A 56,196-nucleotide genomic window follows, 5' to 3' on the forward strand; every position below is an offset into this window, starting at 1 on the left:
GCTTCTCGACCGTCTGGCGCCCGCCTGCGAAAAGGCCGGGGCGCGGCTCGGCCTCGCCATCCACTCGCTGCGCGCGGCAACGCCGGACGAGATGCGCGCGATCCTTTCCGCCGAGACGACGGGCGGCCCGATCCACATCCACGTCGCCGAGCAGGAGCGCGAGGTCGAGGAGAGCGTCGCCTGGAGCGGACGCCGCCCGGTCGAATGGCTGCTCGGCGAAATGCCGGTCGACGAACGCTGGTGCGCGATCCACGCGACGCACATGACGGCGGCCGAGACCGAAGGGCTGGCGCGGTCCGGCGCGGTCGCGGGCCTCTGCCCGGCGACGGAGGCCAATCTCGGCGACGGCATCTTCCCCGCCACCGCCTTCCTGAAGGCCGGCGGGCGCTTCGGCATCGGCACGGACAGCCATGTCGCGACCGACGTCGCGGAAGAGCTGCGTCTTCTCGAATACGGCCAGCGCCTGCGCGACCGCCGCCGCTCGCGCCTCGCCACCGGCCCCGGCGCCTCCGTCGGTCGCACGCTCCACGACGCTGCCCTGCGAGGCGGCGCACAGGCGACGGGCGAGAGGGTCTGCGGCCTGACGGTCGGCGCATCCGCCGATCTCGTCGTCCTCGACGGCGCCGATCCCTACATCGCCACCGCCTCGGGCGACGCGATCCTCGACCGCTGGCTCTTCGCGCTGGGCGCCAAGGTCGTGCGAGACGTCCTCGTCGGCGGCCGCTTCGTCGTCCGCGAGGGCCGCCACGCTGCCGACGAGGCGGTGGACGCCGCTTTCCTCACGACGTTGAGGAGACTTGCATGAGCGGCGCCGTCGTCCGTCTCGACGCGCCCCCGAGCCCGGCCGAGATCGCGGCCGTCGCCAAGGGCGCGCGCCTCGTCCTGTCCGACGCCGCCCGCGCGCGGATCGGGACGGGCCGGCGCATCGTCGAGGCCCTCTCGGAGCGCGGCATTCGCGGGTACGGGATCAACACCGGCGTCGGCGCGCTCTGCGACGTTATGATCGAGCGCCCGCTCCAGCGCGCCCTCTCGCGCAACCTCGTCTTCAGCCATGCCTGCGGCCTCGGCGAGCCTCTGGGGCGAGAGGAGACGCGCGCGATCATGGCCGCCGAGATCGCGGGCTTCGCCAAGGGCGCCTCGGGCGTCCGGCTGGAGGTGGTGGAAACCCTGATCGCGCTGCTGGATGCCGACATTCTGCCCCTCGTTCCCTCCAAAGGCTCGGTCGGCTATCTCACCCATGCCGCCGCCATCGGCCTCGTCCTCATCGGCGAGGGCGAGGCCACGACCGGCGAGACGCGCATCGAGGGCTCGGAAGCCCTGGCGCGGATCGGCCGGGCGCCGCTCGTGCTGGAGGCGAAGGAAGGCCTCAGCCTCGTTAACGGCACGCCCTGCTCGACGGGCTTGGCCTGTCTGGCGCTCGACCGCCTCGCGCGGCTGCTCGACTGGTCGGATGCGGCGGCGGCGCTCGCCTACGAGAATCTCGGCGCCCAGGCCGGCACGTTCGATGGCAAGACGCTTGCCCTTCGGCGCTCGGACGGGCTCCAGGCCGTGGGCGCGACGCTGCGCCGGCTTCTGGAGGGCAGCCCGCTCCTCGCCGCCCGCGCGGGAAGCCGCACGCAGGACCCCTTGAGCCTTCGCGCCGTGCCCCACATCCACGGCGCCGCGCGCGACGCGCTCGCGCAGGCCCGCATCGTGGTGGAGAACGAGCTGGCGAGCGTCACCGACAATCCCGCCGTCGGCGGCACGCCGGACGCCCCCGTCGTGCGGTCGCAAGCCCATGCCGTCGCCGCCGCCCTCGGGCTTGCGCTGGACGCGCTCGCCATCGCGGCGGCGGAACTCGCCTCGATCTCCGAGCGGCGCACGGACCGGCTGGTGAACCCGCTGGTCAGCGGCCTTCCCGCCTTCCTCGCCAAGGAGGGCGGCGTCTTTTCCGGCTACATGATCGCGCAATACACGGCCTCGGCCCTCGTCGCGGAGAACCGCCGGCTGGCGGCGCCCGCCAGCCTCGACGGCGGTATCACCTCCGCGCTGCAGGAGGACATGCTGACCCACGCGACCCCGGCCGCGACGAAGCTCCTCGCCATCCTCGACAATCTCCGCGACATTCTCGCGATCGAGCTTCTGGGCGCGGCCCAGGCCTACGACCTGCAGGCGGTGCAGGACCGCGCGCCCGGAACGGACGCGCTCTACCGCCGCATCCGCGCCCTCGTTCCGGCCTATGCCGACGACCGCCCGATGAACTGGGACATCGCGGCCTTGCGCGCGCTCCTGGCCACCCCCGCCTTCGAGGAGATTTCGGCTTGAAGACGCTTCTGACGAACGCCCGCCTCGCCACCCTCGCCGAGGACCGCCCCGGCCTCGGCATCGTGGAGGACGCCGCGGTCCTGATCGAGGACGGGCGCATCGCCTTCGCCGGCCCCGCCGCCGAACTGGGGGCCGAGCGCTCCGCCGGCGCGAAGGTGCAGGATCTCGAAGGCCGCTGGGTCACGCCCGCCCTCGTCGACTGCCACACGCATCTCGTCCATGGCGGCGACCGCGCGCGCGAGTTCGAGATGCGGCTGGCCGGCGCCAGCTACGAGGAGATCGCGCGGGCCGGCGGCGGCATCGTCTCCTCCATCGCCGCGACGCGGGCGCTTTCCGTGGAGGATCTCGCCCGCACCGCGCTGCCCCGGCTGGATGCGCTTCTGGCCGAGGGCACCTCGACCGTCGAGGTGAAGTCCGGCTACGGGCTCGATATCGAGACCGAGATCGCCATGCTGACGGCGGCCCGGCGCCTCGCCGAGCTCCGCCCCGTCCGCATCGCGACGACATGGCTTGCCGCCCATGCGACCCCGCCGGACTACAAGGGCCGCAACGTCGCCTATCTGGACGAGGTCGCCATTCCCGGCCTGAAGCGCGCCGCCGAGCTCGGCCTCGTCGATGCCGTCGACGGCTTCTGCGAGGGCATCGCCTTCTCTGCCGAGGAGATAACGCCGGTCTTCGAGGCGGCCAAAGCCCTCGGCCTGCCGGTCAAGCTCCATGCCGAGCAGCTCTCCCATGCCGGCGGCGCCGCGCTGACGGCGCGGTTCGGCGGGCTCTCGGCCGACCATCTGGAATATGCGACGGCAGACGACGCGCGAGCGATGGCGAAGGCCGGCACGGTCGCCGTGCTCCTGCCCGGCGCCTATTACTTCATCCGCGAGACCAAGCTTCCGCCCGTCGATGCCTTCCGCGCGGCGGGCACGAGGATCGCGCTCGCCACCGACTGCAATCCCGGCACTTCGCCCCTGACCTCGCTGCTCCTCACCATGAACATGGGCGCGACGCTCTTCCGCCTGACGGTGGAGGAGTGCCTCGCCGGCGTCACGCGCGAGGGCGCGCGCGCGCTTGGCCTCCTCGCCGAGACCGGCACGATCGAGGCCGGCAAGTCCGCCGATCTCGCCGTCTGGGACATCGCGAGCCCCGCCGAACTCGTCTACCGCATCGGCTTCAACCCGCTATCCGCCCGTTATTTCAAAGGCGAGGAGATCCGCCGTTGACACCCTTCCAAGTCCGCCGGGGCTCCTCCCCCGTCATCCTCGGCCTGCCCCATACCGGCACGCATGTGCCGCCGGAGATCTCCGCCCGCCTCAACGCGGAGGGGCTGCGCCTGCGCGACACCGACTGGCACATCGAGCGCCTCTATGACGGGCTCCTGGCCGACGCGACCATCGTGCGCGCGACCTTCCACCGCTACGTGATCGACGCCAATCGCGACCCGGACGGCGTGAGCCTCTATCCCGGCCAGAACACGACGGGCCTCGTGCCCGAAACCGATTTCGACGACCAGCCGATCTGGCGGGAGGGCGAGGCGCCGACGCCGGACGACACCGCCGAGCGCCTCGCCGCCTTCCATGCGCCCTATCATGCCGCGCTCGCCGCCGAGATCGACCGCGTCAAGGCGATCCACGGCACCGCGATCCTCTACGACTGCCATTCCATCCGCTCGGTCGTGCCCTTCCTCTTCGAGGGCACGCTGCCGGATCTCAATGTCGGCACGGCCGGCGGCACGACCTGCGATCCGCGCATCGAGGCCGCGACGATCGGGGCCTGCCGCGCGGCAGCGGGCTACACGTCCGTCCTGAACGGCCGCTTCAAGGGCGGCTGGACGACCCGGCATTACGGGCGCCCGGCAGACGGCGTCCACGCGATCCAGATGGAGATCGCGCAAGTCGCATACCTTTCCACCGAGGCGCCGCCCTTCGCCTACGACACGGAGAAGGCCGACCGGCTGCGCGGCGCCGTCCTCGCGCCGCTGCTCTCCGCCCTCGAAGCCCTCGCTCCCGCCCTCGCAAACGCCTCCCGCGCAGAAGGTCCCGCCCGATGACCCCGATCGACCGCAGCCACAACTCACGCACCGTCCGCGCCGCGCGGGGCAACGAGCTGACCGCCAAGCAGTGGACGACCGAGGCGCCGCTGCGCATGCTGATGAACAATCTCGACCCCGAGGTCGCCGAGAACCCGAACGAGCTCGTCGTCTATGGCGGCATCGGCCGGGCCGCGCGCACCTGGGACGATTTCGACAGGATCGTCTCCGCGCTTCGCGAGCTGTCCGAGGAGGAGACGCTGCTCGTCCAGTCGGGCAAGCCGGTCGGCGTGTTCCGCACCCACAAGGACGCGCCGCGCGTCCTCATCGCCAACTCCAACCTCGTGCCGCACTGGGCGACCTGGGACCATTTCAACGAGCTGGATAAGAAGGGTCTGGCCATGTACGGCCAGATGACCGCCGGCTCCTGGATCTACATCGGCACGCAGGGCATCGTTCAGGGCACCTACGAGACCTTCGTGGAGGCCGGCCGCCAGCACTATGGCGGCGACCTGAAGGGCCGCTGGGTCCTGACCGGCGGACTCGGCGGCATGGGCGGCGCGCAGCCGCTCGCCGCCGTCATGGCGGGCGCCTCGTGCCTTGCCATCGAGTGCAATCCGGACTCGATCGACTTCCGCCTGCGCACCCGCTACGTCGACGAGAAGGCGGAGACGCTGGACGAGGCCATGGCGATGATCGAGGCCTGGACCAAGGCCGGCGAGGCCAAATCCGTCGGCCTTCTCGGCAATGCCGCCGAGATCCTGCCCGAAATGGTCAGGCGCGGCATCCGGCCGGACATGGTGACGGACCAGACCTCCGCCCACGATCCCGTCAACGGATACCTGCCCGTCGGCTGGTCGATGGCCGAGTGGAAGGCCAAGCGCGAGAGCGACCCCAAGGCCGTGGAAAAAGCGGCGAAGGCTTCGATGCGAAGCCATGTCGAGGCGATGATCGCCTTCCGCAACGCGGGCGTCCCGACCTTCGACTACGGCAACAACATCCGGCAGGTCGCGAAGGACGAGGGGCTGGAAAACGCCTTCGACTTCCCCGGCTTCGTGCCCGCCTATATCCGCCCGCTCTTCTGCCGGGGCATCGGCCCCTTCCGCTGGGCCGCGCTCTCCGGCGATCCCGAGGACATCTACCGGACGGACGCCAAGGTGAAGGAACTCACCCCCGGCAACACCCATCTCCACCGCTGGCTCGACATGGCGCGCGAGCGCATCGCCTTCCAGGGCCTGCCCGCCCGCATCTGCTGGGTCGGCCTCGGCGACCGCCACCGCCTCGGCCTCGCCTTCAACGAGATGGTTCGCACGGGCGAGCTGTCCGCCCCCGTCGTCATCGGCCGCGACCATCTGGATTCCGGCTCCGTCGCCTCGCCGAACCGCGAGACCGAGGCGATGAAGGACGGCTCGGACGCCGTCTCCGACTGGCCGCTCCTCAACGCGCTCCTCAACACCGCGTCCGGCGCCACCTGGGTCTCGCTGCACCATGGCGGCGGCGTCGGCATGGGCTTCTCGCAGCATTCCGGCATGGTCGTCTGCGCCGACGGCACCGACGACGCCGCCCGCCGCCTGGAGCGCGTGCTCTGGAACGACCCCGCCACCGGCGTCATGCGCCACGCCGACGCCGGCTACGACATCGCGCTCGACTGCGCGAAGGAGCAGGGGCTGAACCTGCCGGGGATATTGGGGCGGTAACACTCGCGTTGCGATTGAGGCAGCGTGAGGCACCCCCCTCTGTCCTGCCGGACATCTCCCCCGCAAGGAGGGAGATCGGCAGCTCGACGGTCGAGAGAAGCCTGATCTCCCTCCTTGCGGGGGAGATGGCTGGCAAGCCAGAGGGGGGTGCCTCCCGCAAACGTCGGCAACGAGCCGCACCAAGGACCGATCCACCATGCGTCTTCTCCCCGCCGCCGGCCACCGCCGCATGCCCTGGAAGAACGGCGGCGGCGAGACGATCGAGATCGCGGTCTATCCCGAAGGCGCCGGTCTCGACGCCTTCGACTGGCGCGTCTCCATGGCGATCGTCGCCGGCGACGGGCCCTTCTCCGTCTTCCCCGGCATCGACCGCACGCTCGCGATCGTCGAGGGCGAAGGCATGGTGCTCGACATCGAGGGTCTCGGCCGCCATCGGCTGACCTGCGAGACGGCGCCCCTGCCCTTTCCGGCCGACGCGCCGACCAGCGCCCGTCTGGAGGACGGCGCGATCACCGATCTCAACGTCATGACGCGGCGCGGCGTCAGAGCCCATCGCGTCACGCGCCTGGACGCGCAGGCGCCGGCCCGGATCGAGGCCGAGACCGGCTGGCGCCTCGTCGTCGCGCTCGGGGCGATGGTCGTCTCGAACGGCCGCGAGGAGCTGGAGCTTTCCGAGCGCGACGTCGTCCTCCTCGAAGGCCCCGGCACGATCGGCCTCTCCATCCCCTCGGCATCGCGGGGGGGATATCTCGTCACCATCGAGTGACGAGCGCGCGTCAGTAGGCCCCAAATGAAAAGGCCCGGCGACATCGCTGTCGCCGGGCCTTTTCATCTGAACGTCATACCGATGGCGAAGCGAGGAACCCTTAGTTCAGGCCCTTCTCCTTCAGCCAGTCCTCGGCCACGACGTCGAAGCCCTCATGCGCGGCGAGACGACCGTTCATCTTGACGAGGTCTTCGGTGGTCAGCGCGGCGGAGACGGCGTCGAGCGTCTTGGTGACGGTCTCGCTCGCCTTCGGCGTCGAGATCACCGGCACGATGTTCTGCGCGGGGAAGAGGTTCTTCACGTCCTCCAAGACGACGAAGTCGTTGGCGGCGAGCGCCGGATCGGTCGAGAAGAGGTTGGCGGCCTGGACCTGGCCGTTGGCGAGCGCGGAGACCGTCAGCGGACCGCCGACGTCGAGCGCGCGGAAGGACTTGAACTCGAGGCCGTAGACGTCCTTGAGGCCGATCACGCCTTCCTTGCGGGTCTTCCACTCCGGGGGACCGCCCAGCACGAACTCGGCCGCGACGGGCGCGAGATCGGCGATGGTCTTCAGCTTGTGCTTCTCGGCGGTGGCGCGCGTCACGGAGACGGCGTCGGAATCCTGCGCTGGCGACGGCGTCAGCATGGAGACGCCCTCCGGCAGCGCCGCCTTCAGCGCGGTCGCGACGTCGGCCGGCGAATGGGCCGTGGCGGACTTGTCGAGATAGCTCAGCGCCGCGCCCGCATATTCCGGCAGGAGATCGATCGAGCCGTCGAGCAGAGCGGGCATGTAGACCTCGCGGCTGCCGATGCTGGCGCGAACGTCCGTGGCGACGCCCTTGGCCGCGAGGGCCTTGGCGTAGATCGTGGCGAGAAGCTGGCTCTCGGGGAAGTCGGCGGAGCCGACGATGAGGGTGGACGTGTCGGTGCGCGCGGGCGTGTCGGCCGCCAGCGGGTTCGACTGCGCGAGGGCGGGCAGCGAGGAGAGGGCGAAGAGCGCGAAGGCGCCGGCCGCCGTGAAGGTCCTGAAGGCCATGCGGGAAACTCCTGTTGAAGGGTGATCGGTGGGGGGGGGGGGGGGGGATCATACCGGAAGCCATTGGAAACGACCCCGGCATTCCGCCTGCGACTGTCTCAAGCCTCGGACACATTCGAGACTTTCGCAATCTCTTCAACGGCCGGATGGGTCGGCATCCTCGGACGTTGGCATCAGGTCGCCTGACGCTTTTCCCGGCGGGTCAGGCCGGGCGAGATGAGAAGGCGCGAGGCGAAGCCGATGAGAAGGTCGACCACGAGGGCGAGACAGCCCACCAGGATCGCGCCGGCCGCCATCTGGTAATAGTCGTTCTGCGCGCGCCCGTCGATGATCAGCCTCCCCAGTCCGCCCAGCGAGACATAGGCCGCGATCGTCGCGGTCGAAAGGATCTGCAGCGTCGCACTGCGCAGGCCCGAGACGATGAGCGGCATGGCGCAGGGCACCTCCACCCCCATGAGGATCTGCATCGGCGTCTGGCCCATGCCGCGCGCGGCGTCCACCGCGGCCGGATCGACCGCCGCGATGCCGGCATAGGTCGAGGTCATGATGGGCGGCACGGCGAGCAGCACGAGGACTGCGAGGCAGGGCACGATATAGGCGAGATCGGAGGCGAAGACCGGCCCGAGCAGAATGACGAGGAGCACGATGAGGCCGAGGCTGGGCAGCGCCCGCAGCGCATTGGCGAGCCCCGCGACGAAGACCACGCCCCGCCCGGTATGCCCGACATAGAGCCCGACCGGTATGCCGATCGCGCAGGCCAGGAGCAGCGCGACGGCGCTGTAGGTCAGATGCTGGAGGACGAGGGCCGGAATGCCCTCGGCTCCGCTCCAATGGGCGGGGTCGGCGATCCAGCTGGCCGTGGCGGCGAACATCTCAGCGACCCTTCGGCTGCCAGGGCGTCAGGCGCCCGGCGATCAGGAGAACCAACCCGTCCAGGATGGCGGCGAGGAGAATGCAGAGGACGATGCCGGCGATGATCGGCGTCAGGAAGCGCAGCTGCAGCCCTTGCGTGAAAAGCATGCCGAGCTGCGGCGTGCCGACGAGGGCGGCGACCGAGACGATGCTGACATTGGACACGACCGCGACCCGGAGGCCCGCCGCGATGACGGGCACGGCGAGCGGCAGTTCCACGAAGAGAAAGCGCGGAAGCGCGCGGTATCCCATGGCGCTCGCGGCCTGTTTCACGTCCGGCGAGACCGCGTCGAGCCCGTCGCTGACGGTGCGCACGAGAAGCGCCAGCGCGTAGATCGTCAGCGCCACCACGACGTTCATGGGATCGAGGATCTTCGTGCCGAGGATCGCCGGCAGGAGAACGAAGAGCGCGAGCGAAGGGATGGTGAATAGCAGCCCGGCCGCGCCGAGGAGGATCGCCCGGAAGAGCCCGGCCTTGTGCGCGAGCCAGCCAAGCGGCAAGGCGAGGGCGAGGCCGATCAGGACGGGGAAGACGGACAGGCCGAGATGCCAGAGGAAGAGCTCCCCGATGCGGCCGGATTCGCGATAGAGCCAGTCGAGGTTCATGCCGCCGCCCCCGCCCGGGCGTCCTCGATGGCGGCGACGATCTCGGGCAGCCGGGCGGTGCCCAGAAGCCCGCCGTCGGGGCCGACGACGACGCCCCGGCCGGAGGGCGAGCTCAAGGCGGCGTCGAGCACATGGCGCAGCGTCGAGCCCTCCGGCGCGAGCGTGCCGGAAAGGTTGAGATCGCCCTCGCGGATCGGCTCGCGCAGCGCATCGGCATCGACCCAGCCGAGCGGCTGGCGGGCCGCGTCGGCGACGAGCACCCAGCGGTCGAGCGCGGCGCCCCGCGCCTCCTCCGGGCTCGCGCCGAGCGCGACGGTCGGCTCGGCCGCGAGCGCCAGCGATCCGTCGAGCGCGGCGAAGGACAGGAACCGATAGCCCCGGTCGCGCCCGACGAAATCGGCGACGAACCCGTCCGCCGGCCGCGCCAGGAGCACCTTCGGAGAGGCGACCTGCGCGAGCTTGCCGCCGGTGCGCAGCACCGCGACCTGATCGCCGAGCTTCAGCGCCTCGTCGATATCGTGCGTCACCATGATGATCGTCTTGCCGATCTCGCGCTGAAGCCGCAGGAACTCGTCCTGCAACTGCCCGCGCACGACCGGATCGACCGCGCTGAAGGGCTCGTCCATCAGCATGAACTGCGGGTTCGAGGCGAGCGCGCGCGCGACGCCGACGCGCTGCTGCTGGCCGCCGGAGAGCTGGTAGGGATAGCGGTCTGCGAAGCTCTGGGTGAGGCCGACGCGCTCCAGAAGCTCGTGCGCCTCCTTCAGTGCCTTGGCCTTCGGCACGCCGTTCAGCCGCGCCGTCGTCGCCACGTTCTGGACGACGGTGCGATGCGGGAAGAGGCCGGCATGCTGGATGACGTAGCCGATGCGGCGGCGCAGGAGCGCGACATCCATGCGGTCGGTCGGCTCGCCGTCGAGAAGGATGGAGCCGGATGTCGGCGTGATCAGCCGGTTGATCATGCGCAGCGACGTCGTCTTGCCGCAGCCGGACGGGCCGACGAAGACGGTCAGCTTGCCCTTGGGCGCGACGAGCGACAGGCCGTCCACCGCGGTCGTCGCACCGGGATATCGTTTGGTGACATTGTCGAAGACGATCATCCCGCGCCCTTCCGCATTTGCTCCACGGCGCAAACGTCCATGGTTCCGACCGTCCGACAAGTCTCGACGACCTTGTCTATACAACATGCCATGCTGCCGGATGGCTCACAAGACGGCTTGATAGAAAGAATTGCGCAGCCGGAAACTGCCCGCCTTTTATGCAGCGTCGTTGCGAAAATGGTCGGTGGCGAAGGTGGTTCCGTTCCTCCGCGATCGGTCGCGGCCCCTTGAGCGTCACTCTCCCCCGGCGGCCGACACGGGCTTCTGCGCCATGAGGCGGCGGGCGATGACGATGAGGAGAAGCGAGGCGACGAGCACCATCGTCGCGATCGCGTTCACCTCCGGCGTGACGCCGCGCCGGATGGAGGCGAAGACGTAGATCGGCAGCGTCGTGTTGGAGCCCGCCACGAAGAAGGCAACGATGAAGTCGTCGAAGGAGAAGGTGAAGGCGAGGAGAAAGCCCGCCAGAATCGAGGGCAGGATCTGCGGCAGCACGATCTGGCGAAACGTGGTGAGAGGCGTCGCGTAGAGATCGGCCGAGGCCTCCACCATGTCCCGGCCGAGCCCCGCCATGCGCGCCTTCACGATCATCGTCACGAGGGCGAGCGAGAAGAGCCCGTGCGCTGCCACGACCGAGCCGTAGCCGAGCCCGAGGCGCGGCGGCGCCTCGCCCGGCCAGAGAGCGGCGAGCACCGGATTGACGAGGGCGAAGACCTCGACGAGCGCGACCAGCGTCGCGATGCCGATGACGACGCCGGGCACGACGATCGCCGCGGCGAAGAGCCCGTCGAAGAGGCTGCGCGCCTTCGGCCCGAGGCGCTGGAGACCGAGCGCCGCCATGGTGCCGAAGACGGCGGCGAGGCCCGCGCTGGTCAGCGCGATGACGAGGCTGTTGAGAAGCGCCTCCATCAGGAAGGCATTGGACAGGGCCTTGCCGTACCAGAGCGTCGAGAAGCCCACGAACTCGCTCGCGCTCCGCCCCGAGTTGAACGAGAAGAGCACGACCAGCGCGATCGGCGCATAGAGGAAGACATAGACGAAGAGGAGCAGCGCGCGCATCAGACGAGGTCCACCTGCCGGCTGCCGGAGACGGTCCAGGCGATGCGCATGGCGGCGCCGAGAACGACGACCACGACGAGGACGAGCGTCACCGCGATTGCCGAGCCGAAAGGCCAGTTGCGCGACTGGAGGAAGAGGTCGACCAGCGCGTTGCCGATGAAGAAGACCTTGCCCCCGCCGAGAAGCTGCGGGATCAGATACTCGCCGAGAAGGAGGATCGTGACGAGCGCGACGCCCGTCATGACGCCGGGCAGCGAAAGCGGCAGCGTCACGTTGAGGAAGGTGGAGACGGGCCGCGCGCCGAGATCGGCGGAGGCCTCCATCAGGCGCCGGTCCAGCCGTTCGAGGCTCACATAGATCGGCATGATCATCAGCGGCAGATAGCCGTAGACGATGCCGAGGAGGACCGCGCCCGGCGTGTTCAGGAACCTGAGATCGGGCAGGCCGATCGTGCCGAGCAGGCTCGGAATGCCGCGCGAGCCCAGAATGTACATCCAGGCATAGGTGCGCACGAGAAGGCTCGTCCAGAACGGCACGACGATCAGCGAGATCAGCACCAGCCGATGCCGCGGCGCCGCCTTGACCGCGATGTAGTAGGCCACGGGATAGGCGAGGAGGAGGCAGAGCGCGGCGCCCGCCGGCGCCAGGAGCAGCGTGTTCCAGAAGGCGGTGGCGCGCGCGGGAAGATTGGCGAAGTTCGCGAGGGTGAAGGCCGGCTGGTAGCCGCCCTCCGGCGCCCGCTCGCCGAAGGCGAAGACGAGCATGGCGGCGAAGGGCAGGACGAGGAACAGGACGAGCCAAAGACTCGCCGGCGCCATCAGCGCCGCCGTCACCAGCCTCTTGCGCGTCGTCTCGGCCAGCGCCATCGTGAAGGTCCCCCGCGAAGATCCGCCCGTCGCCGACGGTCGGTCAGGCCGACTTGAAGCGCGCCATGACCTCGGCGCGCGCGGGATCGGTCAGCGTGACGGCCGCGCCGAATTCGAGCGGCGTCAGCGCGGCCTCGTCGGGATAGACGATCTTGTTCTGCGTCACCTCCGCCGGCAGAAGCGCGATGACGCGGCTATCGGTCGCCGGCGCCCCGTTGGCGATGTGCTCGCGCACGGCGTTCTTCGGGTCCATCAGGAAGTTCAGAAGCGCATAGCCCGCCGGCTTGTTCGCCGCGCTGGAGGGAATGGCGTAGAAGTCGGTCCAGATCTCGCCGCCGTCCTTGCCGAGCACGAAGCGGATTTCGGGCATGTCGCGGTTCAGCTGCGCGCCGTCGTTCGTCCAGCACATGGTCATCCAGGCATCGGTCGCACGCATGCCGGGCTGGTAGTCGCTGTTGATCGCGAAGAGATGCGGCTTGACGCCGACGAGCAGCGCCTCTGCCTCGGCGAGTTGCGCCGGGTCGGTGGAGTTGAAGTCGTGTCCGAGCGAGACCAGAGCGCAGCCGATCGTGGTCAGCTGATAGTCGTGCACCATGGCGCGCCCGTCGCCCTCGCCGGCCGCGACCTCGAAGAACTCCTTCCAGGTGGTGATCGGGGTCGTCAGCTTGGCCGAATTGAAGGCCATGCCCGTCGTGCCCCAGTTCTTGGGCAGCGCGAAGGTTTTTCCGTCGATCGTGCCTTCGCCGGTGAAGCGGGTGCTCTCGGCCCGGCCGTCGAAGTTCGGCACCTTGGACAGGTCGATCGTGTCGATCAGGCCGAGCTTCACATAGGTCGAGATCGTGTAGTTCGTCGGCACGAAGAGGTCCCAGCCCGCGCCGCCCGCCTGGAGCTTGGCCAGCATCTCCTCGTTGGAGCCGAAGACGTTCAGCTCGACCGCGACGCCGGTCGCGGCGGTGAAGGCCTCGAAGGTCGCGGGATCGTGGTAGTTCGGCCAGGTGGCGAGCGACATGCGCGAGCCGAGATCCTGCGCAAAGGCCGGCGAGCCGAAGAAGCCCGCGCGCCCGCCGAGAACGGCGACGGCAAGGCCGAGACCCGTCACGCCGAGGAAATGGCGCCGCGTGACCGAGCCGCGCTTCAGGCGCATGAACTCGTCGGTGAAGCGCTGCGGGGTGATCCCATCGGATGTCGACATCGGTCTCTTCCTCGGTTTTGCGTGGGACGTTCGGGTTCAAGCGGGCGGGGTTCAAGCGGGCGGGGTTCGGGCGGGCGGGGTTCGGGCGGGCGGGGTTCGGGCGGGCGGGGTTCGGGCGGGCGGAAAAGGTTCAGGTGGGAAAGACGTGGGCCGCGGCGGGATCGAAGGAGAGGACGACCCGCTCGCCCGGCTCGATCAGCGGAGCGTCCCCCGCCCCGCCCCGCTCGGCGGTGACGAGAAGATGGCCGAGCCCGGGCACGGCCAGCGAATACTCCGCCGCCGAGCCGAGGAAGATGCGGTGGGTGACGATGCCTTCGAACCCGGCGGCCCCGGCGCCGGACAGCGCGCCGCGCGAAAGCCGGATCGCCTCGGGCCGAAGCGCGACGGTCACCGGACCGCCGGAGAGACCGGCGCGCGGCGGTCCGGCGATCACGCGCCCATCGGGCAGGCGCAAAGCGCCGCCGGCCTCCAGCACGGCCGCGATGCGGTTGGTCTTGCCGACGAAATCGGCGACGAAGAGATCGGCGGGATGGTCGTAGACCGCCTGGGGAGGCGCGATCTGGCGGATGCGTCCAGCGCTCATCACGCAGACGAGGTCGCTCATCGAGAGCGCCTCCTCCTGGTCGTGGGTCACGAGGACGAAGGTGATGCCGAGGTCGCGCTGCAGGGTCTGGAGCTCGATCTGCATGGCGGTGCGCAGCTTCTTGTCGAGCGCGGCCAGCGGCTCGTCGAGAAGGAGCACGGAGGGCTTGTTGACGAGCGCGCGCGCCAGCGCCACCCGCTGCTGCTGGCCGCCGGACATCTCGTGGATGCGGCGCTTGGCATAGGTTCCGAGCCGCACCATCTCCAACGCCTCCCCGACCCGCCGCCGGATCTCGCCCGCATCGAGGCGCGGACGCATCTGCTTCAGCCCGTAGGCGACGTTCGCCTCGACGTCGAAATGGGGAAAGAGCGCATAGTGCTGGAAGACCATGTTGACCGGCCGGCGATAGGCCGGAACGCCCGTCATCGGCGCTCCCGCGATCAGAACCTCGCCGGCCGTCGGCTGCTCGAAGCCGCCGATCATGCGAAGGCACGTCGTCTTGCCGCAGCCGGACGGCCCGAGCAACGCGACGAACGCGCCCTTCGGCACGGCGAGATCGATGTCGCTCACCGCGACGACCGAGCCGTAGCTCTTCGTCACCGAGCGAAATTCGATGTCGTTCTCTGGAGCCGGCACGAGAACCCCGCTGAGCCGAGCGCCGCGCATCCCCGACGACGCACGAAGGACGCTCCATCCTGCCCATCATAGAGCATTCCCGGATGGCGCGAGTCCATCCGATCGGATGGGGTTTGCAGCGACGCCCATCGAAGTTTCGGCAAGGCCTCGAGAAATTCGCCGATACCGCTTCGAGCGAAGCATTCTGAAACGCGAAAGGCCGCCGGAGCGGCGGCCTTTCGGATGGGGCGGAAACGTCGGATCGAGATCAGGCGGCGGCGCGCGAGCCGCCCTCTTCGAGGCGCTTGGCGACGAGCGTGCGCAGCGAGGTCAGATCCTTGGCGAAGGAGCGGATGCCCTCCGAGAGCTTCTCGGTGGCCATCGCGTCCTCGTTCATCATCCAGCGGAAGGTCTTCTCGTCCACCGTGACCGGCTCGACCTTGGAGAAGGTCTGAGGGCTCAGCTTGCGCTCCAGCGGGCCGGTCGCCGCGTCGAGCTCGGCCAGAAGGTTCGGCGAGATCGTCAGCCGGTCGCAGCCTGCCAGCGCCTCGATCTCCCCGACATTGCGGAAGGAGGCGCCCATGACCACGGTCTTGATGCCGTTGAACTTGTAGTAGTCGTAGATCGAGCGGACCGAGAGCACGCCCGGATCGTCCTCGGGGCCGTAGGTCTTGCCGGTCGACTTGGCGTGCCAGTCCATGATGCGCCCGACGAAGGGCGAGATCAGGAAGACGCCGGCATCGGCGCAGGCGATGGCCTGGGCGAGCGAGAAGATCAGCGTGAGATTGGTGTCGACGCCCTCCTTCTGGAGAACCTCGGCGGTGCGGATGCCCTCCCAGGTGGCGGCGAGCTTGATGAGGATCTTCTCGCGGCCGACGCCGCGCGCCTCGTAATCGGCGACGATGGCGCGCGCGCGCTTGAGCGATCCCTCGACGTCGAAGGAGAGATCGGCATCGACCTCGGTGGAGACGCGGCCGGGAACGAGCGCGGCGAGCGCCGAGCCGACGGAGACGGCGAGGCGGTCGGCGACCGCATTGGCGACGGCCGTCTTGTCGCCGCCCTTCTTGGCGCCCCAGGCGAGCGCTTCGGCGAAGGCGTCGTCGAACATCGGCGTGCCCAGCGCCTTCAGGACGATCGTCGGATTGGTCGTGCAATCCACCGGCTTCAGCGTGCGCACGGCCTCGATATCGCCGGTATCGGCAACGACCGTCGTCATCTCGCGGAGCTGTTCGAGCTTGGATTTGGTGCCCATCGTCTCATCCCTGTTCGCATCGTTCGGATTGTGCTTCAGATAGTCCTGTTTCGGCCCTCATGCGAGCCCGAACCGCCCCTTTTCGCCCCGCCCAGGTACGGATTGTTCGATCCCGCCGCTTGCCCCCGAAGCATCGGCGCCGTCTCTGAGAAGGGCGCGACCCGTCACACGAAGGAAGGACCCGGCCATGGCGACCGTCAAGCTCTGGAGCGATGCGGAGGTCGAAGCCGACCCGCGCGTGGCGGCGATCTTCGCCGATATCCGCACCGTGCGCGGCTCCGACTTCGTCAACAATTTCTGGCGCGGGCTCGCCAACCAGCCGGACGTGCTGGAGCGCACCTGGGATGGGTTGAAGGCGGTGATGATCGCGCCGGGGGCCCTCGATCCGCTGACGCGCGAGCTGATCTACATCGCCGTCTCCACCGCCAACGGCTGCGGCTACTGCATCCATTCCCACACGGCGGCGGCGAAGGCCAAGGGCATGACGGACGCCCAGCACGGCGATCTCCTCTCCGTCATCGCCATGGCCTCGCAGACCAACGCCCTCGTGAACGCGCTCCAGATCCCCGTCGATCCCGAGTTTCAGGCGGGCTGACCAGCGCATCCGACATCCCACGGCCCGGCATTTCCACGGCCAGATATTCCACGGCCCGACATTCCACGGAAAGACAGACCATGAACCGACTGATCGTGACGCGGCGCCTCCCGCCCGCCGTCGAGGCGCGCTGCGCCGCCGAGTTCGATGCCAGCCTCCGCACCGACGACGCCGTCCTGTCCGCCGACGATCTCGCGGCCCGCGCGGACGGCGCCGAGGCGATCCTCTGCGCGCCCGGCGACAGGATCGACGCGGCTCTGGTCGAGCGCCTTCCCGCCAGCGTCCGGGTCGTCGGCACCTTCTCCGTCGGGACCGACCACATCGACGCGGCCGCGCTGAAGGCGCACGGCATCGCGCTCTGCAACACGCCGGACGTGCTCTCGCGCGCCACCGCCGAGATCACGCTTCTCCTCATTCTGGCCGCCGCCCGGCGCGCCGGCGAGGGCGAGCGCATGGTGCGCGCCGGCCGCTGGACCGGCTGGGCCCCGACGCAGCTGATCGGCACCGAGATTTCCGGCCGCCGCCTCGGCATCTACGGCATGGGCCGGATCGGGCGCGAGGTCGCCCGCATGGCGCGCGGCTTCTCCATGGAGGTCCACTACCGCAACCGCTCGCGTCTTGCGCCCGAGGAGGAGGCCGGCGCGATCTACCATGAGAGCGACGAGAGCCTGCTCGCCGTCTCCGACATCCTCTCCCTGAACGCGCCCGCCTCCCCGCAGACGCTGCGCTGGCTGAACGCGGAGCGCATCGAGCGCCTGCCGCCGCACGCGATCGTCGTCAACGCGGCGCGCGGCACGCTCGTCGACGACGAGGCGCTGATCGCGGCGCTCGCCTCCGGCCGCGTCGCGGCCGCCGGGCTCGACGTCTTCGCGGGCGAGCCGAAGCTGCATCCGGGCTATCTCGACCTGGAGAACGCGGTGCTCCTGCCGCATCTCGGCAGCGCCACGCAGACCGCGCGCGACGCGATGGGCTTCCTCGCCCTCGACGGCATCGCCGCGGTCCTGCGGGGCGAGCGTCCGGCGAACCTCGTGGAATAGACGACAGCCCCGACCATTGCCCTCATGCGGCCGAAAAGCGGGCCGAGGACTCGGCTGCACCGACGCCTTTCGAAAGACCTGTCCTTGACCCGCCGCATCGCGCTGTTCCTCGCCCTCCTCATCGGCCTTCCCGGCATCGCGCAGGCGCAGCACGCGCCGACGCGGGCCAAGCTCACCGAGACGATCGAGATCGCGGCGGCGCCGGAAAAGGTCTGGGCGCGGGTCCGCGATTTCTCCGACCTCTCCTGGAATCCGCTCGTCGCCACCGTCGAGACGGCGCCGGGAAACGTTCTGGAAAGCGCGCGGCTGGTGACGCTGAAGACCGGCGGCGAGATCGCCGAGACGCTCTATCGCTACGACGAGGACAAGCGCATGTTCGCGACCCTCGTGCCCCACATGGATCTCAAGGTCCTGCCGGTCTCGACCTATTCCTCCTATCTCTACGTGAAGCCCGGCAAGGCTCCCGGCACGACGCTAGTCGAATGGCGCGCCGCCTTCTACCGCGGCTGGCCGAACAACAATCCGCCGCCGGAGCTGAACGAGGCAGCCGGCATCAAGGCCGTCGGCGCCTTCGTGCGCGCGGCTCTGACGGGCCTGAAAACCTCGGTCGAGTCCGGGTCCTGAGACGGAGCCCTTCGCGGACGAGGGTCCTCGACCTCCGATCTCGCCTCGACAAGGCCGCATGAATTTTCTTGCGTCTTAAGTCTTGCGCAAGGCTTCCGGCGTATCCATCTTGTGAGGACACGAGGATGGTCGGAGAAATCCAGACCTCTCGCCGTCCCGGCCTTCGCGGCTCGTCCGACCACGGATGTACTGGCGAGGTGAGTCAGAAGGCCTCGAGACTCTTAGCAATAAGACGCAGAGCCGCCGGCGGAAACGCCCGGCGGCTTTTTCGTGTCCGGGTCTCCCCACCGTCAGCGGCGCCCTGCCGCAGCCCCCTCTCCCCCGCATCCTTCGCGGCGCGACCGGCGTTGCCGTCCGAGGAAACCCCGGAGAGGCGAGATGGCCGAGAGCAAGACCGACCACGACGACACGATGAAGGACTTCGCCGAGGCCGTGAACATGACGCCGGCCGAGCTGGAAAAGTGGCTGAAGACCGAGGAGAGCAAGGAGGTCGGCTGGCCGAAGGATGGCAGCGCGAAGGAGTCCGTCGGACATGCCTCGGGCAGGCGCATCGTCGAGATCAAGCGCACGAAGAAGGCCGATCTCACCGAGGACGATCTCGCCCATATGAAGAAGGTCGTCGGCTACGTGCATCGCCACCTGAAGCAGCGCCCGGACGGCGACGTCTCGCAAACCCGCTGGCGCTACTCCCTGATGAACTGGGGCCACGATCCGCTGAAGACCTGACCGGCGGCACGCGGCGTCGCGAGAGCCCGCGACGGGCCGGGCCGCCGGTCAGGGCGCTTCAGTGTTCGACGAGCAATCGAGGCGTCGCGGCGCCGGATGCCGCGACGCCGGCGGGCTGCGCGGTTCAGCTTTCGCGGTGGACGGCGAAGGGCCCGAAGCTCTGGCTGACCGGCATGACCTCCAGGCTGTTGACGTTCACATGCGGCGGCTGGTTCGCGACCCAGAAGATCGTCTCGGCGATGTCCTCCGGCTGGAGCGCGTTGGCTCCGCCATAGAGCTTGTCGTAGGCCTCCTGGTTGCCGCCGGTGCGCACCAGCGTGAACTCGCTTTCGCAGAGGCCGGGCTCGATCGAGGTGACGCGCACGCCCTTGCCCTGGAGATCGGCCCGCAGGCCCAGCGAGAACTGGCGCACGAAGGCCTTGGTGCCGCCATAGACGTTGCCGCCCGGATAGGGCCAGTTGGAGGCGACGGAGGCGATGTTCACGATGGCGCCCCGCCGCTGCACGAGCCCCGGCAGAAGCTGGTGCGTCACCGTCACGAGCCCGGTCACGTTCGTGTCGATCATCGTCGTCCACTGGTCGAGGTCGCACTGGTCGGCCGGCGCCGTGCCGAGGGCGAGACCGGCATTGTTGACGAGGAGATCGATCTCCGCGAAGGCGCCGGGCAGGCCGTCCAGCGCCGCGCGCGTGGCGGCGGCATCCGTGATGTCGAAGGCGAGCGGGTGGAAGCTGGCTCCGAGTTCCTCGGCCAGCGCGGACAGCCGCTCGGCCCGCCGTCCCGTGCCGACGACCCGCCAGCCTGCCCCGGCGAAACGCCGTGCCGTCGCCGCGCCGAAACCGGAGGTCGCGCCGGTGATGAGGAGGGTCTTCGTCACGATGGCTGTCCTTGAGAAGGAGGAGGAAGAAGCGTCGGAAGGGAGATCGACGATTCGAAGCGCCCGATCAAGACCTCGCCCGCCGCGTGGGGCGCCGGCTGGAAGCTCAAAGTCAAGCCGCCGCCATTGCGTGGCCGGCTATAAATTGCCACCCGGCTAAAATCTTGTCCCGTTGTCGAAGGGGCCGGACGCGACGTAAGCTTTTCAAAAAACGGAAGCATTCTGGCCGGTGACGATCGACCTTCAGACCTTATCGCGGGACGGGCTCGAAGCGGAGGTGAGACGCCTGCGCGGGCTCCTGCGCGGCGATCCCGAAACGCGGCCCGAAACGCGGAACGCGCCGGATCTTTCGGACGGCGCCGGCGGGACGGTGGCGCACGACCGCACGCGTCTGGCCGAAGAGCGTCTCGACCTCGCGCTCGAGGCCGCAGGCGCCATCGGCTGGTGGGACTGGAACGTTCCGGCCGATCTCTGCAAGTCGAGCCCCAGTTTCGCGCGCATCTTCGGCATCGATCCCGACCGTGCGGCGATGGGCCTGCCCCGCTCGGCCTATTCGGGCGCCGTCCACCCGGACGACCGCGCCCGCGTCGCCGCCGATATCGAAGCGGCGCTGGCGGCGGGCGGAAGCTTCAACCACGAGCTGCGGATCGTCGATCGGAGCGGCACCGTCATCTGGGTCTACGGGCATGGACGCTGCGAGCACGATGCGGCGGGGCGCCCTGTGCGCTGCACCGGCATCGCGCTCGACATTTCCGGCCGCAAGGCGAGCGACGCGCGAAAGAGCGCCCTCGTGGACCTCGGCGACGCCCTGCGCGACGTCGAGGATGTCGGCGAGATCGCCTATATCGCGGCCGAGGTCATGGCACGGGCGCTCCATGCGACGCGGGCCGGTTTCGGCGTCGTCGATCCCGTGCGCGAGACCGTGCTCATACAGCCGGACTGGCGCGCGCCGGGCGTCGCCAGTCTCGCCGGCCTCCATCGGTTCCGGGACTACGGCTCCTTCATCGACGATCTGAAGCGCGGCGAGGCGGTGATCATTCCCGACGTCGCGAGCGATCCGCGCACGGCCGGGACCGCCGAGGCCCTCGCCGCGATCGGCATCCGCGTCCTCGTCAATCTCCCGATCATCGAGCACGGGCGCTTCGTCTTCGTGGTCTTCGTCCATCACGACCGGCCCCATGCCTGGAACGACGCGGAAATCGCCTTCGTGCGCAACGTCGCCGACCGCGCGCAATCGGCGATCGCGCGCCTGCGGGCCGAGGAGCAGCGCCGCCTTCTCCACCGCGAGCTCGGGCACCGGCTGAAGAACAACGAGGCCATGGTCCAGGCCATCGTCACCCAGACGCTGCGCAACGCTCCCGATCTCGCCACCGCCCGTTCCGCCCTCACCGAGCGTCTCCAGGCACTCGGCCGCGCCCACGACGTCCTGTTTTCCGGCGAGACGCAGAATGCCGAGGTCGCGGCCGTGATCGACGGCGCGCTGTCGCTGCACGACGACGGCCAGGGCCGCATCGCCGCGCAAGGCCCGCCGCTGAAGATGACCGCGCCCGTCGCGCTGTCCATGGCGCTGATCCTGCACGAGCTGGCGACCAACGCGGCCAAATACGGGGCGCTCTCGGTGCCGGACGGCAAGGTGCGCGTCACCTGGGCGACGGAGGCGACGTCGGAGACGGAGGGCGTCTTCACGCTGGTCTGGCGCGAGGATGGCGGCCCCGCCGTCGCTCCGCCGACGCGCAAGGGCTTCGGCACGCGGCTGATCGAGCGCGGGCTCGGCGGCACCGCCGGCGGCACCGTGCGCCTCGCCTATGACGAAGGCGGCTTCACCTGCGAATTCGGCGCCCCGCTCGGCGACATCGGCCCGAACGTCTGATACCGACGGCCCCGACGAGGGACGTCACCCCGCCACCCGGATATGCCTGGGTCGGGGGCCTGCCGACGGGGAGACGACACGCGATGGCCGATAAGGTGCTTCACATCGTCCAGCAGTTCGAGCGCATGGGCAAGAAGCTCGTCGCCGGGCGCGCCATGGAGTTCAAGACGGCCGAGGAGGCGATCGCGCGGGCCGAGCGGGATGCGGCGCGCATGGCCGGCGTCGTCGCGCTTTCCCAGACGATCGACCTCGACACCGGAGAGGTCGTGGAGGAACCCGTGATCCACGCCCGCCACGGCGAACTGCCCAAGGAGTTCCAGCCGGACGACTGATACCGACGAGCGAGGCGGGAAGACCGATCGGCGCCCAGCCTTGCGCCCTCGGCGCGAAGCGGCCAAGAGATCGCTTTAAGCCCAGCCGTGCCGCACGGCCCCCATCGAGGAACCGGCCATGACGCGCACCAGCGCCCTCCCCTTCGGCGAGACGACCTTCGACGCGATCCTCTTCGACATGGACGGGACGCTCCTGTCGTCCATCGAGGCGACCGAGCGCGTCTGGTTCGCCTGGGGTCGCCGGCACGGTCTCGACATGGAGACGCTGATGCCCAAGCTCCACGGCATGCGCGCGATCGACACGATCGGCCGCCTGGCGCTTCCCGGCGTCGATCCGGCGGTCGAAGCCGCGCAGATTCTCGCGGACGAGATCGCCGATACCGGCGGCGTCGTGCCGATCGAGGGCGTTCTCGCCTTCCTCGCCAGCCTGCCCGCCGACCGCTGGGCGATCGTGACCTCGGCGCCCCGCGCTCTGGCCGAGCGCCGGCTTTTCGTCGCCGGCGTGACGCCGCCGGCCGTCGTCGTCACCGCCGATGACGTCTCGCGCGGCAAGCCCGCGCCGGACTGCTTCCAGCTGGCCGCCGAGCGCCTCGGCTTCCGCGCCGAGAACTGCCTCGTCTGCGAGGACGCCCTGGCCGGCATCGCGGCGGGCGAGGCGGCGGGCGCCTCGGTGCTCGTCATCACCGCGACCCACACCCATCCCGTGGAGACCGGCCATCCGACGACGCCCGGCTATGGCGACCTGCGCGCCGAGGCGACGGCGGACGGCACGATCCGCGTCACCCGCGCCGGCGCCTGATCTCCCTTTCGGGCGGCGTCAGGCCGGCGCGACCAGCTGGATGCCGTCCTTGCGCAGCCGCTCCAGGAGCGCGAAGAGCACCGCGCTGCGCGCGCTGTAGACCGCGCGCGGGCCCGAGACGAAGGCGAAGGACTTGAAGGCGACCTGCCCGCCCTCGATCCCGTCGATGAAGACCGAGGGCGCCGGCTCCGAGAGCACGGCATTGTGCTCGGCATAGACCTCCATCAGCATCGCCTTCACCGCCGCCACGTCGACGTCGAGCGGGGCCGCGAACTGGATCTGGATGCGGCCGAGCGGGTTGGCCAGCGTCATGTTGCGGATCGACTTGGTGATCAGCTCGGAATTCGGGACGATCAGCGTCGAGCGGTCCGCGATCTGGATCTCGGTCGAGCGCACGCTGATGCGCTTCACGTCGCCCTCGTCCGTGCCGATCCGCACAGTGTCGCCGATCTTCACGGGCCGTTCGGCCAGCAGGATCAGCCCCGAGATGAAGTTCTGCGTGATCGCCTGGAGGCCGAAGCCGATGCCGACCGAGAGGGCGGAGACGACGAGCGCGATGCGCTCGACGCCGATGCCGAGCGCGGTCATGGCCCAGAAGCCGGCGAGGATGATGCCGGCATAGCTGACGATGGTCGAGACCGAGTTGCGCGCGCCCTGGTCGAGATCGGTGGCGGGCAGGAAGCGCTCGTCCAGCCAGTGGCGCACGGCGCGCATCAGCGTGATGCCGATGATCAGCGCGACGGCCGCTTTCAGGATCGCGCCGGGCACGAGCGTGACGCCGCCGACCGTGATCTCGGCCGAGGCGCTGAACTGGTAGAAGAGCGAGCTGGCGCCCGGTCCGAGCGGGCCGGAGAGCAGCAGCGCGGCGAGGACGAGAATGCCGATCCGCAAGAGGGCCGAGATGACGACGCCGAGCTGGCCCACCTGCGAACGGCGGATGCCGAGCCCGGAATGGAGCGAATGGCCGAGCCGGCTGTCCGGCGAGATGAAGGTCGTGCAGAGATCGTCGACGACGATGAGGAGCAGATAGGCCGTCGCCGCCACGATCGCCGTCCAGATCGTCTGGCGGCTGAGGAAGAGCGCGAAATTGACGTAGCCCTGCAGCGCCGCGACGATCGAGACGGCGACGGCGACCCAGGCGAGGATGGTCGCCAGCGTCACTATGGTCGTGCGTGCGTTCGGCTCGCGCCCGGCATCCTCGGGATGGCTGCGCCGCAGCCGGCCGAGGCTGACGAGGACGGCGACGATGAGGCCGATATAGGTGAAGGCGACGACGTAGTTGAGAAGGATCGCGCCGACGCGGCTGATGCCGAAGGCGCGGCCGGTCTCCACCACGAAAACGCCGGCGAGCGTCAGGATCGCGCCGAGCGTCGGATAGGAGCGCAGCTTGCGGGCCGCCTCGTCGCTGATCGGCAGAAGGCGCCAGGCGGGCTGGCCGACGAGGAGCAGCCCCGCGCCGAGCGACACCATGAAGGCGCCGATCGAGGCGGTGACGGTCATGGCTTCCGCCAGGGGGCGCGTGCCCGTCGTCAGGATGTTCGCCCAGTTCATCGCGACGAAGAGCGCGATGAAGGCGACGGTGGAGGTGGCCGTGCCGACGAAGACGAACCAGACCGCGAGCGCCGAGCGCCGGGCACGCGTGCCCGCGACCTGATTGACCGCGAAGTTCCGCCCGAGCTGGCGCAGGCGCCGGCGCACGGGGCCGAGGAGGAGGCCGGCCAGGACGAGGCTGGCCGTGAGCACGGCGAAGCGCTGCAGCGTCGCCTCGCCCGGAATGCGCAGGACCTGATCGTGGATGAAGTCCCAGAACCGCGCCATGTCGTCGGGAAAGCGGTCGGCGGCGTCCATCCAGAGCTTGGGCGACAGAGGCGAGGCCACCTGCTGGAACGTGTCGCGGCTGAAGGCCTCGTTGATCTCCCGGATCATCCGGTCGATCATCTCCTTGGCATCGGCGGCCAGCAGCCGGCCGCGCTTGATGGCGCTGTCGATGCCGTCCCGCTCCTCCGTCAGCTTGGCGCGCTGCGCCTTCACGTCGGGCGCCTCGCCGTCGGAGGGCTCGCCGAGCTCGGCGATGCGGGCGTTGATGGCGGCGAGCTGCGGGTCGAGCAGGGCCACCATGGCGTTGGCCGTCGTGCCGACGACGATGCCCCGGTCGCGCAGCTCCACCTTCTGGTCGGCCGTCACGGCCCGATCGGCCTCCGCGGTGATGGCCTTCAGTTCGGCCGTCTGCTGGTCGAGCACGACGAGAGGATCGGGCGCGGCCTCCTGCGCCCCGGCGCCGGGCGCCGGGACGAGGAGGAAGAGGCAGAGAAAGAGGGCGGCGAGGAAGCCGCCGGGAGAGCTGCGCAACGTCATCGGCTCGGTCGGCGGCGCGCTCGGCGCCGCCCCTTGTTGAATCGGAAGGCCGTCCGTTAGCCCCCGATCATGGCGAAGTCGACATCGCCGCCGAAATTCATGCTGCATCGCAGCGATCTCGCGCCGTCGTGAGCTCCTGGCGGTCGGACGCCCTCCCTACACCGGCTCCCCCGAAAGCGTCGCCGCCGTCTGGATCAGGGCGAGATGCGTGAGGCCCTGCGGCATGTTGCCGAGGAAGGAGAAATCCTCGGGGTCCATCATCTCCGGCAGAATGCCGGCTCCGGCATCGAGGAGAGCCACGAGCCTGTCGAAGCGCCCGCACGCCTCCTCGCGATGGCCGAGAAGGGCAAGGCCCTCGACGACCCAGAACGAGCAGGCGAGGAAGCAGCCCTCGTCCTTCTCCACGCCGTTGTAGCGATAGTGCAGCTCGCCCCGCCGCAGCTCCCTGTCGATCGCGCGCAGCGTCTTCTCCAGCCGCTCGCGCCCGTCGAAGCCGAAGCGCACGGCCAAAGCCAGCGAGGCGTCGAGCTTGGTGGAGCCGGGAAAGAAGACGTAGGACTGGAGCTTCTCCGACCAGCAGTTCTCGTCGATCCAGGCGACGACCCGATCGCGCGCCCGGGCCCAGCGCTCGCGCGAGGTGCCGGGAATATGGCCGCCATCGGCCAGCTCCACCGCGCGCGCCAGCGCCTGCCAGGCCGAGATCTTCGACATCGTGTAATGTTCGCGCTCCTCCAGCTCCCAGATGCCGCAGTCCTTCTGGCGCCAGCGCTCGGCGCATTCGTCTGCGGTGCGGGCGAGCGTCGCGGCGCTCTTCGGGTCGAGCACATGGCCGGCGGCCACGAAGCGCGCGGCCGTCTCCAGAATGTCGCCGTAGATGCCGTGCTGATGCTGGTCGGCGGCCTGGTTGCCGGCGAGAACCGGCCTGGAATCGCGATAGCCCGGCAGATCCACCTCGCGCATCTCGCCCAGCATCCGGCCGTCCAGCCGGTAGCAGACCTTGGCACCGTGCTCGTCCAGCCGCTTGATCAGCCAGGTGAAGGCCGCCTTCGCCTCGGCCATGGCGCCGATGCGCATGAAGGCCTTGATCGTGTAGGAGGCGTCGCGAATCCAGGCATAGCGGTAGTCGTAGTTCTTCGTGCCGCCGATGCCCTCGGGCAGCGAGGTCGTCGCCGCCGCCGCGATGGCGCCGGTCGGAGAATAGAGAAGCAGCTTCAGCGCCAGGGCCGAGCGGAGCACGAGCGGGCGGTGCAGCCCGTCATAGCGCATGTTGCCGCTCCACTCGCGCCATTCGGCATCGGTCGTGTCGATGCGCCGGTCGATGGTCTCGGCGGCTTCCGCCACGAGCGGCTCGTCCTCGCCGGCGATGATCGCGACCACCTGCCGCTCGCCCGCCCCGACCTCGATCGCGCCGAGAATGCCGTCGTCGGCCTCCTCGCCGATCTCGACGCCCTCGCTGTAGCGCAGCATGCCGATGACGCTGCCGGCGTGGAAGGTCGTCGCATTGTCGTTGCGCGACAGGAAGGGGCAGATCGTGTCGGCCCGCGTGCCGAAGCGCAGCTGCAGCCGGAAGCGCACGCGACCGCTCAGGCCCTCGACGCGCCGCGCCAGCTCGCACCAGGGCAGGCGCCCGGCCGTGCCGCTGTTCAGCGACTCCGTCAGCCGCGCGGCTCCGCTCATCGTGACATAGGTCGTCTCCAGCACGTTGGAGCCGTCGAGATAGCGGCGGCTGACCTCGAAGGGCTCGTCCGGCGTCAGGAGGAAGCAGCCGCCGGAGGTTTCGGCGAGCAGCCGGTCGAACATCGGCGGCGTGTCGAGATTGGGCACGCACCACCAGTCGATCGAGCCGTCCGTGCCGATCAGCGCCACGGAGCGCCCGTCGCCGATCGCGGCATAGGAGGAAAGCGGCAGATAGCCGAGGGTGCGGCGGTCGGCTGCCGTATGGATGTCGTCGGAGCGCTGGTCCATCATCGCCTCAGGCTGCCAGAAACGCATCGGCGGTGCGCAGCGACAGCGCCATGATGGTGAGGGCCGGGTTGGCCGAGAGAGAGCTCGGAAAGGTCGAGTTGTCGGAGATCCAGAGGTTCGGCACCTCGAAGGACCGGCCGGTCGGATCGACCACCGCGCTCGCGGGATCGGTTCCCATTCGGCAGGTCCCGATCGTGTGCGCCGTCCGCTCCAGAACCCAGATGTCGCTCGCCCCCGCCGCCTCCCAGACCCGGCGCATGAAGCGCACCGCATGGTCGCGGATGGCGGTCTCGTTCGGGCCGTAGCTGTAGCGGATCAAAGGCTTGTAGAGGCCGGACTCGTCCTTTTCCTCCGACAGCATCATCCGGTTGTCGTTGGACGGCAGGCCCTCGCCGTTGATGCCGATGCCGGCGATATGGTTGTAGCGGTCGAGATAGTCGACGAGGGGCCGGCCCCAGAGCCCGCGCCCGCGCGCCACCTGATCGGCGAAGGTCTGCACGACGACGCCGAGGCTCTGGACGAGATAACCGCCCGCGAAGTCCGCATCCTTCGGGCGCACCATCTCCTCGGTGATGAGCGAGGACGGATAGCCCTTGTTCATCCGCATTTCCGGCTCGAACGTGCCCCAGACCTGCGTCGCGACATGGGCGGTGTAGTTGCGACCGACCTGCCCGTTCCGGTTGGCGACGCCCTGGTTGAGGAGGAGCCGGGGCGTCTCGATGGCGCCGGCGCAGAGGAACACGGCCCGGCAGGGCTGGCGATGCTCGCGGTCCTCGTGGCGATAGACGACGGCCGTGATGCGGCCCTCGCCGTCGAACTCGAAGCCGGTCGCGAAACATTCGGGGCGGATTTCCGCTCCCCGGCCGACGGCATAGGGCAGGAATGTCACGTCCATCGAGGCCTTGGAGCCGTTGCGGCAGCCCTGGTGGCAATAGCCGCAGTTCCGGCAGCCGAAGCGCGTCGCGCCGCCTTCCTGGTCGAAGTCGCGGGAGGTCACGGCGACCGGCGCGTCGGCGGCGAGAACGCCGATCTCGGCGCAGCCCTTCGCCATCGCCTCGGCCGGCGCGTTGCGCTTGACCGGCGGCAGGCGGTAGTTGCGCGAGGCGTCCCAGGGATAGCTGGCGGGGCCGGACACGCCGATGAAATCCTCGACCTCGCGCCAATAGGGCACGAGCTCCTCGTGGCGCACCGGCCAGTCCTCGCCCTCGCCTGTCTCCGATTTCAGGCGCATGTCGCGCGGATCGGCCCGCGGCACGAAGGCGCCCCAATGGAGCATGGAGCCGCCGACGCCGATGCCGCTATTGTTGGCGCCGAAGGCTTCGGGCGTGCGCCCGCCGCTGACGCGCTCGTTCATCCAGTAGAGATCGGAGGAAAGCGCTTCGTCGGCGAAATAGGCTTCGGGATCGCGGTTGCGCCCCGCCTCCAGCGCGACGACGCTGAGCCCGCGTTCGGCCAGCCGCGCCAGAAGCGGCGCGCCGCCGGCCCCGGTGCCGATCACGACGGCGTCGACGATCTCGCTCTCCTTGTAGCGGCGCATGGCGTCGAGCCTCACGAGACCGCTCCGGCCTGCGCGCGCGGCTCGAAATCCTCGCGCTCGCCGATGCCGACCTTCTCGAAGCCGGTGAAGAGCGCGCCGCCATGGCCGCCATTGGCGATGCCGGAATAGCCGAGGCGGGCCATCGTCGCGGGATGCGCGACATAGTGGCGAACGGCGTCCGAGCGCAGCTCCTCGAACCAGAGCACCATCTGCTCGGCGTCGAAGCGCCCCTCGCGGTCCTCGAACCCGGCCTTTCCGGCCTCGACATCGCGAAGGATCGCGTCGCGCTCCTCCGGGGAAAGATCGGCGAAGCCCTGCCCGAACCGGTCCTGCGCCAGATCGCCCAGCGTCTCCAAGCCCGCCCTGTAGGCATCCGGATCGCCCGGCAGCGCCTCGTAGCGCCAGCCATTGCCCGTCGCCTCCGCCATCATCGCGTCGAGCCGTGCGGCGAGATCGATGAAGGCGTCGGGGTTCTGGGGGACGATGCTGTCGAGCGCCGCGGAGAGAATGTCGAACTGGTGCGGCTCCAACGAGCGCGGAGCGGCCGCCGGATCGTCCGGCCGGGCGCGCTTCAGGAGTTCGTCCCGCAGATGCGGGCTGACGCGATCGGACCGGATCAGCGCCGCGTAGGCGGGCGGAAGGGTCGGCGCGGTGCGCGTGCGGGCAAGCGCCTCGCCGGGAAGATCGTCTCTCAAGCGTGCGGGTCCTGTCGAAGGGAATGATCCCGTAGACTGATTTGCCGTCCGACTGGTTCCCTCGGCATGCTCGGATGCACTGAGCCATACTGCCGCATTGCGGCAGGACATGCTCAGTCCGGCCCGGCCTCAGCCTGCACGATCAGCACCGCGCGGCCCCTTTCGATCGTCACCTCGACGGGGCCGGTCGCCTCGTTCGACTGGGTGAGGATGGAGGAGAACGGCAGATCGACGCCCTCCAGCGGCCATTTCGCCCCCGAAATGGAAAGCCCTTCGACGTCCGAGAAGCGCAGGATGGAAAAGGCGGCGCCCGGCACCGCGTCCACGATCGTCCGCCGCCCCTCGACCAGCGGAACGCCCCGCTCCGCCCCGTCGAAGAGCTCGATCGAGACGCCCTCCTCCGCCAGACCGATGGCGAGCACGAGATGCATGAAGGCATGGTCGGTGCGCGGACCGCCGCAGGCGCCGACGAGAAGAAGGCTCGTCGCGCCACGGGCCAGCGCCGTTCGGATCGCGAGTTCCCCGTCCGTCTTGTCCTTGTCGGCGGGAAAGGTCTCGCGCGGCACGTCCGGGTGGAGCGCCTGAAGGTCGGCGCCGGCGGAATCGAAGTCGCCGATCCAAAGCTCCGGCGAAAGGCCGAGCGGGGCGGCATGGCGCATGCCCCGGTCCGCCGCGACGACGCGCGTTCCCGCGACCTCGTCGCGCAAGGCGGGCGTCGGGCGGATCGTGCCCGCGAGAAGGACGGTGAAGCGGCTCATGCGGCGGGCCTGGAAGCGGTTGCGGACCTTCGGATCGACCCTGCCTCTAACCGAGGCCTCGCGCTGCCGCAACGTCGGCCGGGCCGGTGCTTGCAGGCGGCCCGGAGCCGCATTAGGATCGTCCTTGCTCACACGGGGTGCCCATTCGGGCTGAGAGGCGAGGATCATCGCCAACCCGACGAACCTGATCCGGCTCGTACCGGCGGAGGGATGGGGAGCGGTCCGCGCGGGTCTTCGTCGTGCGGTCGGCCGCCGTTCAGCCCGATGCGACAGCCGCCGCCCGCGAAGGAAGCCGCCGTGTCCCCCACTCTCGACGCCGCCCCTCTGGCGCTCGCCGCAGCCCTCCTCATGGGCGGCACGGCGCTGGCACAGGAGCCCACCAAGCCCGTCCTCACCGTCTTCACCTATGACAGCTTCGTCGCCGAATGGGGGCCGGGGCCGAAGATCGAGGCCGGCTTCGAGAAGACCTGCGGCTGCGATCTGCAATGGGTCGGGCTCGGCGACGGCGTCGCGATCCTCAACCGGCTGAAGCTGGAGGGCGCGGCAACCAAGGCCGACATCGCCCTCGGCCTCACCGCCGAACTGGTGCCGGAGGCCAAGGCCAGCGGCTTCTTCGCGCCGAGCGGCACCGATCTCTCCGCCCTGAAGGTGCCCGGCGACTTTGCCGACGACACGTTCGTGCCCTTCGACTATTCCTATCTCGCCTTCGTCTACGACACCGAGACGGTGAAGAACCCGCCCGCCAGCCTCGAGGATCTCGTCAACGGCGATCCCGAGCAGAAGATCGTCATCGAGGACCCCCGCTCCTCGACGCCCGGCCTCGGCTTCCTGCTCTGGATGAAGGCGATCTACGGCGACGGGGCCGCCGAGAAATGGGCGACGCTCTCGAAGCGCATCCTGACGGTGACGCCCGGCTGGAGCGAGGCCTATGGCCTCTTCACCTCGGGCGAGACCCCGATCGTCCTCTCCTACACGACCTCGCCCGCTTATCACATCATCGAGGAAAAGACCGAGCGATATCAGGCGGCTGCCTTCTCGGAAGGGCACTACCTCCAGCTCGAACTCGCCGGCCGGATCGCTTCCTCCAAGCAGCCAGGCCTCGGCGCCGACTTCCTCGCCTATCTCGTCTCGCCCGAGGTCCAGGCCCTCCTGCCGACGACGAACTGGGCGCTGCCCGTGACCGAGCCGGCGACGCCGCTGCCCGAGGTCTTCGCGCGCATGGTGCAGCCGACGAAACCCCTCGCGATCCCCGCCGAGGAGGTCGCGGCGAACCGCAAGGCCTGGACCGAGGAGTGGCGCGCCGCGCTCGGCCGCTGATCCATGGCGCGGCGCCGAAACACCATGCCGGACCGGGGCTGGCGCCTCGGTTTCGGCCTTGCCGTGCTCGCGCTTCTCGCCGGGCTGGTCGGAGGCGCCTTCGCCGCGCTCTTCGCCTATGCCGGCGGCGGCACAGGCTTTAGCGCGCTCGCCTCCGACGCCTATCTGCGGGGCGTCGTCCTCTTCACGCTGGAGCAGGCGGCCCTCTCGACGCTTCTCTCGCTCGGCTTCGGCTGTCTCTTCGCTCTCGCCCTCCACCGAACGCGCTTTCCCGGCCGCGCCCTCCTCGTCCGCCTTCTGATTCTGACGCAGGCTTTGCCCGTCCTCGTCGGCGCGCTCGCGATCCTCGCGGTCTGGGGCCGAAGCGGCCTCGTTTCGGAGGCGCTCGTCTCGGTCGGCCTCGGCCGGCTGGATGTCTACGGCCTGTCCGGCATTCTCCTGGCGCACACGTTCTTCAACATGCCGCTCGCCGCGCGCCTCGTCCTCTCCGCCCTCGACGAGGTGCCGGCGGAAAGCTGGAAACTGGCCGGCCAGATGTCGCTCGGCCCTCTCGCGACCTGGCGCATCGTGGAGGCGCCGGCGGTGCTCCGCGCCGTGCCCGGCGCCGCGAGTCTGATCTTCATGCTCTGCATGACGAGCTTCACCCTCGTTCTCGTCCTCGGCGGCGGGCCGGGCGCGACGACGCTCCAGGTCGAGATCTACCAGGCTCTCCGCGCCGATTTCGATCCCGCGCGGGCCGCCCTTCTCGGCCTCGCCCAGATCGCCCTGACGCTCCTCGTCCTCGCCACCATCCTGCGGCTTCGCGGCGCGGCCGATGCCTTCGCGGGCCTTGGCCGCACCGCCCGCCGCTACGACCGGCGCTCGTGCCCCATGGCGGTCCTTTCCGGGCTCGTCTGCCTCCTCGGCGGCACCTTCGTCATCGCACCCTTCGCCGCCGTGATCTGGCGCGGCCTTGCCGCCGACCTGCCGCGCCTCGTCGCCGAGCGGGCCGTGCACGAGGCGGCGGCGACCAGCCTTGCCATCGCGCTCGCCTCCGCCGGCCTCTCCCTCCTCCTGTCGGCCGGGCTGCTTCTGGCGGGCGAGGCGCTGCGCTCGGACCCGCGTCCGGCGCGGCGCGGCTTTCGCGCGGTCTTCGATCTTTCCGGCAGCCTCGTCCTCGTCGTGCCGCCCATCGTGCTCGGCGCGGGGTGGTTCCTCGCCCTTCGCGCTGTCGCCGATGCCTTCGCGCTCGCCCCCGCCGTCATCGTCACGGCCAATGCGATGATGGCCATGCCCTTCGTCACGCGCATTCTCGGACCCGCCTTGGCGGAGGCCGGCGACCGGCATGGCCGGCTGGCGGCCCATCTCGGCCTTGCCGGCCTCGCGCGCCTGCGCCTCGTTGAGGGTCCGGCCCTCCGCGCGCCGCTCGGCCTCGCCTTCGCCTATGCGCTGGCTCTGTCGCTCGGCGATCTCGGCGTCGTCACGATCTTCGGCAACGAGGATCTGGTGACGCTGCCCCTCCTCCTCTACCAGCGCCTCGGCAGCTATCGAACCGCCGACGCCGCGGGTCTGGCACTTCTCCTCGGCCTCGGCACGCTTCTGCTCGTCGTCGCCGCCGAGCGCCTCTTCGCCCGACGGATCGCCGCCCCGAGGATCGCCCGATGACCGCGCCCGCTCTCCATCTCGACGGCGTCGCCACCCGGTTCGGTGCCGAGGAGATGATCTTCGACCTCAGCGTCTCGCCCGGCGAATGGCTGGCGGTGATCGGCCCGAGCGGCGCCGGCAAGTCGACGCTGCTCGATCTCGTCGCCGGCTTTCTCGCCCCCGATGCCGGCCGCATCCTGATCGACGGCATCGACCGCACGCAGAGCGCGCCGGCCGAGCGCCGGCTCAGCATGGTCTTTCAGGACAACAACCTCTTTCCCCATCTCGACGTCTTCCAGAACGTCGCCCTCGGCATCACCTCCCGCCGGCGCCTCTCCGACGGGGATCGGGACCGGGTGGAGGCGTCCCTCGCGGCGGTCGGGCTCGAAGGCTTCGGCGCGCGGCGCCCGGCCGAGATGTCCGGCGGCGAGCGGCAGCGCGTGGCGCTCGCCCGCGCCTTCCTGCGCGAGCGCCCGCTGCTCCTTCTCGACGAGCCCTTCGCCGCGCTCGGCCCCGCCCTTCGCCGGAACATGCTGGCGCTTCTGGCAAGCCTGAAGGCGGCAAGGGCGCCGGCTCCGATGACGATCGTCCTCGTCACCCACAATCCAGAGGATGCCCGCCGCCATGCCGACCGCGTCGCCTTCCTCGACAAGGGCCGCATCGCCGCCATCGGCCCCGCCGCCATGCTGGACGATCCGGCCGATCCCGCCCTTCGCGCCTATCTGGGGCTCTAATACCGACGAGCCCTTGAATCGACCTGTTTCGCCGGAGCGGCCTTCGTCGTGGACGAGGAGGGCGATGGGGAGGCAAGCCCGGCCCTGCGGGTGGACCTTGGCGGACTTTCGGAGTGCGTCGCCGCGCTTGGACGTGCCCCCGGCACGCCCGGCGCACGGCTCCTACCCGAAAGACCGCCAAGGCCCACGAAACAGGTCAATTCAAGGGCTCGTCGGTATAATCCCAATTCCGGCGGGTTTTGCCGGTAGTGACACTTAGGATGACCGGCCCGACTTGCCGCGATGCAAAAAGCTTCGGCACTGTGTCCTGGCGAGGCTTTCGCCGGCGCCCCATTTGACGATAGAGGCTGTTATGGACCTTGGACAGGCGTTGTGTCGTGTCAGCGACGTTCAGACCGGTAGGAGGGTAGAACAGGCAAGACTGTCCGTCTTGTCTGTTCTGGCCGACGCCCCGGATGACGTCGCTCACACGACCCGAAGGGCCGTTCGTGTTTGGCCGCGGATGTGCGTCGCCCTCTTTGCCGGTAGCCCCGCTACCGGCTACATCGGGCTCCTACCCCGCGACCAAACACGAGCGGCACAACACCTGTCCAAGGTTCATAACAGCCTCTAACAGGCCGGCTGATGGGGCATGCCCTTGGAATCGAAGGTCCGCTTCTTCCGGAAGAGTGGACCAGCGCGCGCGGCAGGCGCAGGGATCGAAGATCGACATGGCGGCTCTCTCCTCGGCAGGACGGATGGGATCGATCGCGCGGCTCCTGGCGCGGGGGACGGCGCTCGGCCTGTCCCTGATGCTGCTCGGCGCCTGCACGACGATCGAATCCGGCCTGCAGGAGGCCGCCGATTCCGAGGCGCTGAAGGCCGGCTACATGCCGGGGCCGACGCGCGAGCCGATCACCTTCGAGAATCTCCAGAAGGCCGATCCGCAATCCTCGATCGGCCGCTCGCAGCACCCGAAGATTCTCGCGGCCTATGGCGGCGCCTATTCGGACCCTAAGCTCGAGCAGACGCTGGCCGGCATCGTCGGGCGGCTCGCCGCCGTGACGGACGATCCGAACCGGATCTATCGCATCACCGTCCTCAACTCGCCGAACGTCAACGCCTTCGCCTTGCCCGGCGGTTATCTCTACGTGACGCGCGGCCTTCTCGCGCTCGCCAACGATTCCGCCGAGGTCGCGGCCGTGCTGGCGCACGAGATGGGCCACGTCACCGCCAATCACGGCATCGAGCGGCAGAAGCGCGAGGAAGCCGCGGAGATCGCCGGGCGCGTCGTCAGCGAGGTCCTGTCCAGCGACGCCGCCGGGCGCGCGGCGCTCGCGCGCGGGCGCCTCAGCCTCGCCAGCTTCTCGCGCAACCAGGAACTCCAGGCCGATGCGCTCGGCATCCGCCAGACCGGGCGCGCGGGCTACGACGCCTTCGCCGCCTCGCGCTTCCTGCGGGCGATGGACAGCTATTCGCATTTCCGCGCGGCCTTCCAGGCCGACAATCCCGATCTCGACTTCCTTGCCTCGCATCCCGCCGCGCCCCAGCGCGTTGAACTGGCCGAGCGGCACGCGCGCGAGTTCGGCATGAACGGCACGGGCCTTCGCGACCGCGACCGCTATCTTTCGGGCATCGACGGCATGCTCTTCGGCGACAGCGCCGTCGAGGGCTATGTCCGCAACCGGTCCTTCTACCATCCCGGCCTCGGCATCACCTTCCAGGTGCCGCAGGGCTTCGTGATCGACAACACGGCGGAAGCGGTCCTCGCAACCGGCCCCGGCGACACCGCCATCCGCTTCGACGGCGTGGCGCTCGCCCAGAATTCCGGCCTCGTCGACTACATCAAGTCCGGCTGGATCGGCGGGCTCGACGTCGGCAGCATCCGCGAGCTGCGCATATCGGGCCTCGAAGCCGTCTCGGCCCGCGCGGCCGGTGGAGAATACGTCTTCGACGTCACGGTCATCCGCGTCGGCGATCAGGTCTACCGCTTCCTCACCGCCCTCCCCGCCGCATCGGACGCGAGCGTCGGGCAGATCGCGGGAACGGTCGCCAATTCCTTCCGCCTCCTCAGCCCCGCGGAGAAGGAATCGCTGAAGCCCCTGCGCATCCGCATCCTGACGGCCGCCGCCGGCGACACGCCGCAGAGTCTCGCCAACCGCATGACCGGCGTCGACCGCAAGCTCGAAATGTTCCAGCTCCTGAACGAGCTGGGGCCCACGACGCCGCTGCAGGCCGGCGAGCGCTACAAGATCATCGGCGAGTAGAGCCTCCACGGCGCGGCGCCTTCCGGTTCCGAGCGACGGGAGAAATCGAACGCCACGCGGCGCTTTCCCCAGGACGGGCATTCGACCTCGCACCTCACAGCAAAAAGGCCGGGCGCGAGCCCAGCCTTTTCATCGTCTTCCGCCATGGGCAGGTTTCAGCTCAGATAAGCCGCCTGATCCGGATTGGCTTGGAGAAGCGCGGTGCGCAGCTTTTCCATGGCGCGGGTCTCGATCTGGCGAACGCGCTCCTTGGAAATGCCGAGCTTGGAGCCGAGGGCCTCCAGCGTCGCGCCGTCGTCCTGAAGCCGGCGCTCGCGGATGATCTTCAGCTCGCGCTCGGAGAGAACCGTCAGCGCCGATTTCAGCCAGGTCACGCGGCGCTCGTCGTCGATCGAGGTCGAGACCATCTCGTCGGGCAGCGGGTCCTTGGCGACGAGGAAGTCCTGCCGGTCGGCCGAGCCGGACTCGTCCTCGATCAGCGGCGCGTTGAGCGAGGAATCAGGGCCGGAAAGGCGGGAGTCCATCAGCGCGACGTCGCCCTCCGAAACCTTCAGCGCTGTCGCGATCTCGCGATACATGGCCGTGCCGGACAGGCTGTCGGAGCCCTGGCTCAGCCGGGCGCGGAGCCGGCGGAGGTTGAAGAAGAGCGCCTTCTGCGCCGAGGACGTGCCGCCGCGCACGATCGACCAGTTGCGCAGGATGTAGTCCTGGATCGACGCTCTGATCCACCACGTGGCATAGGTGGAGAAGCGAACCTCCCGCTCCGGCTCGAAACGGGCGGCGGCTTCGAGCAGACCGACATGGCCTTCCTGGATGAGATCGTTCATCGCGAGGCCGAAATGGCGGAACTTCGAGGCCATGGAGATGACGAGGCGCATATGCGCGGAGGTGATCTTGTGGAGCGCCTCCTGGTCCTTCTCTTCCTTCCACTTCACCGCCAGTTCGTACTCTTCCTCGCGCTGGAGATAGGGCGCCGCCATGGCGGCCCTGATCATGGTGCGGCGTGCAGATTGGGACTTCATCGCTCAAACCTTCCGGTGCGGGCCTGACGACGGGTCTCGCGAGCGAGGCGCCGGTCGAGGAGGCGATACGATGAGGCGGAGCGGGAACAGCGATGCTGCGGTCTCGACCTCGGCGGCCGGATGCGCGGAGGGACCCCTTCGCATCTCGTGAAACCAGAACGCGAGCATGAAGGGAACGTTCCCAAGGATGGAAACTTTTTGTCGCTAAATAGTGCGGGAAGGAGCGGCGGCAAGCTAGGAAGCGCCGAATGCTGCGAAGGCCACCGGCCCGGTGGCCTCTGCCCTATCCCGGACGACAGGCCGGACCGACGACCGCTGCCGATGGGCCCATCCATCCGCGATACCGTCGGAAAGTCGAGCCTCGTGCCGGCCGAAACGGAGCGATTCTCTCTCGCAGCGCAAAAAGACTACATCGTCGGCCGACAAAAGCAAAGCCGGCCGCGACAGGGTCGCGGCCGGCTTGAAAGCAGTATCGAACTCGCCTGAAATCAGGCGGCCTGAACTTCCTCGGCGACCTCTTCGGCCTCGGCGTCGGCATCCGCCTCGTCCTCGGCCTTGGCGGTGCGCTTGGGGCCCTTGTTGAGATTGGTCTCGATCAGGCGGACGGCCTCGGTCTCGGACACCTCGTTGACGGCGGCAAGCTCGCGCGCCATGCGACCGAGGGCGGCCTCATAGAGCTGGCGCTCGGAATAGGACTGCTCGGGCTGGCTGTCGGCACGATAGAGATCGCGCACGACCTCGGCGATCTGGATGAGATCGCCCGAATTGATCTTCGCGTCGTATTCCTGGGCCCTGCGGCTCCACATGGTCTTCTTCACGCGGGCGCGACCCTGGACGACCTTGAGGGCGCGTTCGACGAAATCGGTCTCGGAGAGCTTGCGCATGCCCACGGCTTCGGCCTTGGCGACCGGCACCTTGAGACGCATCTTGTCCTTCTCGAAATCGATGACGAAGAGCTCGAGCTTCATGCCCGCGACGACCTGTTCCTCGATGGCCACGATCTGTCCGACGCCATGGGCGGGATAGACGATGCTCTCGCCGGTCTTGAAACCCTGACGCTGGGAGGTCTTCTTCTGAATGGTCATACGCCCTCTTAAACTCCCTGTTGTGCCGGGCCACGACAGCCGCTAGACACGGGGGGCCGGTGCTTCGCACCGCCCGTTTTCGAAGCACTTCGCGACCGATGCGAAGCGACAGCGGCGCCCTGCGAAGCCGACCCGATCCCGCAAGATCGAAGGCGCGTTCCCACAACCCCGAAACTCAGGGGTGGCGAGCAGCGAACCTTTGGCGGGAAAACGTCCTTTCGAGGCACCCGGAACGAGGACCTGCCCGAAGGAAAGGCAGGCGCCGCTCGACTGTCACGTTGAGAATAACTTATTCTTCCGCAAAATTCAAGGTTTATGCCAAAGCGCTGCAATTTCGTCACAGCGACGCGACGCCCTTGCGAGCCGCAGCCTTACCAAGGCTGGGATGATCTCGGGCATCGGCGAAAGCCTTGAAAAACAGCAAAAAGACCGGTGCTTTCGCCCCGGCCTCGCTTGTTCCCCCTCGCGTCCGGCGCCGCTCGGCGCGGACCGTCAGTCGCCCTGGCCGCGCTCGGCGGAAAAGTATTTTTCGAATTTGCCGGTCTCGCCGTCGAACTTGGCGGCATCGGCGGGCGCATCGCGCTTGATCGTGATGTTCGGCCAGGCCTCCGCATACTCGGCGTTGACCTTCAGCCATTTGTCGAGACCGGGCTCCGTGTCGGGCTTGATCGCCTCGGCGGGGCACTCAGGCTCGCAGACGCCGCAGTCGATGCACTCGTCGGGATGGATGACGAGCATGTTGTCGCCCTCGTAGAAGCAGTCCACCGGACAGACCTCCACGCAGTCCATGTACTTGCACTTGATGCAGTTGTCGGTCACGACGTAGGTCATAACGGGTCCTCGGGATCGGACCGCGCTGCGGTCCCTTTCGATCGGCGAGCAGGACCCGATCCCGCCCGGCCCCATTCGAGTTTCGGGAGGTAGCCCCTGCATCCCTCGCTGGCAAGGGCAAAGCATGCACCAAGTCGGCGCCCAAAGAGAACTGTTTTGCGTTGCGGCGGAACGGCGGGCCGAAACCGCGAAAATCCTTCGCCAAGGCGTGTGGGTCGGCGTTTTCGCCGCAGGATGGAGAACCGGCCTTCTCCGATCGAGGCCGGCAAGCGCCCATCTCGTCGAACCTGCGCCCCCACGCGATGCTCAAAGTCGGCCACGACCGGCACCCTCTACCCGTCGTCCTCCCAGCGCAGCCGGTCGAGGGCGCGGCGCTCGCGCTTGTTGGGCGGCCGCTCGCTCGGCGTATAGCCGGCCTCCACGGCTTTCGCCGCCGCCTCCTCGGCCTTCGGCTCCGGGGGCGTCATGTCCTCGTAGAGCGTCTGCGCCTCCGGCGCCGGCCCGCGCCGCTGACCCGGATCGAGGATCTTCAGAACCTTGACGCCCCGCCCGATCGGGATCGTCAGCACATCGCCGGGGCGCACGATCTTGGCGGGGTTGTCGATCTTCTCGCGATTGACGCGAACCCCGCCGGAAAGGAGCAGTTTCTGGGCGAGGCTACGGGATTTGACGATGCGCGCGAAGAACAGCCACTTGTCGACGCGCTGCTCGCCCGCTCCCGCCATCCGCGCTTACTTTCCGAGCTTGTCCCGAAGCGCCGCGAGCTTGGCGAAGGGAGAATCGGGATCGATCCGCGCCGGCGCCTTGCTCTCGAACCGTCTGGTCTCGCCGCCTGCCGCCTTGTCCGGGCGTCCGTCGCCGCGATTGTCCGGCCGGTTGTCGCCGCGCGGCGGGCGCTTGTCGCCGCTAAAACCCTCGCGCCGGTTCTCGCGCCCGTCTCTCGAGCCGCCCGGCTTCTCGCCGCCCTTGCCGCCGAAGGAGCGCTGGTTGCGATCGCCGCCCGGTCCCTTGCCGCCGCCGCCCTGGCGGAACGGACGACCGCCGCTGCGCTCGCCCTCCGGCCGTGCCTCGCGGGCAACCGCATCCGCCGGCGCGCCTTCGGCCCCGGCCTCGGCCGGCTGAGCGCCGCGCCCCGGCTGACGCCCGCCCGGACGCTGGCGACCGCCCGCCCGATCGCCGCCGCGTCCATCGCGCGCGCCGCCCCGGCCCTCGTGCCGCTGCGGACGCCAGACCTGAACGAGCTTGATCTCGGCCGGAGCCACCGGCACCTCGGCAGACGCGGCCTCGGCGGCCACGGGCTCGGAACGCTCGCCCGCCTCGGACGGCGCAACATCGGATGCTTCGCCGGCAGCAGCTTCCGCAACGCCAATATCGGAGGACTCGGGAGCGGTCTCGTCCGTCGCTTCGGCAGGCGCGTCGGCTTCGCTCGAAGCCTCGGCGGTCTCCGTCTCGGCCGCAGGCGCCGTCTCGGTCTCGCTCGCCGGCTCGGCCGCATCGGCCAGACCGGGCTCGAGCACGCCATCCGCCGCCTCGGCCGCAGCGGCCGTCAGCGCATCCTCGGCCGGATCGCCCGAGGACGCCGCGACATCCGACGACGTCGAAGCATCGGCATCGATCGTGCCTTCCGCAGCGGCCCCGGTCTCGGCCGACCCGGCAGCGTCGCTCTCGCCCTGCGCCAGGGCGCCGCGAGCGGCTTCAGCCGCCGCGACCACGGCGGCTTCCGCCTTGGCCGCTTCGGCGGCGAGGGCTTCCTCGTCCTGCCGGGCGATCGTCTTCTCGATCTCCTTGGCGTCGATGCCCTGGCTGCGATAGCCGAGGCCCCGCAGGATCTCCTCCATGTCGTCGGCCGTGGCGCCGAGGATCGACATCATGGCCGGCGTCACGAGGAACTGCGAGCCGTTGAAGCCGCCTTCGGGGCGCTTCGTCGTGCCGGGCTTCCAGGCGAGCGCGGGCCGGATGAGATCGGCGAGCCGCTCCAGGATGTCGATGCGCACCGCGCGGCGCCCGAGCAGGCGATAGCCGGCGAGCGCGTAGAAGATCGGATCGAAGGCCGGGTCCGCCACCGCCGAGGTGCGCCCGGTCGAAAGAAGGTGCGTGACGTCGCCGAAGCCCGGCTTGTCGCGCCCGTCCTTGGCGATCGCCCAGAGCAGCGTCAGGAGATTGGCGGGCGCCGGCTTCACCAGCGCGGGCACGAAGATGTGGTAGGCGCCGAAGCGCACGCCATGGCGCCGTAGCGCGGCACGGGCATCCTGGTCGAGCGAGCGGACCTCGTCGGAAATGTCCCGGCGCTGGAGCAGGCCGAAATTCTCCACGAGCCGATAGGCGATGCCCCGGGCCGTGCCCTCCAGCCCTTCGGCGGACTTGAGGTCCATCAGCGGCTTCAGGATGGTGGAGACCTGATAGGTGACGAAACGCTCGGCGCGCGCGGCGACCTTGTCGCGCGCGGGACCGGTCAGCTGCTCGTCGGCCAGAAGCACGACGCGCGGCGTCATCGCGTCGTCGCCCGAGGTCAGCGAGGCGACGGGCGCGCCGAGCCAGCGAAGAAGTCCGTCCTGGCCGAGCGCCAGATCCCCGTTCGGAGCGTTGAAGAACCGTTCCGCCCGCGAATCGAATTCACCGGCCAAGGCCTTTTGCGCTGCCGCGCGAACGGCTTTGGCGTCGGGTCCGTCGGCTTTGGTGTCCGGCGAGAACCTGAATCCCTGCAGTTCGCCGACATGGTGGCCCTCCACGAGCACCTTGCCGTCGACGCCGATTTCAGCCTCCATGGATGCGTTCTCTCTCAGCCGCTTCATCAAGACGCTTGTCCTGCGGTCTACGAAGCGTTTCGTCAACCGCTCGTGAAGAGCGTCGGAAAGCCGGTCCTCGATGTCCCGGGTCTTTTCCTGCCAGTGTGACGGATCGGCCAGCCATCCCGGGCGGTGCGAAATATACGTCCAGGTGCGGATTTCGGCGATGCGGCGCGAGAGCGTGTCGATGTCGCCCTCCATCTGGTCGGCGCGTAGAACCTGCGCGGCCATGTAGTCTTCCGCCACATGTCCGCGCCCGACGAGATCGCCGTAGATGGTCGCGATGATCTCGGCATGCTGGGCGGGCGCGATGCGTCGATAGTCGGGAAGCTTGCAGGCCTCCCAGAGCATCTCGACGCGCGCGGCCGTCGTCGCCCGCTCCGTCACGAACGGGTCGCGCGACAGAAATTCGAGCGCGCGCTGATCGACCGCAGGCAGCGCCCGCGTCAGCTCCGGCGCGTTCGGCACGGCGTCGAGGCTCGCCTTCAGCCGGTCGAGCGATCCGAAATCGAGCTGGTCGGACCGCCATTGAAGCACCCGCACCGGCGGGAAGGCATGGGCCTCCAGCGCCTGCACCAGCTCGTCCGCCAGCGGATCGACGCGGCCCGTCACGCCGAACGTGCCGTCGCGCAGGTGCCGCCCGGCGCGGCCCGCGATCTGCCCGAGCTCGGCCGGCGTCAGCTGGCGATACTGGAACCCGTCATATTTCCAGTCCTGCGCGAAGGCGACATGATCGACGTCGAGATTGAGCCCCATGCCGATCGCGTCGGTCGCGACAAGGAAATCGACGTCGCCGGACTGGTAGAGCTGGACCTGCGCGTTGCGGGTGCGGGGCGAGAGCGCCCCCATCACGACGGCCGCCCCGCCCCGCTGGCGGCGGATCAGCTCGGCGATCGAATAGACCTCGTCGGCCGAGAAGGCGACGATGGCCGAGCGCCGGGGCAGGCGCGTCGTCTTCTTCTGGCCGGCATAGAGAAGCTGCGACATGCGCGGCCGCGTCACGACCTGGATGCCCGGCAGGAGCCGCTCCAGGACGCCGCGCATAGAGCCGGAGCCGAGCAGCAGCGTCTCGGAATGGCCGCGCGTGTGGAGGATGCGGTCGGTGAAGATGTGCCCGCGCTCGAGATCGCCGGCCAGCTGCACCTCGTCGATCGCCACGAAGGCGGCGTCCGTCTTCCGCGGCATCGCCTCCACCGTGCAGACGTGGAAGCGCGCGTTCTTCGGCTTGATCTTCTCCTCGCCGGTGATCAGCGCGACGTTGGAGGCGCCGACCCTGTCGACGACCTTCTGATAGACCTCGCGCGCCAGAAGACGCAGCGGCAGTCCGATGACGCCGGAGGAATGGGCGACCATCCGCTCGATGGCGAGAAAGGTCTTGCCGGTGTTGGTCGGCCCGAGCACGGCAGTGACGCCGGAGCCGGTCTGGGGGCGCATATCCGGCGCTCGGAAGGAGGCGTTCATAGACGCATCAATTAGGGTGCCGGGCGCCCCAGCGAAAGGCGCAAGGACTACATCAAACCCCGAGCGCCTCGCGCAGGATGCGATTGGCGCGAACCTGCCAGCCAGCCCCGCCAGCCTTCAGACGCGTAACCACGTCTGCGTCGAGCCAGATGATCGTCTTCAACTCGCCATCCACGTCGAAAGGTTCGTCGTCGTGAAGGGGGGGATTGTCCGGATCGAGGCGCGCCGCGGCCGTGATCGCTGCATCCTCTTCCGGTGTCATCGCCATGGGAGATGCCTTCGCATCGGCGGTGTGCTCAGCCACCCTGGTCTGTTTGCTTCCGAGAGCCGCCATAGAGCTTTCCCTCTCTGTCATTCGCCTTCCGAAGCGATATCACACGAATGTGGGTGTCTCGCTCCGTATAGACCAATACGTGGAGGCGATCCTGAATGAACCCGAAGGCGATCTTTCGGACTTCACCGTAATCGTGCCGACCGTCGATGACGATCAGAGCCGTCTCGAAATCGAAGTCCGAGACAGTATCGAACGGAACGCCGTGCGCGGCAAGATTGCTGGCGGCCTTCACCGGGTCCCATTTGAAGGCCGCGCCGTCGGTCGTCATCGCGGCGGCGCGGCCCTCGTTCGATCAGGCGAAGTACTGTCCGCCGTTCGCGGTCAGCGTGGCGCCGGTGATGAAGCCGGCATCCTCGGCCACGAGGAAGAGCACGCAGCGGGCGATTTCCTCGGGCTCCCCGAGACGGCCGACCGGGATCTGCGGGATGATGCGCTCGTTCAGCACCTTCTCGTCGATCGCGCGAACCATTTGCGTGCCGATATAGCCGGGGCAGATCGCGTTGACGGTGATGCCGGCGCGCGCGCCTTCCTGGGCGAGCGCCTTGGTGAAGCCGATGTCGCCGGCCTTGGAGGCGGAGTAGTTCGCCTGTCCGGCCTGGCCCTTCTGCCCGTTGATCGAGGAAATGTTGACGACGCGGCCGAACTTGGCGTCCCGCATGCCCGTCCAGCAGGGATGGGTCATGTTGAAGAGGCCGTTGAGGTTCGTGTCGATGACCGCCTTCCACTGGTCCGGCGTCATCTTGTGGAACATGGCGTCGCGCGTGATGCCGGCATTGTTGACGAGAATGCCGATCGGGCCGTGCTCGGCCGCGATCTTCTGCACGTTCTCGGCGCAGGCCTCGTAGCTCGCCACGTCCCACTTGGCGACGACGATGCCGGTCTCCTCGGCAAAAGCCTTGGCGGCCTCGTCATTGCCCGCATAGCTGGCGACGACCGTATGGCCCGCACCCTTCAGCGCCTTGGAAATCGCAGCGCCGATGCCGCGCGTGCCGCCCGTGACGATGGCCGTTCTCTGCATGTCGTGTCCCACCCTGATGGTCTCGTTGATTGGCCGGGCTTCGAGCCCCCGGCAAGGCGGAGCGAAAAGCTCCGTGCGTTCTGCTGCCGAACGTCGGCCCGGAGCTTGTCGTCCGGGCAAGCGGGCGACGCGGCGGCGAAGGCCGCCGCGTCGCTCCTCTGTCTTGAAACCCCGTCGCGTCAGGCGCGCTCGAAGCACATGGCGACGCCCATGCCGCCGCCGATGCAGAGCGTAGCGAGGCCCTTCTTCGCGTCGCGCCGGATCATCTCATGGACGAGCGTGTTGAAGATGCGCGCGCCGGAGGCGCCGATCGGATGGCCGATGGAGATCGCGCCGCCATTGACGTTGACGATATCCGGGTTCCAGCCGAGGTCCTTGTTGACGGCGCAGGCCTGCGCCGCGAAGGCCTCGTTGGCCTCCACGAGGTCGAGGTCCTCGATCGACCAGCCGGCCTTCTCCAGCGCCCTGCGCGAGGCCGGGATCGGGCCCGTGCCCATCAGGGCGGGATCGACGCCGACCGTCGCCCAGGAGGCGATGCGCACGAGCGGGGTCAGGCCGCGGCGGTTGGCTTCGGCCTCGGTCATCAGAACCGCCGCAGCGGCGCCGTCGTTGAGACCGGAAGCGTTGGCCGCGGTCACGGAGCCTTCCTTGTCGAAGGCCGGGCGCAGCTTGGCCACCTTTTCGATCGTCGTGCCGGCCTTGATGTACTCGTCCTCGGAGACGACGATGTCGCCCTTGCGCGTCTTGACCGTGAAGGGAACGATCTCGTCCTTGAAGCGCCCGGCCTTCTGCGCGGCCTCGGCCTTGTTCTGCGAGGCGACGGCGAAGGCGTCCTGCTGGTCCCGCGTGATCTGGAACTGACGCGCCACGTTCTCGGCGGTGATGCCCATGTGATAGCCGTGGAAGGCGTCGATGAGGCCGTCCTTCAGCATGGTGTCGACCATCTTCAGGTCGCCCATCTTGGTGCCGGAGCGCAGGTGCGCGGCATGCGGCGCCATGGACATGGATTCCTGGCCGCCGGCCACGATCACCTTGGCATCGCCGAGCGCGATCTGCTGGTAGCCGATGGCGATGGCGCGAAGGCCGGAGCCGCAGAGCTGGTTGAGGCCCCAGGCGGTCGCCTCCTTCGGGATGCCGGCGCCCATCGCGGCCTGACGGGCGGGATTCTGCCCCTCGCCGGCCGAGAGCACCTGCCCGAACACGACCTCGTCGACCTCGCCCGCCTCGACACCGGCGCGCGACAGCGCCTCGCGGATCGCGACAGCACCGAGCTCGTGAGCGGGAACGTCGGCGAAGGCGCCGTTGAAGCCGCCGACCGGCGTGCGCGCGGCGCCGACGATGACGACCGATGATTGTCCGTTCTGCATCTCAAGTTCCTCCCGAAACAGGAATCAGCTCTCGAAACCGGTGCCGTTCGAGAAGGCTGGCCGTCATGACGTTGCTTGTCGCAGAGGCTGCCGGAGCCTGTCAAACGCGAACGCGCAAACCTTTGCCCACAACTTTGGCGGGCCGATTCGTGCGACCCGGGCGGGGTGTGGGCGGATCACCGGAAGGTGGGGTTCGGCATGTTGGAAAGCCAGTCTTTTTATGTCACTCATGAGCCATGGCGCACTGCAATAGACCGGGCCAGTCGGCGATGAGACCGGCAGCCCCTGCGGAGCGAAAGGGAGAGACATCACCATGGCCAAGACCACCGACGTCACCGTCATCAAGAAATACGCCAACCGGCGGCTCTACAACACGGGGACGAGCACCTACGTCACCCTCGAGAATCTGGCGGCCATGGTGAAGGGCAACGAGGAGTTCGTCGTCCAGGACGCCAAGTCCGGCGAGGACATCACCCATTCGGTGCTGACGCAGATCATCTTCGAGCAGGAGAACAAGGTCGGGCAGAACATGATGCCCATCGCCTTCCTGCGCCAGCTCATCCGCTTCTACGGCGACCAGATGCAGATGGTCATCCCGAGCTATCTCGAACAGTCCATGACCGCCTTCGCCCAGGAGCAGGAGGGCTTCCGCGACAAGGGCGCCGGCGTCGGCAGCGTGTCCAGCCAGAACGCGATGAAGCTGATGGAGACGCAGGTCCGCCGGAACACCGAGATGTTCCGTCAGGCCATGGCCATGTTCAATCCCTTCATGGCCAATGCCATCATCCCGGGCGACGGCGCGGCCGGCGCACCCTCGGCCGCCAAGCAGCCCGGCACCGCGGCTCCGGTTCCCGAGCGCGACGACTTCAACGCCATGCGCCGCCAGCTCGACGAGATGCAGAAGCGCCTGGAAGCGCTGGACTCCAAGGCCGCGGAGCCCGCCAAGGAGGGCTGACGCGAGAAGGCTCGACAGCCTGTCCCGCAGCGAACGCTCCGACCACGAAAGGCTCGGAGCATTCGCCCGGCCTTCGGGCACGCAACGCCACTTCGCCGATCCCATGAAAAAAGCCGGGCGCGAGCCCGGCTTTTTTCATGGTCTTCGTCCCCGTCCATCGGCATCGCCGAGGATCGGACCGGCCGCCTGGAGACCCACGAAGGCCGCGAGCCGTCCGCGACGGGGCGTGATATCAGGCGTCGGCCTTGACGGTCAGAACCTGCTTGCCACGATACATGCCGGTCTTCAGGTCGATGTGATGGGGGCGGCGCAGCTCGCCCGAGTTCTTGTCCTCGACATAGGTCGGGGCCTTGAGGGCGTCGTGCGAACGACGCATGCCACGCTTGGACGGCGAGGTCTTTCTCTTCGGGACGGCCATGCTCTTCTCCGTATCGCTCGGGCGAGGAGGCGCGCTTCCGCCCGGCCCGCCGGTCTCATCTCTGCAAAACTCTCGAGGGACCTTCCGAGGATCGGAAGGCACCCGTTCCGTCATGCGCGACAGGAGCGGGATCGAGCCTCGACCCTGTCCTGTCCAATCGAATGACGGGAATTGGACGGTCCCTTATCGAAGAATCGCCCGAATGGGAAGAGGCAGGCGCCGATTCAAGGCGCGCCCCGCGCCTCGTCAGCCGCTGCGCGGCGCCACCGCGACGCAGCCGACATAGCCGCCAGAGGCGCGCGCGCGCGCCGCGACCGTCGTCGCCAGCCGGGAGAGGCCGCGCGAGGGCTTGGCGGGATTGCGCTTGGCGGGCGCGGGCAGCGTCACCGCCAGGAGCGAGGCTTCGCGCGCGGTCAGCGCGAAGGCCGGCTTGTCGAAATAGTGCCAGCTCGCAGCCTCGATCCCGTAGATCCCCTCGCCCCATTCCGCGACGTTCAGATAGATCTCGATCAGCCGGCGCTTGGAGAGCATGAGGTCGAGATAGAGCGCCAGCGGCACTTCCAGCCCCTTGCGGACGAAGGAGCGGCTGTTCCAGAGGAAGAGGTTCTTGGCCGTCTGCATGGGAATGGTGGAGGCGCCGCGCGTGTCCTCGCCTTCCAGCGTCGAATCGATGACCGCGTTCAGCTCGCGCCAGTCGATCCCGCCGTGAAAGCAGTACTGCCCGTCCTCCGACATCATCACGGAATGGACGAGCACCGGCGAGATGTCCTCCAGGGCTACCCATTCGCGCGTCACCGGACGGAAGGTCAGCCAGTCGCCGAGCATCAGCGTCGAGACCGGCCGGACGATCGGAATGGCGTAGATGGGAACGAGGGCGATCGGCAGCGCGACGAGGATCGCGAGGGTCACGATCAGGAGGCCGAAGGCGCGTCGCAGCATCAGGAACTCTAGGGAGGGACGGGCGCTAAGAGCCCTTGGTCTCATCGTCTTATCGGCGGGCGGCAGGTGAGGCAACCGGCCGCCGCGCGGGGCCGCGCCGGCCGCTTGACCTTGCCGCCGGGATCGGCGAAGGCCGCGGACGGGATTTGGAGGACGAGACGGCATGACGACGAGTTTCGAAACGGCGCTCGCCGCGCGTGCACAGGCCGTCGAGACGCGGCTCGGCGAGATCCTCTCCCCCGACCATCCGCTGCTCGCCGGCACGCCCGCGCGGCTTCTCGCCGCCATGCGCCACGGCGTGCTGAACGGCGGCAAGCGCCTTCGCCCCTTCCTGGTCTTGGAATCGGCCGCGCTCTTCGACGGCGACGGGCAAGCTGCGAGCGATGTCGCGGCGGCGCTCGAATGCGTCCATTCCTACTCGCTCGTCCATGACGACCTGCCCGCCATGGACGACGACGACCTGCGCCGGGGCCAGCCGACGGTCCACCGGGCCTTCGACGAGGCGACCGCGATTCTCGCCGGCGACGGGCTTCTGACGATCGCCTCCGGCCTCGTGGCGGGCGCCGAGGGCGCCTCGCCGGCCGCACGGCTGGAGCTGGTCCGGCGCCTCGCGGTGCAGGCCGGCCCCGGCGGCATGGTCGGCGGGCAGGCGCTGGATCTGGCGGCCGAGACGGAGGACCTCGCCGAGGTCGAGATTTCCGTGATGCAGGCGATGAAGACCGGCGCGCTGATCGCCTTCGCCTGCGAGGCCGGGCCGATCCTCGCGGGTGCCGCGATGGAGGACGTGCTGCGCCTTCGCCGCTTCGGCGAGATCGTCGGCCTCGCCTTCCAGCTGGCCGACGATCTTCTCGACGAGACGGCCGATGCGGCCGCGCTCGGCAAGGCCGCGGGCAAGGACCGCGCGCGCGGCAAGAAGACCCTGCCCGCGCTGCACGGCCACGACTGGACGAGGCGCCGGCTGGCCGAGCTCGTCGCGGACGGCACGGCGCTGCTCGCGCCCTATGGCGATCGGGCCGGCCCTCTTCTCGACGCCGCCCGCTTCATCGCCGAGCGCACACGCTGAGGTATCAGGCCGACAAGCCCTTGAATTGACCTGTTTCGTGGGCTCGTCGGTATCAGGCCGCGATGGAGCGCCTCGCTCCCGCAAGCTCCGCCAGCGGGACGGGCCGGCCGAGCAGATAGCCCTGGAAGACCGTGCAGCCGGCGGTCCTGGCGAGAAGCCGCTGCTCCTCGGTCTCGACGCCCTCGGCGACGACCGCGATGGCCTTGGTGCGGCCGATGGCCCCGATGGCGGCGACGAGAATGCTGGCGATCTCGTCGCCGGCCATGGCCTGGATGTAGCTCCGGTCGATCTTGATCGCGTCGATCGGCAGCGTGCTCAGCGAATTGAAGCCGAAATGCCCGGTGCCGAAATCGTCGAGCGAGACGTGCGCGCCCATGTCCTGAAGCGTCTTCAGCCGCTGGAGAACGGCGGCGCTCGCGCCCAGCGCGACGCTTTCGGTGATCTCGAAGGTGAAGCGCCCGGCATCGCAGCCGGTCTCGCCGAGCACCGCCACGACCATCTCCAGAAACGTGTCGCGCTGGAGCTGCGCGCCGGAGACGTTGATGCCGATCGTGCGGCCGGGCAGCGCGGCGGCATCCCGGCAGGCCCGGCGCAGCACCCATTCGCCGAGACTGTCGATCAGGTTCGACTGCTCGGCGATCGGAACGAACCGATCCGGCGCCATCAGCCCGCGCACCGGATGGCGCCAGCGGATCAGCGCCTCCACGCCCTCCGTCTCGCCGGCGCCGTCCAGCATCGGCTGGTAGTGAAGCTCGAGCTGGTCGAGGAGCACGGCGGCGCGAAGCTCGCGCTCGATGAGCCGGCGATACTTCTGCTCGGCCATCATCTCGTCGTCGAAGACGGTGTAGGTCCCCCGCCCGCGCCGCTTGCTCTCGTAGAGGGCAAGGTCCGCGCAGAGCATCAGCTCGTCGCCGAAGACGGAATGATGCGGCGAGGTCGCGATGCCGATGGAGGCGCTGACGCGGACCTGCCGCCCCGCGATGATCGTCGGCACGGCGAGGCGCGAGAGAAAGAGCGCGGCCGCGCGCGTCGCGATGTCGGTCTCGGTGTTCTCCATCAGGATCGCGAACTCGTCGCCGCCGAGCCGGCTGACCGAGCCCGTCGGGAAGACGCCCTCGCCGATCTCGACGAGATGGCGCAGCACCGCGTCGCCGACGCCGTGGCCGAGACTGTCGTTGATCGACTTGAAATGGTCGATGTCCACGAGAAGGAGGCTCACCGTCGAGCGGCTGCTGTGGTTCACGCGCGCGCCGAGCGACTGCAGGAAGGCATGGCGCGTGCGCGCGCCGGTGAGGCTGTCGCGAATGTTCGTCTGGATCAGGCTGCGCTGCGCGGCGTCGCCGGTGAGGAACCGGTCGGCAAGACGCCGCCGCGTCGCGACGAGGACGGCGAGGACGGCGATGTCGAGGGAGAGGAGCAAGCCGAAGAGAAGCGGCGCCGGCGACACGAGGAGGCCGGCGACGGCGATGCCGATACACAGGACCTCGATGCCGAGGAGCCCATGATAGATCGCAAGGCCTTGACGTCGAAGGGAAGTTTGCGTGGGCATGGGGGTCCGGCCTCGAGGATGCTCGGCCCAGACTCCCCGTCGAAGATTAAGAGAAGCTGAGTCCGGCGCTCCCCTTCCTCGACCCGGCGGAGCGAGATTCGACGATCCTCTCCGACCCTTCGGCACTTGCGCCGATTTGTGACGTTTCCTTGAAATTTCAGGTGCATGCGGCGCAATGGCGCGGCATGGCAGGGCTTCCCGCCTCAGTTGCGGAAGACGACGCAGGATGCACCGGATTGGCGCAGGCGCGTGCAGAGCCGGATCGCATCGTTGTGCGAGTCCGCGCCGATGCGCACCGCGTAGATGCGCAGCCGGCCGGCCCGCGCGCGCATGACGATCGGCTTGGCGTCGCCGATAATGCCGGCATACTGGCCCTGCACGCGGCGGAACATGGACATGGCGGCGGACTGCTGCGGATGGCCCGCGACCTGAACGCCCCAGGGCTTCATCGGCGCGCTGTCCAGCGAAGCGGTGATCGTCGCCTTGGTGCGGCGCGTCGGCAGGCCGCGGCAGGCCTCGTCGAAATCCTTGTCCTTGTCGAGCGGCCGCGTCTCGATCTCGCGGCCCTCCTCCAGGAACCAGGCGGCCGGCCGCGCGGTGATGGAGAGGACGTAGTTCTCGGTCTCGAAGGGCAGCGTGCCGCCGCTGATGCGCCAGCGCTTCACGCGGTTGATGCCGCCATTGTAGGCCGCCGCCGCCAGGCCCCAATTGCCGAGCTCGGCTTTGAGATCGCGAAGATACAGCGCGGAATGGCGGATCGCCTCGACCGGATCGAACGGATCGGCGAGCCCGCGCTCCTTGGCCGTATAGGGCATGAACTGCGCGATGCCCTGGGCGCCGACGGGCGAGCGCGCCCCCGCGTCGAAGCGGCTCTCCTTCCAGATGAGCCGGGTGAAGAAGTCCGGCGACATGTCGGCGATGGCGGCATTGGCCTTGATGAGATCGCAGACGAGCGCCGCGCCCTTCTCCGCCTCGGTCTTCGCCCGGCGCACGAGATCGGGCGGCACGAGCGAGAGATTGTGCGTGCCGGGGTCGAGCGCGGTGAGGACGACGGGCGGCAGGCCGGTGCCGGACCCTTGCGCCGGCGCGGCAAGGGTCGAGGCCGCCAGACAGGCGGCGGCGAAGCGTTTCCAGCCCCTGGCAGCGCCGCCTTTCGTCATCCCTGCCGGGCCGACGGTCCGAAGCGCTTCTCGATATAGTCGGCGACCATCACGCGGAAATCCGCCGCGATGTTCGGCCCGCGCAGCGTGGCGACCTTCTGCCCGTCGACGAAGATCGGCGCGGCCGGCGTCTCGCCGGTGCCGGGCAGCGAGATGCCGATATCGGCATGCTTGGATTCACCGGGTCCGTTGACGATGCAACCCATGACCGCGACCTTCAGCGCCTCGACGCCCGGATAGGTCTCGCGCCAGACCGGCATGGCCTCGCGAAGATCCTTCTGGATCGTCTCGGCGAGTTCCTGGAAGACCGTCGAGGTCGTGCGCCCGCAGCCCGGACAGGCCGCGACGATCGGCACGAACTGGCGAAAGCCCATCGTCTGGAGGATTTCCTGCCCGACCTGCACCTCGCGCGTCCGGTCGCCGTTCGGCTCGGGCGTCAGCGAGACGCGGATCGTGTCGCCGATGCCCTCCTGAAGAAGGATGCCGAGGGCGGCGGAGGAGGCGACGATGCCCTTGCTGCCCATGCCGGCCTCGGTCAGGCCGAGATGGAGCGCATGATCGGTGCGGCGGGAGAGATCGCGATAGACCGCGATGAGATCCTGCACGTTCGAGACCTTGGCCGAAAGAATGATCTTCTCGCGCGGCAGGCCGGTCTCCTCGGCGAGCGCGGCGGAGTGCAGCGCCGACTGGATGATCGCCTCGCGCATGACGGCGCGGGCCGTCGCCGGCCGTGCGCTGGCGGCATTCGCGTCCATCAGCCGCGTCAGGAGCTCCTGGTCGAGAGAGCCCCAGTTGACGCCGATGCGCACCGGCTTGTTCCAGCGGATCGCCTGCTCGATGATCTCGACGAACTGCCGGTCCTTCTTGTCCTTGAAGCCGACATTGCCGGGATTGATGCGGTATTTGGCGAGCGTCTCCGCGCAGCCCGGATGATCCGCCAGGAGCTTGTGGCCGATATAGTGGAAGTCGCCGACGAGCGGCACGTTCAGCCCCAGGCGCGCCAGACGCTCGGCGATGCGCGGAACGGCGGCGGCGGACTCGTCGCGATCGACCGTGATGCGCACGATCTCCGAACCCGCCTTCGAGAGCGCGGCGACCTGGGCGACCGTCGCGTCGATATCGGCCGTGTCCGTGTTCGTCATGGACTGCACGACGACCGGCGCCGAGCCGCCCACGAGGACGCCGCCGACATCGACGCCGACGGTCGCGCGGCGCGGCGAAGGCTCGTCGAGAAACGAGGAGGCCGGCAGGACGGAGGTCATGGGAACTTCGATGTTCATCGCGCTGATCGCCTGACTTGATCGCGGAAGACCCGGCCGCTGGGAAATCGGCCCTCCGCTAACGCTTCGCCTGTCGAAACGACGCCGCCGGAAGAGGCCCGGCCGCCGCTGGCCCCGCGCGCGTCGGAAAACCCGCGCTGGAGACGCCGGGGTCGAGGTGGCCCTTTCGCGCGATCTTGTCAAATCCTCCTCGCGCGGCGCTGGAATGACGGGAACCTGACGCGGCGAACAAGTGTTTGTGATCGGAGACGACCCGCTCGTCGCCAGCAAACCCGAGGATGCCCCCATGTCGCTCACAACGATCCTTCTCATCATCGTCATTCTGATCCTGATCGGCGTCTTTCCGGCCTGGCCGCATTCGCGCGGCTGGGGCTATGGGCCGAGCGGCCTTCTCGGCGTGATCGTGGTCGTGGTGCTGATCCTCATCCTCGTTCGCGGCGGGGTCTGACCGGCCGAGCCCCCCTCAGCCGAGCGGCGCAGGGGGGTTCTTCGTCTCGTCCAGCGAAGAGGCGGACCGGCGTCAGGCGCCGGCCCGGTCGTCCGCCGCGGCGAGCAGACGGGCGGCGAGCGCGACGCCTGCCAGCCCCACCGCGAGCCCGAGGAAGATCGGCCCGAAGCCGAAATGCTCGGCCACGAAGCCGATCGCCGAGGGCGCGACGAGAATGCCGGAATAGCCGAACGTGGTGACGACCGACATGCCGACGCCCTTGGGAAGATCGCGCAGATTGCCCGCCGCCGAGAAGGCGATCGGCACGATGTTGGCAAGGCCGACGCCCATCAGCGCATAGCCCAGGAGCGCGACGGGCACGGAGGACGCCGCCGCGATCAGGAGCAGTCCCGCCACGCCGAAGACGGCCGAGCCCCGCACGGTGCGCACCGCGCCGAAGCGGTTTCGAATTCCGTCGCCGGCAAAGCGCAGGACGGCCATGGAGGCCGCGAGCGCGGCGAAGGCGAGGCCCGAGACGGCCGCCTCCGCCTCCAGGCTCTCGCGGAGATAGATCGCGCTCCAGTCGATGGCGACGCCTTCGGGAATCATCGCGGCCAGCGCGACGAGACCGACCGCCACCGCCCGGCCATAGGCGGCGAGCCCGCCCTGCGAGGCGGTGGCCTCCCTGGTTTCAGCCGATGCAGGCTCCGGCCCGTCCGCCAGCGCGGAGCGCCAGACCGGCAGGAGGAGAAGCGCGATGACCGCGCCGACGATCAGCCCATGCGCCGTGCCGCCGAGCCCGGCGATGGCAAAGCCCCCGAGGGTCGCGCCGAGAAGGCCGCCGATGCTCCAGAACCCGTGACAGGCGGAGGTGATGGCCTGATCCATGCGCCGCTCGACCGCGACCGCATTGACGTTCATCGCGACATCCATGCCCCCCGTCGTCACGCCGGCCAGAAGGATGGCCGCGACGCCGAGCGGCACGCTGCCGACCAGCGCCAGCGCGGGCATGGCCGCGATCATCGCCAGATGCAGAGCGAGCATCGGCCCGCGCGAGCCGCCCTTGGCGATCATCCGGCCGACGAGCGGCATCGCGCCGACCGCGCCGAGGCCGAAGGCGAGGATCATCAGGCCGAGCTCGGGCTTGGAGAGATCGAGCCGGGCGGCGAACAGCGGGATCTGCGGCGCCCAGCTTCCGATGAGAAAGCCGTTGGCGAGAAAGGCGGCGGAAACGGCGATGCGCTCGGCCGGCCAGGACCCTGCGGCGATGCCCCGCGCGGGAGCCGCCTCGGTCGCGGAATAGGTGTCGGTCACGATGACATCTCCTCGGAGCCCCCGGATGCTTCGATCGGGAAGGGCTTCAGAATGGGCAAGGGCGCCGGGATGGCCTGGGTGGCCCGTCCGGCAGGTAGCTTGCGGGAGCGGCGCAGGCCGGCCGTCTCGGCGGGCGGCAGGGGCTCGGCGGTGGCCACCGGCAGGCCGCGCGCCTCGAAAGGCGCAAGCCGCTCCGCGCCGCAATCGGCTTCGACGACGAGGCGCGAAATGCGGTCGGCGGGAACGACGTGGAAGGCCGCGGCCGTGCCGAGCTTCTCGTTGGTCGCCGCCACGAGGATCGTCGCGCTCCGCAGGGCGGCGGCGGCCTTCAGTTCGGCTTCCTCGAAGACATGCGCCGTGACGCCCGCCACCGCATCGACGCCGCAGGCGCCGAGCACGAGGGCGGCGAAGCGGAAGCGCTCGAGATCGCGCAGCGCCTGCGGCCCGAGGCAGGCCCCGCTCGCGATATCGAGCCGCCCGCCGACGACGATGATCTCGAAACCCGTTCGGCTCGCCAGCAGCGAGGCGATCGCCGGCGCGTTGGTCACGACCGTCAGCCCCGCCTGGGCCGGCAAGGCGGCAGCGACCGCCAGATTGGTCGAGCCGGCATCGAGAAAGATGCACGAACCCGGCGCAATCGTGCAGACCAGCGCCCGCGCCAGCGCCGCTTTGCGGAGCGCCCCCTGCGCCACCCGCTGATCGATCGTGCCTCCGTCCGGCGCCGCCGGCAGCGCGCCACCGTAGACCCGCCGGCAAAGCCCCTCCGCCGCCATCTCGCGCAGATCGCGCCGAACGGTATCCTCCGACACGCCGAAGCGCATCGCGAGATCGCCGGCCACGACCCGCCCGTCCCGAGCCAGCATCGCCGCGATCTCCGCCTGCCGCTGTCCGGCCAATCGGATGGCATTGGAATTTGAATCGTGCATCATCGTGCACGGTTTGTCAGATGGCATGGGACGATGTCAATCCGCGAAGGCGCGACAGGCTCGCGCCCTGCAAGATCATCCGATCCCTCCTCACGGGGAGATGTCCGGCGGGACAGAGGGGGTGCCTCCCGCCGACGCCCCGATTGGAAACCACATCGCGAGGCGGCATCCAAGCTTCGTGCGAGAC

Annotated in this window: 51 protein-coding genes and 1 riboswitch (1 of these 52 only partly in view); of the genes, 20 read left to right on the forward strand and 31 right to left on the reverse strand. The window is 69.1% G+C overall.

The window, feature by feature from the left end; genetic code table 11:
* The 6 genes from hutF to ASG62_RS01960 all read left to right on the forward strand — a co-directional run.
* Positions 1–805 carry the 3' portion of a formimidoylglutamate deiminase gene (gene hutF / locus ASG62_RS01935; protein WP_056694339.1) on the forward strand. Its footprint begins 566 nt before the window's first position, so 805 of the gene's 1,371 nt are visible here — the last part of the coding sequence; the start codon falls outside the window, past its left edge; it ends in the stop codon at positions 803–805.
* Positions 802–2,304 (forward strand): HAL/PAL/TAL family ammonia-lyase, encoded by a 1,503-nt coding sequence (locus tag ASG62_RS01940; protein WP_056694337.1) that lies wholly within the window; start codon positions 802–804, stop codon positions 2,302–2,304. The genes hutF and ASG62_RS01940 overlap by 4 nt, the downstream gene beginning before the upstream one ends.
* A complete protein-coding gene (hutI, locus tag ASG62_RS01945) occupies positions 2,301–3,518 on the forward strand; it encodes an imidazolonepropionase (protein WP_056694335.1) in 1,218 nt (405 codons plus the stop codon). The genes ASG62_RS01940 and hutI overlap by 4 nt, the downstream gene beginning before the upstream one ends.
* Entirely contained in the window at positions 3,515–4,345 is an 831-nt protein-coding gene (gene hutG, locus ASG62_RS01950) for an N-formylglutamate deformylase (protein WP_056694334.1), read from the forward strand. The genes hutI and hutG overlap by 4 nt, the downstream gene beginning before the upstream one ends.
* Entirely contained in the window at positions 4,342–6,021 is a 1,680-nt protein-coding gene (hutU, locus tag ASG62_RS01955) for a urocanate hydratase (RefSeq protein WP_056694332.1), read from the forward strand. The genes hutG and hutU overlap by 4 nt, the downstream gene beginning before the upstream one ends.
* 196 nt (positions 6,022–6,217) lie before the next feature.
* Positions 6,218–6,787, forward strand: coding sequence for a HutD family protein (locus ASG62_RS01960; RefSeq protein ID WP_056694331.1), 570 nt, complete (start codon positions 6,218–6,220; stop codon positions 6,785–6,787).
* Positions 6,788–6,887: 100 nt separating this feature from the next.
* On the opposite strand, the gene ASG62_RS01965 is transcribed toward ASG62_RS01960, so the two are convergent.
* The 9 genes from ASG62_RS01965 to tal all read right to left on the reverse strand — a co-directional run bounded on the left by ASG62_RS01965 (position 6,888) and on the right by tal (position 15,987).
* Positions 6,888–7,802 carry an ABC transporter substrate-binding protein gene (locus ASG62_RS01965; RefSeq protein WP_057180257.1) on the reverse strand — a complete coding sequence of 305 codons (915 nt, stop codon included), beginning with the start codon at positions 7,800–7,802 and terminating at the stop codon, positions 6,888–6,890.
* Positions 7,803–7,975: 173 nt separating this feature from the next.
* Positions 7,976–8,674, reverse strand: a complete 699-nt coding sequence (locus ASG62_RS01970; RefSeq protein ID WP_056694327.1) for an ABC transporter permease — start codon at positions 8,672–8,674, stop codon at positions 7,976–7,978.
* Position 8,675: 1 nt separating this feature from the next.
* Positions 8,676–9,320 (reverse strand): ABC transporter permease, encoded by a 645-nt coding sequence (locus tag ASG62_RS01975; protein ID WP_056694326.1) that lies wholly within the window; start codon positions 9,318–9,320, stop codon positions 8,676–8,678.
* A complete protein-coding gene (locus ASG62_RS01980) occupies positions 9,317–10,420 on the reverse strand; it encodes an ABC transporter ATP-binding protein (RefSeq protein WP_056694324.1) in 1,104 nt (367 codons plus the stop codon). Before ASG62_RS01980 ends, ASG62_RS01975 begins: the two co-directional genes overlap by 4 nt.
* A 234-nt stretch (positions 10,421–10,654) precedes the next feature.
* Complete coding sequence (locus ASG62_RS01985) at positions 10,655–11,479, reverse strand: ABC transporter permease (RefSeq protein ID WP_056694321.1); 825 nt, start codon at positions 11,477–11,479, stop codon at positions 10,655–10,657.
* A complete protein-coding gene (locus tag ASG62_RS01990; protein ID WP_056694320.1) occupies positions 11,479–12,345 on the reverse strand; it encodes an ABC transporter permease in 867 nt (288 codons plus the stop codon). Before ASG62_RS01990 ends, ASG62_RS01985 begins: the two co-directional genes overlap by 1 nt.
* A 43-nt stretch (positions 12,346–12,388) precedes the next feature.
* Positions 12,389–13,537 carry a spermidine/putrescine ABC transporter substrate-binding protein gene (locus ASG62_RS01995; protein WP_056694318.1) on the reverse strand — a complete coding sequence of 383 codons (1,149 nt, stop codon included), beginning with the start codon at positions 13,535–13,537 and terminating at the stop codon, positions 12,389–12,391.
* 130 nt (positions 13,538–13,667) lie between these two features.
* Positions 13,668–14,786 carry an ABC transporter ATP-binding protein gene (locus tag ASG62_RS02000; protein ID WP_056694316.1) on the reverse strand — a complete coding sequence of 373 codons (1,119 nt, stop codon included), beginning with the start codon at positions 14,784–14,786 and terminating at the stop codon, positions 13,668–13,670.
* Between the two features lie 217 nt (positions 14,787–15,003).
* A complete protein-coding gene (gene tal / locus ASG62_RS02005) occupies positions 15,004–15,987 on the reverse strand; it encodes a transaldolase (protein ID WP_056694314.1) in 984 nt (327 codons plus the stop codon).
* Between the two features lie 187 nt (positions 15,988–16,174).
* Here tal and ASG62_RS02010 point away from each other — a divergent pair, with 187 nt between their 5' ends.
* The 4 genes from ASG62_RS02010 (at position 16,175) to ASG62_RS02025 (ending at position 18,969) form a co-directional block, all read left to right on the forward strand.
* Positions 16,175–16,582, forward strand: coding sequence for a carboxymuconolactone decarboxylase family protein (locus tag ASG62_RS02010; protein ID WP_056694312.1), 408 nt, complete (start codon positions 16,175–16,177; stop codon positions 16,580–16,582).
* Positions 16,583–16,662: 80 nt separating this feature from the next.
* Positions 16,663–17,619, forward strand: coding sequence for a 2-hydroxyacid dehydrogenase (locus ASG62_RS02015; protein ID WP_056694310.1), 957 nt, complete (start codon positions 16,663–16,665; stop codon positions 17,617–17,619).
* 84 nt (positions 17,620–17,703) lie between these two features.
* Positions 17,704–18,243, forward strand: a complete 540-nt coding sequence (locus ASG62_RS02020; RefSeq protein WP_056694309.1) for an SRPBCC family protein — start codon at positions 17,704–17,706, stop codon at positions 18,241–18,243.
* 378 nt (positions 18,244–18,621) lie between these two features.
* Positions 18,622–18,969: a DUF3140 domain-containing protein gene (locus tag ASG62_RS02025; protein ID WP_056694307.1), complete on the forward strand. Its 348-nt coding sequence runs from the start codon at positions 18,622–18,624 to the stop codon at positions 18,967–18,969.
* 124 nt (positions 18,970–19,093) lie between these two features.
* Here ASG62_RS02025 and ASG62_RS02030 read toward each other — a convergent pair whose 3' ends face one another.
* Entirely contained in the window at positions 19,094–19,843 is a 750-nt protein-coding gene (locus ASG62_RS02030) for an SDR family oxidoreductase (RefSeq protein ID WP_056694305.1), read from the reverse strand.
* 229 nt (positions 19,844–20,072) lie between these two features.
* Here ASG62_RS02030 and ASG62_RS02035 point away from each other — a divergent pair, with 229 nt between their 5' ends.
* The 3 genes from ASG62_RS02035 (at position 20,073) to ASG62_RS02045 (ending at position 22,844) form a co-directional block, all read left to right on the forward strand.
* Positions 20,073–21,713, forward strand: coding sequence for an HWE histidine kinase domain-containing protein (locus ASG62_RS02035; protein WP_056694303.1), 1,641 nt, complete (start codon positions 20,073–20,075; stop codon positions 21,711–21,713).
* Between the two features lie 83 nt (positions 21,714–21,796).
* Positions 21,797–22,045, forward strand: a complete 249-nt coding sequence (locus ASG62_RS02040) for a hypothetical protein (protein WP_056694301.1) — start codon at positions 21,797–21,799, stop codon at positions 22,043–22,045.
* A 118-nt stretch (positions 22,046–22,163) separates the two neighbouring features.
* Positions 22,164–22,844, forward strand: coding sequence for an HAD-IA family hydrolase (locus ASG62_RS02045; protein ID WP_056694300.1), 681 nt, complete (start codon positions 22,164–22,166; stop codon positions 22,842–22,844).
* An 18-nt stretch (positions 22,845–22,862) separates the two neighbouring features.
* Here the strand turns inward: ASG62_RS02045 and ASG62_RS02050 are convergent, their stop codons facing one another.
* From ASG62_RS02050 to ASG62_RS02070, 5 genes are all read right to left on the reverse strand, one after another.
* Positions 22,863–25,199 carry a DUF3772 domain-containing protein gene (locus ASG62_RS02050; RefSeq protein WP_056694298.1) on the reverse strand — a complete coding sequence of 779 codons (2,337 nt, stop codon included), beginning with the start codon at positions 25,197–25,199 and terminating at the stop codon, positions 22,863–22,865.
* Between the two features lie 156 nt (positions 25,200–25,355).
* The gene (locus ASG62_RS02055) at positions 25,356–27,167 is read right to left on the reverse strand and encodes a glycoside hydrolase family 15 protein (protein WP_056694296.1); all 1,812 of its coding nucleotides are present in this window, start codon (positions 27,165–27,167) and stop codon (positions 25,356–25,358) included.
* Positions 27,168–27,171: 4 nt separating this feature from the next.
* Positions 27,172–28,716, reverse strand: a complete 1,545-nt coding sequence (locus tag ASG62_RS02060) for a GMC family oxidoreductase (protein WP_200944680.1) — start codon at positions 28,714–28,716, stop codon at positions 27,172–27,174.
* Positions 28,713–29,396 carry a gluconate 2-dehydrogenase subunit 3 family protein gene (locus ASG62_RS02065; protein WP_056694293.1) on the reverse strand — a complete coding sequence of 228 codons (684 nt, stop codon included), beginning with the start codon at positions 29,394–29,396 and terminating at the stop codon, positions 28,713–28,715. The genes ASG62_RS02060 and ASG62_RS02065 overlap by 4 nt, the downstream gene beginning before the upstream one ends.
* A 113-nt stretch (positions 29,397–29,509) precedes the next feature.
* The gene (locus ASG62_RS02070; protein ID WP_056694291.1) at positions 29,510–30,154 is read right to left on the reverse strand and encodes a thiamine diphosphokinase; all 645 of its coding nucleotides are present in this window, start codon (positions 30,152–30,154) and stop codon (positions 29,510–29,512) included.
* Between the two features lie 123 nt (positions 30,155–30,277).
* Positions 30,278–30,382: riboswitch (TPP riboswitch) on the forward strand.
* 120 nt (positions 30,383–30,502) lie between these two features.
* Here ASG62_RS02070 and thiB point away from each other — a divergent pair.
* From thiB to ASG62_RS02090, 4 genes are all read left to right on the forward strand, one after another.
* Positions 30,503–31,471 (forward strand): thiamine ABC transporter substrate binding subunit, encoded by a 969-nt coding sequence (gene thiB, locus ASG62_RS02075; RefSeq protein ID WP_156381932.1) that lies wholly within the window; start codon positions 30,503–30,505, stop codon positions 31,469–31,471.
* A 3-nt stretch (positions 31,472–31,474) separates the two neighbouring features.
* The gene (locus tag ASG62_RS02080; RefSeq protein ID WP_056694288.1) at positions 31,475–33,115 is read left to right on the forward strand and encodes a thiamine/thiamine pyrophosphate ABC transporter permease ThiP; all 1,641 of its coding nucleotides are present in this window, start codon (positions 31,475–31,477) and stop codon (positions 33,113–33,115) included.
* Entirely contained in the window at positions 33,112–33,828 is a 717-nt protein-coding gene (locus ASG62_RS02085; RefSeq protein ID WP_056694287.1) for an ATP-binding cassette domain-containing protein, read from the forward strand. Before ASG62_RS02080 ends, ASG62_RS02085 begins: the two co-directional genes overlap by 4 nt.
* Positions 33,829–34,565: 737 nt before the next feature.
* Positions 34,566–36,074: a M48 family metalloprotease gene (locus ASG62_RS02090; protein WP_056694945.1), complete on the forward strand. Its 1,509-nt coding sequence runs from the start codon at positions 34,566–34,568 to the stop codon at positions 36,072–36,074.
* A gap of 155 nt (positions 36,075–36,229) precedes the next feature.
* On the opposite strand, the gene ASG62_RS02095 is transcribed toward ASG62_RS02090, so the two are convergent.
* The 9 genes from ASG62_RS02095 to ASG62_RS02135 form a co-directional block, all read right to left on the reverse strand.
* On the reverse strand, positions 36,230–37,096 hold the full coding sequence (locus ASG62_RS02095) for an RNA polymerase factor sigma-32 (RefSeq protein ID WP_056694285.1): 867 nt from the start codon (positions 37,094–37,096) through the stop codon (positions 36,230–36,232).
* Between the two features lie 488 nt (positions 37,097–37,584).
* A complete protein-coding gene (locus ASG62_RS02100) occupies positions 37,585–38,181 on the reverse strand; it encodes a CarD family transcriptional regulator (protein ID WP_056694284.1) in 597 nt (198 codons plus the stop codon).
* Positions 38,182–38,673: 492 nt separating this feature from the next.
* Positions 38,674–39,012: a ferredoxin FdxA gene (gene fdxA, locus ASG62_RS02105; RefSeq protein WP_056694283.1), complete on the reverse strand. Its 339-nt coding sequence runs from the start codon at positions 39,010–39,012 to the stop codon at positions 38,674–38,676.
* 332 nt (positions 39,013–39,344) lie between these two features.
* Positions 39,345–39,737 carry an RNA-binding S4 domain-containing protein gene (locus tag ASG62_RS02110; protein ID WP_056694281.1) on the reverse strand — a complete coding sequence of 131 codons (393 nt, stop codon included), beginning with the start codon at positions 39,735–39,737 and terminating at the stop codon, positions 39,345–39,347.
* A gap of 6 nt (positions 39,738–39,743) precedes the next feature.
* On the reverse strand, positions 39,744–43,259 hold the full coding sequence (locus tag ASG62_RS02115) for a helicase-related protein (protein ID WP_056694280.1): 3,516 nt from the start codon (positions 43,257–43,259) through the stop codon (positions 39,744–39,746).
* Positions 43,260–43,311: 52 nt separating this feature from the next.
* Positions 43,312–43,527, reverse strand: a complete 216-nt coding sequence (locus ASG62_RS02120; protein ID WP_244487560.1) for a BrnA antitoxin family protein — start codon at positions 43,525–43,527, stop codon at positions 43,312–43,314.
* A 28-nt stretch (positions 43,528–43,555) separates the two neighbouring features.
* The gene (locus tag ASG62_RS02125) at positions 43,556–43,861 is read right to left on the reverse strand and encodes a BrnT family toxin (protein WP_056694279.1); all 306 of its coding nucleotides are present in this window, start codon (positions 43,859–43,861) and stop codon (positions 43,556–43,558) included.
* A 24-nt stretch (positions 43,862–43,885) separates the two neighbouring features.
* Positions 43,886–44,611 (reverse strand): acetoacetyl-CoA reductase, encoded by a 726-nt coding sequence (phbB, locus tag ASG62_RS02130; RefSeq protein ID WP_056694277.1) that lies wholly within the window; start codon positions 44,609–44,611, stop codon positions 43,886–43,888.
* Positions 44,612–44,790: 179 nt separating this feature from the next.
* Positions 44,791–45,978: an acetyl-CoA C-acetyltransferase gene (locus tag ASG62_RS02135; protein ID WP_056694274.1), complete on the reverse strand. Its 1,188-nt coding sequence runs from the start codon at positions 45,976–45,978 to the stop codon at positions 44,791–44,793.
* Positions 45,979–46,291: 313 nt separating this feature from the next.
* Here ASG62_RS02135 and phaR point away from each other — a divergent pair, with 313 nt between their 5' ends.
* Positions 46,292–46,933 carry a polyhydroxyalkanoate synthesis repressor PhaR gene (gene phaR, locus ASG62_RS02140; RefSeq protein WP_056694272.1) on the forward strand — a complete coding sequence of 214 codons (642 nt, stop codon included), beginning with the start codon at positions 46,292–46,294 and terminating at the stop codon, positions 46,931–46,933.
* Positions 46,934–47,165: 232 nt separating this feature from the next.
* Here the strand turns inward: phaR and rpmF are convergent, their stop codons facing one another.
* Both rpmF and ASG62_RS02150 read right to left on the reverse strand, forming a co-directional pair.
* Positions 47,166–47,351, reverse strand: coding sequence for a 50S ribosomal protein L32 (gene rpmF, locus ASG62_RS02145; protein ID WP_056506235.1), 186 nt, complete (start codon positions 47,349–47,351; stop codon positions 47,166–47,168).
* Positions 47,352–47,597: 246 nt separating this feature from the next.
* On the reverse strand, positions 47,598–48,290 hold the full coding sequence (locus ASG62_RS02150) for a biosynthetic peptidoglycan transglycosylase (protein ID WP_156381921.1): 693 nt from the start codon (positions 48,288–48,290) through the stop codon (positions 47,598–47,600).
* Between the two features lie 163 nt (positions 48,291–48,453).
* Here ASG62_RS02150 and ASG62_RS02155 point away from each other — a divergent pair, with 163 nt between their 5' ends.
* Complete coding sequence (locus ASG62_RS02155) at positions 48,454–49,353, forward strand: polyprenyl synthetase family protein (RefSeq protein WP_056694269.1); 900 nt, start codon at positions 48,454–48,456, stop codon at positions 49,351–49,353.
* 52 nt (positions 49,354–49,405) lie between these two features.
* Here the strand turns inward: ASG62_RS02155 and ASG62_RS02160 are convergent, their stop codons facing one another.
* From ASG62_RS02160 to ispG, 3 genes are all read right to left on the reverse strand, one after another.
* Complete coding sequence (locus ASG62_RS02160) at positions 49,406–50,902, reverse strand: putative bifunctional diguanylate cyclase/phosphodiesterase (RefSeq protein ID WP_056694268.1); 1,497 nt, start codon at positions 50,900–50,902, stop codon at positions 49,406–49,408.
* A 203-nt stretch (positions 50,903–51,105) separates the two neighbouring features.
* Entirely contained in the window at positions 51,106–52,062 is a 957-nt protein-coding gene (locus ASG62_RS02165) for a lytic transglycosylase domain-containing protein (protein WP_056694266.1), read from the reverse strand.
* Entirely contained in the window at positions 52,059–53,324 is a 1,266-nt protein-coding gene (gene ispG / locus ASG62_RS02170) for a flavodoxin-dependent (E)-4-hydroxy-3-methylbut-2-enyl-diphosphate synthase (protein WP_056694940.1), read from the reverse strand. Before ispG ends, ASG62_RS02165 begins: the two co-directional genes overlap by 4 nt.
* 304 nt (positions 53,325–53,628) lie before the next feature.
* Here ispG and ASG62_RS25215 point away from each other — a divergent pair, with 304 nt between their 5' ends.
* Positions 53,629–53,790: a DUF3309 family protein gene (locus ASG62_RS25215; RefSeq protein WP_082537222.1), complete on the forward strand. Its 162-nt coding sequence runs from the start codon at positions 53,629–53,631 to the stop codon at positions 53,788–53,790.
* 72 nt (positions 53,791–53,862) lie between these two features.
* Here the strand turns inward: ASG62_RS25215 and ASG62_RS02175 are convergent, their stop codons facing one another.
* Both ASG62_RS02175 and ASG62_RS02180 read right to left on the reverse strand, forming a co-directional pair.
* Positions 53,863–55,083 (reverse strand): MFS transporter, encoded by a 1,221-nt coding sequence (locus ASG62_RS02175; RefSeq protein WP_156381922.1) that lies wholly within the window; start codon positions 55,081–55,083, stop codon positions 53,863–53,865.
* The gene (locus ASG62_RS02180) at positions 55,080–56,036 is read right to left on the reverse strand and encodes a DeoR/GlpR family DNA-binding transcription regulator (protein ID WP_244488585.1); all 957 of its coding nucleotides are present in this window, start codon (positions 56,034–56,036) and stop codon (positions 55,080–55,082) included. Before ASG62_RS02180 ends, ASG62_RS02175 begins: the two co-directional genes overlap by 4 nt.
* Positions 56,037–56,196: the final 160 nt, after the last annotated feature.

Origin of the sequence: Aureimonas sp. Leaf427 (genome assembly GCF_001425485.1) — a bacterium.
GTDB lineage: Bacteria > Pseudomonadota > Alphaproteobacteria > Rhizobiales > Rhizobiaceae > Plantimonas.

Excerpts from the sequence above, each read along its gene's own strand:
- ASG62_RS02120 (WP_244487560.1), bottom strand. The coding sequence starts at position 43,527 with ATGGCGATGACACCGGAAGAGGATGCAGCGATCACGGCCGCGGCGCGC.
- tal (WP_056694314.1), bottom strand. The coding sequence starts at position 15,987 with ATGGGCACCAAATCCAAGCTCGAACAGCTCCGCGAGATGACGACGGTC.
- ASG62_RS02025 (WP_056694307.1), top strand. The coding sequence starts at position 18,622 with ATGGCCGAGAGCAAGACCGACCACGACGACACGATGAAGGACTTCGCC.
- ASG62_RS01970 (WP_056694327.1), bottom strand. The coding sequence starts at position 8,674 with ATGTTCGCCGCCACGGCCAGCTGGATCGCCGACCCCGCCCATTGGAGC.
- ASG62_RS01965 (WP_057180257.1), bottom strand. The coding sequence starts at position 7,802 with ATGGCCTTCAGGACCTTCACGGCGGCCGGCGCCTTCGCGCTCTTCGCC.
- ASG62_RS02000 (WP_056694316.1), bottom strand. The coding sequence starts at position 14,786 with ATGCGCGGCGCTCGGCTCAGCGGGGTTCTCGTGCCGGCTCCAGAGAAC.
- ASG62_RS01975 (WP_056694326.1), bottom strand. The coding sequence starts at position 9,320 with ATGAACCTCGACTGGCTCTATCGCGAATCCGGCCGCATCGGGGAGCTC.
- ASG62_RS01980 (WP_056694324.1), bottom strand. The coding sequence starts at position 10,420 with ATGATCGTCTTCGACAATGTCACCAAACGATATCCCGGTGCGACGACC.
- ASG62_RS02100 (WP_056694284.1), bottom strand. The coding sequence starts at position 38,181 with ATGACCATTCAGAAGAAGACCTCCCAGCGTCAGGGTTTCAAGACCGGC.
- phaR (WP_056694272.1), top strand. The coding sequence starts at position 46,292 with ATGGCCAAGACCACCGACGTCACCGTCATCAAGAAATACGCCAACCGG.
- ASG62_RS02110 (WP_056694281.1), bottom strand. The coding sequence starts at position 39,737 with ATGGCGGGAGCGGGCGAGCAGCGCGTCGACAAGTGGCTGTTCTTCGCG.
- ASG62_RS02135 (WP_056694274.1), bottom strand. The coding sequence starts at position 45,978 with ATGCAGAACGGACAATCATCGGTCGTCATCGTCGGCGCCGCGCGCACG.
- ASG62_RS01990 (WP_056694320.1), bottom strand. The coding sequence starts at position 12,345 with ATGGCGCTGGCCGAGACGACGCGCAAGAGGCTGGTGACGGCGGCGCTG.
- ASG62_RS02015 (WP_056694310.1), top strand. The coding sequence starts at position 16,663 with ATGAACCGACTGATCGTGACGCGGCGCCTCCCGCCCGCCGTCGAGGCG.
- ASG62_RS02070 (WP_056694291.1), bottom strand. The coding sequence starts at position 30,154 with ATGAGCCGCTTCACCGTCCTTCTCGCGGGCACGATCCGCCCGACGCCC.
- ASG62_RS02010 (WP_056694312.1), top strand. The coding sequence starts at position 16,175 with ATGGCGACCGTCAAGCTCTGGAGCGATGCGGAGGTCGAAGCCGACCCG.
- ASG62_RS02095 (WP_056694285.1), bottom strand. The coding sequence starts at position 37,096 with ATGAAGTCCCAATCTGCACGCCGCACCATGATCAGGGCCGCCATGGCG.
- ASG62_RS02125 (WP_056694279.1), bottom strand. The coding sequence starts at position 43,861 with ATGACGACCGACGGCGCGGCCTTCAAATGGGACCCGGTGAAGGCCGCC.
- ASG62_RS02165 (WP_056694266.1), bottom strand. The coding sequence starts at position 52,062 with ATGACGAAAGGCGGCGCTGCCAGGGGCTGGAAACGCTTCGCCGCCGCC.
- ASG62_RS25215 (WP_082537222.1), top strand. The coding sequence starts at position 53,629 with ATGTCGCTCACAACGATCCTTCTCATCATCGTCATTCTGATCCTGATC.
- ispG (WP_056694940.1), bottom strand. The coding sequence starts at position 53,324 with ATGACCTCCGTCCTGCCGGCCTCCTCGTTTCTCGACGAGCCTTCGCCG.
- rpmF (WP_056506235.1), bottom strand. The coding sequence starts at position 47,351 with ATGGCCGTCCCGAAGAGAAAGACCTCGCCGTCCAAGCGTGGCATGCGT.
- ASG62_RS02115 (WP_056694280.1), bottom strand. The coding sequence starts at position 43,259 with ATGAACGCCTCCTTCCGAGCGCCGGATATGCGCCCCCAGACCGGCTCC.
- ASG62_RS02150 (WP_156381921.1), bottom strand. The coding sequence starts at position 48,290 with ATGCTGCGACGCGCCTTCGGCCTCCTGATCGTGACCCTCGCGATCCTC.
- ASG62_RS02180 (WP_244488585.1), bottom strand. The coding sequence starts at position 56,036 with ATGCCATCTGACAAACCGTGCACGATGATGCACGATTCAAATTCCAAT.
- ASG62_RS01940 (WP_056694337.1), top strand. The coding sequence starts at position 802 with ATGAGCGGCGCCGTCGTCCGTCTCGACGCGCCCCCGAGCCCGGCCGAG.
- ASG62_RS02050 (WP_056694298.1), bottom strand. The coding sequence starts at position 25,199 with ATGACGTTGCGCAGCTCTCCCGGCGGCTTCCTCGCCGCCCTCTTTCTC.
- phbB (WP_056694277.1), bottom strand. The coding sequence starts at position 44,611 with ATGCAGAGAACGGCCATCGTCACGGGCGGCACGCGCGGCATCGGCGCT.
- hutU (WP_056694332.1), top strand. The coding sequence starts at position 4,342 with ATGACCCCGATCGACCGCAGCCACAACTCACGCACCGTCCGCGCCGCG.
- ASG62_RS02085 (WP_056694287.1), top strand. The coding sequence starts at position 33,112 with ATGACCGCGCCCGCTCTCCATCTCGACGGCGTCGCCACCCGGTTCGGT.
- ASG62_RS02040 (WP_056694301.1), top strand. The coding sequence starts at position 21,797 with ATGGCCGATAAGGTGCTTCACATCGTCCAGCAGTTCGAGCGCATGGGC.
- ASG62_RS02080 (WP_056694288.1), top strand. The coding sequence starts at position 31,475 with ATGGCGCGGCGCCGAAACACCATGCCGGACCGGGGCTGGCGCCTCGGT.
- ASG62_RS01985 (WP_056694321.1), bottom strand. The coding sequence starts at position 11,479 with ATGCGCGCGCTGCTCCTCTTCGTCTATGTCTTCCTCTATGCGCCGATC.
- ASG62_RS02055 (WP_056694296.1), bottom strand. The coding sequence starts at position 27,167 with ATGATGGACCAGCGCTCCGACGACATCCATACGGCAGCCGACCGCCGC.
- fdxA (WP_056694283.1), bottom strand. The coding sequence starts at position 39,012 with ATGACCTACGTCGTGACCGACAACTGCATCAAGTGCAAGTACATGGAC.
- ASG62_RS02160 (WP_056694268.1), bottom strand. The coding sequence starts at position 50,902 with ATGCCCACGCAAACTTCCCTTCGACGTCAAGGCCTTGCGATCTATCAT.
- ASG62_RS02155 (WP_056694269.1), top strand. The coding sequence starts at position 48,454 with ATGACGACGAGTTTCGAAACGGCGCTCGCCGCGCGTGCACAGGCCGTC.
- thiB (WP_156381932.1), top strand. The coding sequence starts at position 30,503 with ATGGGCGGCACGGCGCTGGCACAGGAGCCCACCAAGCCCGTCCTCACC.
- ASG62_RS02090 (WP_056694945.1), top strand. The coding sequence starts at position 34,566 with ATGGGATCGATCGCGCGGCTCCTGGCGCGGGGGACGGCGCTCGGCCTG.
- ASG62_RS02045 (WP_056694300.1), top strand. The coding sequence starts at position 22,164 with ATGACGCGCACCAGCGCCCTCCCCTTCGGCGAGACGACCTTCGACGCG.
- ASG62_RS01960 (WP_056694331.1), top strand. The coding sequence starts at position 6,218 with ATGCGTCTTCTCCCCGCCGCCGGCCACCGCCGCATGCCCTGGAAGAAC.
- ASG62_RS01995 (WP_056694318.1), bottom strand. The coding sequence starts at position 13,537 with ATGTCGACATCCGATGGGATCACCCCGCAGCGCTTCACCGACGAGTTC.